General features: G+C 64.1%; 39 protein-coding genes and 1 tRNA gene (1 of these 40 only partly in view). 18 read left to right on the top strand and 22 right to left on the bottom strand.

Annotation, left to right across the window (positions count from 1 at the left end):
- The first annotated feature begins 460 nt into the window (after positions 1-460).
- The gene (locus NKI96_RS26645) at positions 461-2,431 is read left to right on the top strand and encodes a M23 family metallopeptidase (RefSeq protein WP_352806969.1); all 1,971 of its coding nucleotides are present in this window, start codon (positions 461-463) and stop codon (positions 2,429-2,431) included.
- 173 nt (positions 2,432-2,604) lie between these two features.
- Here NKI96_RS26645 and NKI96_RS26640 read toward each other — a convergent pair whose 3' ends face one another.
- The 9 genes from NKI96_RS26640 to NKI96_RS26600 form a co-directional block, all read right to left on the bottom strand.
- Positions 2,605-4,164 carry an MFS transporter gene (locus NKI96_RS26640; protein ID WP_031198878.1) on the bottom strand — a complete coding sequence of 520 codons (1,560 nt, stop codon included), beginning with the start codon at positions 4,162-4,164 and terminating at the stop codon, positions 2,605-2,607.
- A gap of 102 nt (positions 4,165-4,266) precedes the next feature.
- A complete protein-coding gene (locus NKI96_RS26635; RefSeq protein WP_023822820.1) occupies positions 4,267-5,784 on the bottom strand; it encodes a L,D-transpeptidase family protein in 1,518 nt (505 codons plus the stop codon).
- A 292-nt stretch (positions 5,785-6,076) separates the two neighbouring features.
- Positions 6,077-6,433: an MmcQ/YjbR family DNA-binding protein gene (locus tag NKI96_RS26630; RefSeq protein ID WP_023685771.1), complete on the bottom strand. Its 357-nt coding sequence runs from the start codon at positions 6,431-6,433 to the stop codon at positions 6,077-6,079.
- Positions 6,434-6,504: 71 nt separating this feature from the next.
- Positions 6,505-9,111 (bottom strand): ATP-dependent chaperone ClpB, encoded by a 2,607-nt coding sequence (clpB, locus tag NKI96_RS26625; protein WP_023672968.1) that lies wholly within the window; start codon positions 9,109-9,111, stop codon positions 6,505-6,507.
- A gap of 208 nt (positions 9,112-9,319) precedes the next feature.
- Positions 9,320-10,315, bottom strand: coding sequence for a DUF4167 domain-containing protein (locus NKI96_RS26620; RefSeq protein WP_352806966.1), 996 nt, complete (start codon positions 10,313-10,315; stop codon positions 9,320-9,322).
- Between the two features lie 304 nt (positions 10,316-10,619).
- Entirely contained in the window at positions 10,620-11,498 is an 879-nt protein-coding gene (gene prmC, locus NKI96_RS26615) for a peptide chain release factor N(5)-glutamine methyltransferase (protein WP_023804566.1), read from the bottom strand.
- A complete protein-coding gene (gene prfA / locus NKI96_RS26610; protein ID WP_031198877.1) occupies positions 11,491-12,570 on the bottom strand; it encodes a peptide chain release factor 1 in 1,080 nt (359 codons plus the stop codon). The genes prmC and prfA overlap by 8 nt, the downstream gene beginning before the upstream one ends.
- A gap of 8 nt (positions 12,571-12,578) precedes the next feature.
- On the bottom strand, positions 12,579-14,849 hold the full coding sequence (ptsP, locus tag NKI96_RS26605) for a phosphoenolpyruvate--protein phosphotransferase (protein WP_023672972.1): 2,271 nt from the start codon (positions 14,847-14,849) through the stop codon (positions 12,579-12,581).
- 83 nt (positions 14,850-14,932) lie between these two features.
- Positions 14,933-16,186, bottom strand: coding sequence for an aspartate kinase (locus tag NKI96_RS26600; RefSeq protein WP_023672973.1), 1,254 nt, complete (start codon positions 16,184-16,186; stop codon positions 14,933-14,935).
- Between the two features lie 245 nt (positions 16,187-16,431).
- On the opposite strand from NKI96_RS26600, the gene NKI96_RS26595 reads away from it, so the two are divergent.
- The 4 genes from NKI96_RS26595 (at position 16,432) to NKI96_RS26580 (ending at position 19,760) form a co-directional block, all read left to right on the top strand.
- Entirely contained in the window at positions 16,432-18,273 is a 1,842-nt protein-coding gene (locus tag NKI96_RS26595) for a CHASE3 domain-containing protein (RefSeq protein ID WP_502900306.1), read from the top strand.
- Positions 18,270-18,569, top strand: a complete 300-nt coding sequence (locus NKI96_RS26590) for an antibiotic biosynthesis monooxygenase family protein (protein ID WP_023822812.1) — start codon at positions 18,270-18,272, stop codon at positions 18,567-18,569. Before NKI96_RS26595 ends, NKI96_RS26590 begins: the two co-directional genes overlap by 4 nt.
- 85 nt (positions 18,570-18,654) lie before the next feature.
- The gene (ubiG, locus tag NKI96_RS26585; RefSeq protein ID WP_023672976.1) at positions 18,655-19,404 is read left to right on the top strand and encodes a bifunctional 2-polyprenyl-6-hydroxyphenol methylase/3-demethylubiquinol 3-O-methyltransferase UbiG; all 750 of its coding nucleotides are present in this window, start codon (positions 18,655-18,657) and stop codon (positions 19,402-19,404) included.
- A gap of 23 nt (positions 19,405-19,427) precedes the next feature.
- Entirely contained in the window at positions 19,428-19,760 is a 333-nt protein-coding gene (locus NKI96_RS26580; RefSeq protein ID WP_023822811.1) for an MmcQ/YjbR family DNA-binding protein, read from the top strand.
- An 85-nt stretch (positions 19,761-19,845) separates the two neighbouring features.
- On the opposite strand, the gene NKI96_RS26575 is transcribed toward NKI96_RS26580, so the two are convergent.
- Positions 19,846-20,736: a DMT family transporter gene (locus NKI96_RS26575; protein WP_023822810.1), complete on the bottom strand. Its 891-nt coding sequence runs from the start codon at positions 20,734-20,736 to the stop codon at positions 19,846-19,848.
- 101 nt (positions 20,737-20,837) lie between these two features.
- Here NKI96_RS26575 and NKI96_RS26570 point away from each other — a divergent pair, with 101 nt between their 5' ends.
- Positions 20,838-21,323: a MarR family winged helix-turn-helix transcriptional regulator gene (locus NKI96_RS26570; RefSeq protein ID WP_023672979.1), complete on the top strand. Its 486-nt coding sequence runs from the start codon at positions 20,838-20,840 to the stop codon at positions 21,321-21,323.
- 4 nt (positions 21,324-21,327) lie between these two features.
- On the opposite strand, the gene NKI96_RS26565 is transcribed toward NKI96_RS26570, so the two are convergent.
- From NKI96_RS26565 to NKI96_RS26550, 4 genes are all read right to left on the bottom strand, one after another.
- Complete coding sequence (locus NKI96_RS26565) at positions 21,328-21,753, bottom strand: DUF1178 family protein (RefSeq protein ID WP_023672980.1); 426 nt, start codon at positions 21,751-21,753, stop codon at positions 21,328-21,330.
- Positions 21,750-22,616, bottom strand: a complete 867-nt coding sequence (locus NKI96_RS26560) for a carbon-nitrogen hydrolase family protein (protein ID WP_023804565.1) — start codon at positions 22,614-22,616, stop codon at positions 21,750-21,752. The genes NKI96_RS26565 and NKI96_RS26560 overlap by 4 nt, the downstream gene beginning before the upstream one ends.
- An 86-nt stretch (positions 22,617-22,702) precedes the next feature.
- Complete coding sequence (gene grxC, locus NKI96_RS26555) at positions 22,703-22,984, bottom strand: glutaredoxin 3 (protein ID WP_023804564.1); 282 nt, start codon at positions 22,982-22,984, stop codon at positions 22,703-22,705.
- Positions 22,985-23,006: 22 nt separating this feature from the next.
- Positions 23,007-23,792, bottom strand: a complete 786-nt coding sequence (locus NKI96_RS26550; protein WP_196814971.1) for a ComF family protein — start codon at positions 23,790-23,792, stop codon at positions 23,007-23,009.
- 72 nt (positions 23,793-23,864) lie between these two features.
- Between NKI96_RS26550 and NKI96_RS26545 the strand changes: the two genes are divergently transcribed.
- Positions 23,865-24,737, top strand: a complete 873-nt coding sequence (locus tag NKI96_RS26545; protein ID WP_286454826.1) for a methyltransferase domain-containing protein — start codon at positions 23,865-23,867, stop codon at positions 24,735-24,737.
- 12 nt (positions 24,738-24,749) lie between these two features.
- On the opposite strand, the gene NKI96_RS26540 is transcribed toward NKI96_RS26545, so the two are convergent.
- The 5 genes from NKI96_RS26540 to argJ all read right to left on the bottom strand — a co-directional run bounded on the left by NKI96_RS26540 (position 24,750) and on the right by argJ (position 27,899).
- On the bottom strand, positions 24,750-24,932 hold the full coding sequence (locus NKI96_RS26540) for a Flp family type IVb pilin (RefSeq protein ID WP_023686678.1): 183 nt from the start codon (positions 24,930-24,932) through the stop codon (positions 24,750-24,752).
- Between the two features lie 127 nt (positions 24,933-25,059).
- Entirely contained in the window at positions 25,060-25,368 is a 309-nt protein-coding gene (locus NKI96_RS26535) for a hypothetical protein (protein WP_023714957.1), read from the bottom strand.
- Between the two features lie 97 nt (positions 25,369-25,465).
- Complete coding sequence (mutT, locus tag NKI96_RS26530) at positions 25,466-25,882, bottom strand: 8-oxo-dGTP diphosphatase MutT (RefSeq protein ID WP_023685791.1); 417 nt, start codon at positions 25,880-25,882, stop codon at positions 25,466-25,468.
- The gene (locus NKI96_RS26525; RefSeq protein ID WP_031198008.1) at positions 25,879-26,628 is read right to left on the bottom strand and encodes a GNAT family N-acetyltransferase; all 750 of its coding nucleotides are present in this window, start codon (positions 26,626-26,628) and stop codon (positions 25,879-25,881) included. The genes mutT and NKI96_RS26525 overlap by 4 nt, the downstream gene beginning before the upstream one ends.
- A gap of 29 nt (positions 26,629-26,657) precedes the next feature.
- The gene (gene argJ / locus NKI96_RS26520) at positions 26,658-27,899 is read right to left on the bottom strand and encodes a bifunctional glutamate N-acetyltransferase/amino-acid acetyltransferase ArgJ (RefSeq protein WP_023704293.1); all 1,242 of its coding nucleotides are present in this window, start codon (positions 27,897-27,899) and stop codon (positions 26,658-26,660) included.
- 169 nt (positions 27,900-28,068) lie between these two features.
- Here argJ and NKI96_RS26515 point away from each other — a divergent pair, with 169 nt between their 5' ends.
- Both NKI96_RS26515 and NKI96_RS26510 read left to right on the top strand, forming a co-directional pair.
- Positions 28,069-29,298, top strand: a complete 1,230-nt coding sequence (locus NKI96_RS26515) for a caspase family protein (protein WP_023714959.1) — start codon at positions 28,069-28,071, stop codon at positions 29,296-29,298.
- A gap of 139 nt (positions 29,299-29,437) precedes the next feature.
- Positions 29,438-30,025 carry a TetR/AcrR family transcriptional regulator gene (locus NKI96_RS26510; protein ID WP_023714960.1) on the top strand — a complete coding sequence of 196 codons (588 nt, stop codon included), beginning with the start codon at positions 29,438-29,440 and terminating at the stop codon, positions 30,023-30,025.
- Positions 30,026-30,069: 44 nt separating this feature from the next.
- On the opposite strand, the gene NKI96_RS26505 is transcribed toward NKI96_RS26510, so the two are convergent.
- Entirely contained in the window at positions 30,070-30,990 is a 921-nt protein-coding gene (locus tag NKI96_RS26505) for a peptidylprolyl isomerase (RefSeq protein WP_023686683.1), read from the bottom strand.
- A gap of 244 nt (positions 30,991-31,234) precedes the next feature.
- On the opposite strand from NKI96_RS26505, the gene secA reads away from it, so the two are divergent.
- The gene (gene secA, locus NKI96_RS26500; protein WP_023714961.1) at positions 31,235-33,967 is read left to right on the top strand and encodes a preprotein translocase subunit SecA; all 2,733 of its coding nucleotides are present in this window, start codon (positions 31,235-31,237) and stop codon (positions 33,965-33,967) included.
- Between the two features lie 221 nt (positions 33,968-34,188).
- On the opposite strand, the gene NKI96_RS26495 is transcribed toward secA, so the two are convergent.
- Positions 34,189-36,777: a helix-turn-helix transcriptional regulator gene (locus NKI96_RS26495; RefSeq protein WP_031198011.1), complete on the bottom strand. Its 2,589-nt coding sequence runs from the start codon at positions 36,775-36,777 to the stop codon at positions 34,189-34,191.
- A gap of 244 nt (positions 36,778-37,021) precedes the next feature.
- On the opposite strand from NKI96_RS26495, the gene NKI96_RS26490 reads away from it, so the two are divergent.
- The 7 genes from NKI96_RS26490 to NKI96_RS26460 all read left to right on the top strand — a co-directional run bounded on the left by NKI96_RS26490 (position 37,022) and on the right by NKI96_RS26460 (position 43,123).
- Positions 37,022-37,294 carry a DUF4242 domain-containing protein gene (locus NKI96_RS26490; RefSeq protein WP_023673765.1) on the top strand — a complete coding sequence of 91 codons (273 nt, stop codon included), beginning with the start codon at positions 37,022-37,024 and terminating at the stop codon, positions 37,292-37,294.
- A complete protein-coding gene (locus NKI96_RS26485) occupies positions 37,272-37,577 on the top strand; it encodes a hypothetical protein (RefSeq protein WP_081731383.1) in 306 nt (101 codons plus the stop codon). Before NKI96_RS26490 ends, NKI96_RS26485 begins: the two co-directional genes overlap by 23 nt.
- A 152-nt stretch (positions 37,578-37,729) precedes the next feature.
- The gene (locus tag NKI96_RS26480) at positions 37,730-38,233 is read left to right on the top strand and encodes a hypothetical protein (protein ID WP_023686685.1); all 504 of its coding nucleotides are present in this window, start codon (positions 37,730-37,732) and stop codon (positions 38,231-38,233) included.
- 264 nt (positions 38,234-38,497) lie between these two features.
- Positions 38,498-39,901 (top strand): lipopolysaccharide biosynthesis protein, encoded by a 1,404-nt coding sequence (locus tag NKI96_RS26475; protein ID WP_023711750.1) that lies wholly within the window; start codon positions 38,498-38,500, stop codon positions 39,899-39,901.
- Positions 39,901-41,181, top strand: a complete 1,281-nt coding sequence (locus NKI96_RS26470; protein WP_352806957.1) for a GNAT family N-acetyltransferase — start codon at positions 39,901-39,903, stop codon at positions 41,179-41,181. Before NKI96_RS26475 ends, NKI96_RS26470 begins: the two co-directional genes overlap by 1 nt.
- A 75-nt stretch (positions 41,182-41,256) precedes the next feature.
- Complete coding sequence (locus tag NKI96_RS26465) at positions 41,257-42,408, top strand: YncE family protein (protein WP_352806954.1); 1,152 nt, start codon at positions 41,257-41,259, stop codon at positions 42,406-42,408.
- Positions 42,409-42,547: 139 nt separating this feature from the next.
- Positions 42,548-43,123: a cation efflux transmembrane domain-containing protein gene (locus NKI96_RS26460; protein ID WP_352806951.1), complete on the top strand. Its 576-nt coding sequence runs from the start codon at positions 42,548-42,550 to the stop codon at positions 43,121-43,123.
- Positions 43,124-43,311: 188 nt separating this feature from the next.
- On the opposite strand, the gene NKI96_RS26455 is transcribed toward NKI96_RS26460, so the two are convergent.
- Positions 43,312-43,396: transfer RNA gene (locus NKI96_RS26455), tRNA-Leu, on the bottom strand.
- Positions 43,397-43,602: 206 nt separating this feature from the next.
- Between NKI96_RS26455 and NKI96_RS26450 the strand changes: the two genes are divergently transcribed.
- Positions 43,603-43,809, top strand: the start of a protein-coding gene (locus NKI96_RS26450; protein ID WP_023685316.1) for a YqaA family protein. Its footprint extends 378 nt past the window's final position; only the first 207 of its 585 coding nucleotides appear in the window; the start codon lies at positions 43,603-43,605; its stop codon lies beyond the right edge, outside the window.

The following is a 43,809-nucleotide window of genomic DNA, read 5'->3' as shown; positions in this document are numbered from 1 at the left end:
GCCGCCAGCGGCGCACCGCCCTCGTTCGTGAGGCGTATATAGTCGCCACCAACCAGAACTGTCAACAGTCATCGACGATGTTTTTGAACTTTTTGCGACAGAAGTTTTGGCGCCGGCGGACTGCCCCAAGGGAACATTGGCGTTGCCAAAAAGGAGCCCTATTGCCGCCGCATTGCCGTTCGACACCAAGGCCAACAAAGAAGGGCTCGGCGCGGCCCGCAAGGTGCCTTCCTATAAGAGCCAAAGCGGGGTCTGCGCATCACCGGTTCGGACCCTCCTACAAGAGGATTTAGGAGGCTCCTATAAGAGGATAAAGTCGCCTCTCTGTAAGGGGCTGTAAAACAGAGCGTGTGCGTGGGGATTTCGCCGCTTCGTTGACTTCACTCGCCGTGACAGGCAAATGTCATGGCCCAACAGAAGCGAAAAGCCGTTCCGCCCGGGGAAGAAGCAGCCTTTCTGGATGCCAGACACGGAAGATGTCATAGCCGAACTCGGCAATGAGCCGCCGCTGATCGCGGATGGCCGCAGCGGCCCGCCCGACCGGCGCGAGGTTTCGGCGCGCTGGCTGTCGGGCACCTTTCTTACCGGCGTGACCTCGAGTGTGCTGATGGGCGTGGCGTTGTTTGCCGCCCTTGACGGCCGCCAGCAGCTGGCAACCCCGCCCGAAATCGCCGAACTGGCCCAGCTCGAAAGCGGCGGCGATTCCGGCGAGGTCGCCAAGACCACCAGGCTGGTGGCGCCGCGCCAGATCGCCAAGGCCAAGGACCGCCGGCGCATGGAAGTGTCGATGGTGACCAAGGTCGGCGACCGCGACGTTATCCACACCATGCCGTTCGTGCAGATCAAGATGGCGCTGGCAGCCGGCCACACCACCAACCGCGCCTATCCGCCTTTCGACCCGATGCAGGTGTTCGGCGACGATGGCGACTCGACGCCGGCGCAGCCGGCGACGGCCTCCGCAGTTGGCGGCCAGATCTACGGCGCCAAGGTCGAAAGCGAGATGAGCCTCAAGACGGTCGATTTCCCGGTTGAGACGGCCTCCTTCGACGAAAAAAGCGACCTGTCCGCCGACGAGGTTGAAAAAGTGGTGCGCGAAGCCGGCACCGACCTCAGCGACGGCGCCGTGCAGGTCGCCTCCCTGCATTATGTCGACCCGCAGCGATTCGGCGATGCCTTCGCCGAATCGATGGCCGGCTCCTACGACGTCAAGATCGTGCCGGAAAACGTCTCGGTGGCGCCGCGCGTCGCGCTCGACGACCAGACCCCGGCTTTCGCCGAGGAAATCATTCCCTTCACCAGGGACCGCGACATTGCCGAGGCTTTCGCTGATTCGGGCTATACGGGCGATGACGCCACCGGCATGGCGGAGGCGATCGGCAAGCTGCTCAACGCACCGGCGCTGAAGACCGGAACCGTGCTGCGCGTCGGGCTCGAGGTACATGGCGACGCCGCCAAGGTCGTTCGCACCAGCGTCTATGACAAGACAACGCACATCGTCACCATCGCGCTCGACGACCGCGGCCAGTATGTGCCGGCGCAGGAACCGGAGCCGAACCCCGAATTGCTGACCGCGTTCGATGATTCGTCGGCGCCGGTGGTGGTGCGCGGCAATCTGCCGAACGTCTATGACGGCATCTACCGCGCCGCCTATTCCTATGGCATGTCGAAGAAGCTGACCCAGCAATTGGTCAAGCTCCTGGCCTCCGGCGTCGACTTCCAGTCCAGGCTCAATCCATCGGACCGCATCGACGTGCTGTTCTCGCAGCCGGACGGCGACGACCAGGCCTCCGACGAATCGGAACTGCTCTATGTCTCGTCGACCTTCGGCGGCCAGACACGCAATTTCTACCGCTTCCAGATGCAGGACGGCTCGATCGACTATTTCGACGAGGACGGATCGAGCGCCGAGCAGTTCCTGCTGCGCAATCCCCTGCCGGCCGGGAAATTCCGCTCCGGCTTCGGCGCCCGCCGGCATCCGATCCTCGGTTATGTCCGCATGCATACCGGCGTCGACTGGGCGGCGCCGATCGGAACGCCGATCATCGCCGCCGGCAACGGCACCATCGAAAAGGCCGGCTGGGCCGGCGGCTACGGCAAGCAGATCATCATCCGCCATGCCAATGGCTACGAGACCTCCTACAATCACCAGAGCGCCTTTGCCAAAGGCATCGAACCGGGCGTTCATGTCCGCCAGGGCCAGACCATCGGCTTCCTCGGTCAGACCGGCCTCTCCACCGGTCCGCATCTTCACTACGAGCTGATCGTCAACGGCACCAAGGTCGACCCGATGCGCGTGCGCCTGCCGGTCGGCAAGGTGCTGAAGGGCGACGACCTGGTCGCTTTCAAGCGCGAGCGCGAGCGCATCGATGAACTGCTCAAGCAGGAAGACAGCAATCCGCTGAAGGTCGCGAGCGCCAAGATCGAAGGCTAATGCATGTCGCCCAGAAGTGTGCCGCGGTTCTGGGACAACGACATGCCTCAAAACAAACACTTAAAGCGCGTCGTATGAATCCGTTTCAGCGCGACGCGCTTTAAGCCGTCACACTCGACGCCGGCGAATCATAATCGCCCCATCAGAGCATTCCGAATCGGGTCGGCTCCGAATCAGGTCGACTGCTCCTCTTCGGCTCGTGACCAAGGCAGCTTTTGCCCCGAAACGGTGACCCAGGCGATAATAGCGGCAAGCAGGCAAAGCACGGCCGTCACTGTCGACACGGCCGCGAACGCCGCATCGCTGGCGGCGAGCCGTGTTGCATCAAGGTCTGGCGCCAGGCCGGCCAATGCCGGTTCTCCGAACCCCGGAATGCCCGGCCTGACGCTGGTATCGAGCATCGTCGAATAGACCCAGGCCGCGAGCGAGCCCATCGCCGCCACAGCAATCAGCCCGCCAATGCGCGAAACCGCATTGTTGATGCCGGAAGCGGCGCCGGTATCCTTGTCCTCGACCGCGGTCATGACCGCCGTCGACAGCGGCGACACCACCAGCGCCATGCCGAGCCCCATCACCGCCATTAGCGGAAAGATACCGGTCCAGAAATTGTGCATGCCGGCATGAGTGAGCAAAGCCAGCCCGGCAAAGGCGATGGCGACCACCAGGCAGCCGCTGGCGATCGGAAAACGCGGACCGATGCGATCCGACCACTGGCCGACGAGACCCGACAGCAGCGCGATCGACGCCGACAGCGGCAGGAAGATGAAACCGACCTCTTTGGTGCTCAGCCCCCATCCGGCGATCAACAGCATCGGCAGGTAGAACAGATTGGCCGACAGCGCGAAATACAGGAAGAAGGTGGCGAGGTTGGCGCCGGCGAAGGCGCCGATCCGAAACAGCTTGAGATCGATCATCGGCTCGCGCTGCCGAAGCTCGAAGACGATGAAGATGATAAGCAGCACGGCGCCTGCGGCGATGCTCGGCCCCGACATCAGCCCGCTGCCTTCGGCGCTCATCGAGGTCAGTCCGTAGGCAAGCGCCCCGAAGGCAAGCGTGGCGAGAGCGGCGCCGCCGAGATCGAGGCTTCGCTTCTCCGTCGGCGCGTCGGCGGGAATCTTGGCCAGCAGGAGATAGATCGAGATCAGCCCGAGCGGCAGGTTGACGGCGAAGATCGCCCGCCAGATACCGCCGCCAAAGGCCGACAGGACGAAGCCGCCGAGCACTGGACCGAGCGCCGTCGTCAGCGCCGAGGCGGCGGCCCAGATGCCGATCGCCCGGCCGCGCTCCTTCTTCGGATAGGCCTTGGCGATGATGGCGAGGCTGCCCGGCACCATGATCGCCGCACCAAGGCCCTGAATGGCGCGAAAGGCGATGAGCACCAGCGCATTGGGCGCCACCGCGCAGGCCAGCGAAGCGACGATGAACAGCGCAATGCCGGCAACGAAGGCGCGCCTGAGGCCAAACCGGTCGCCGGCGGCGCCGCCGGCCAGAATCAGCGCCGACAGCGTCAGCGCATAGGCGTTGGAAATCCACTGGACCTCGGCCAGGCTGGCGCCGAGGTCGACGCGCATTGCCGGCATGGCAATGGCCAGGATCGACCCGTCGATGAAGCCGAGCGCTGACGCAAGGATCGCCGCGACCAGCACGAACTTGCGCTGCGACTGCGGGCAAAATGTACCGTTGGAAAGCGACCTGCTCAGGGGAACGGCTGCGGCTTCGCTAGGAGACTTCATGAGCGTCTGCTTAGACTTGTTGCGGGCCGGCAACAACCGGCCAGCGCCCTGCGCTCATGAATCCAGCTTTGGATATCGGTCTGCCTTGTGAGCAGGCCGACATCACTGCGCTGGAGCGCTCGCTTGCTCCGCAACATCATCGGCCGAGGGACCGCCGACGAACTCGACGGTGACGCCCGGCGACACCAGCTTGGCCAGCTCGCGCGCATCCCAATTTGTCAGGCGCACGCAGCCATGGCTTTCGGTCTTGCCTATCTTGGAGGGATCGGGCGTGCCGTGAATGCCATAGGTCGGCTTGTCCAGCGCGATCCACACCGAGCCGACCGGGCCGTTCGGACCCGGGGGGATGGTCAGGATCTTGTCGTTCTGGCCCTGCTTGAAATTGATGCTGGGGTTGTAGGTGTAGTTCGGATCGAGCGCGACGCGCGACACCGTATGGGTGCCGGTCGGCGAGGGCGTGTCGGCTGAACCGATGGTGGCCGGATAGGCCGCGACCAGCTTGCCACCGGCATCGTAGGCGAACACCTGCTTCTTGTCCTTGTCGGCGACGATGCGGGCAACCGGCGTCGCCACCAGCCTGCCGAAATTGGCGACCTTGATGATGGTGCCGGGACGGCTGAAGTCGGCCTCGGGATTGAGCCCCTTCAGGTAGTTCTCGTCCATGTGGAACCGTTCGGCCAAGGCTTCGGTGACGGAGGTGTAAGCCATGCGGTCGAGCTGCGCCTTCTGGCTGTAATCCTCCGGTATCGAGGCGACATAAGGCCCGGCCGCGTCCTCGGGCGTGATCGTATAATTGGCGAAAGCATCGCCACCGGTTTGCGCCAGCGCAGCCTGGATGCCGACCGCGTCGGTCGAGCGCAGATTGCTGCCGGTGATCTGGTTGTAGGCGGCAAGCGCCTTGTCGACATTGGAGCCGAAGCGCCCGTCGACGACGCCGGGTGAAGCGCCGGCGCGGTCGAGCAGCACCTGCAAGGCGGCTACATCCTGGCGTGCGCCGAGTGAAAGCGAGGGATCGACCACGGTCTTGCCACCGGCTTTCGGCGGCAGCGCGCCCTGGTCGGCGGGCGCCGCCGGTTCGGCGGGATCGATAGAGGCTTCGTTCAGCGGCTTGCGCTTGACGGGCCGCGGTTCAGCGGATTTCGGCGCTTCCGGATAGGTGTCGCTGTCATTGGCATCATCCTGCGGAGCGGCCCCCAGGAATCTGTCGCTTTCAGGATCGTATTCATCAACCGGCGGGCCGGGGATTCGTCCCTGATCGTCCAGTTGCCTGCGGCGGAAACGCGCCATGTCTTCGGGATCGTCGAGATAGTAGCGGTCGTCGTCTTCGACCGGTGCGCGTCCAAGCTCACGTGCCCGCATTTCCCGGCGCAGCGCGCGGCGGTCGAGCCTGGTCTGCGGCGGCTGGATGGCGATGACCTTGCCGGTCTCGGCATCGACGATGACGCGGTTGCCCCTGGCGTCGTAATAGATGTCGAGATTGCCGTCCTGGGCAAGCACAATGCCGCCGCTATCGGCGGCGCGGACGGCCGGCAGTGCGTTGTCCACAGTCGGCGATGCCATGGCGCTGGACGTGAGCAGCCCGGCGGCGAGCACCGAAAAGGCAAGGATCGTGCGGAACATGGTGGTCAAACTCTCCGGTACTTACAGCGCCGCGCGTCCGTTTGGACGCGCAAAGGACGCTGTAACACTTCATGTCTGCGCATGATCCTTTCCGAAAATCGAATTTCGATTTTCGGGGTCATGCGTAATTGCCGCCGCCCGGCAGTGTTCCCACCAGAACGTTCTCGCCACCGTTTGGATGCGCAAGGAACGCCCTGATCGTCAAAAGCCTGCAGGCAAACCCCTTCGCCAGCAAACCACAACATAAGCTTTCCAACATGAACCGGGCATGAAGATGGCGGATTACTGGTTGCTACAGGCCCAATTCCTTGCGCGTCTGCTTCGTCAGCTTGAGGACGACGAGGCGGTGGCTTTCGCCGAGATAGTCCTTCAGCGCATCATCATCCATGCTCTGGCTTGTCTGACGCTGGATCCATTTCATGCCGCGCGAGGCGAGATAGGGCGCCGGCCGGCAGCCGGGCTGATCCTTCAGCACGTCATAAGCCATTTCAGAGCATTTGAAGGTGACGAAGACGCCACCCTCCCGGTCATGGCCGGCGATGGTGAAGACCTTGCCACCGACTTTCCAGACATCGGCCCCGCCCCACTGCACGACATGCGTCGTCTGCGGCAGCGAGGCGCAGAAGCTGTTGTAGTCGTCCAGCGTCATCTGCACCCCCGTCAAAGGATTGTTGTTTCATAAGAAAATGCCGCGCGTCCGGTCGGACGCGCGGCGTTGGATCAGGCTGCCGCGTCGGTCGGCACCACAGTGGGCCTGGACCGGAAATTCAACCGGTCGGAGCCGGCGGTGACCTTGACGGTCGAGCCGTCGAGTATCTCGCCAAGCAGGATTTTTTCCGCCAGCGGATCTTGCAGGTCCTTCTGCATCACCCGCTTCAGCGGCCGCGCGCCATAGGCCGGGTCGTAGCCCTTCGCCGCCAGCCAGTCGATCGAATCCTGGTCGAGCGACAGTGTGATCTTGCGGTCGGCGAGCAGGCTTTCCAGCCGCTTGAGCTGGATCTCGACGATGCGGCCCATATCCTGCCGGCGCAGCCGGTGGAACAGGATCACCTCGTCGACGCGGTTGAGGAACTCCGGCCTGAACGAGGCTCTCACCACGCTCATAACCTCGTCGCGCACGGCATCGACGTCCTGCTCTTCGCCGAGATTGACCAGATATTCGGCGCCGAGGTTCGACGTCATGACGATCAGCGTGTTGCGGAAGTCGACCGTGCGGCCCTGCCCGTCGGTCAGCCGCCCGTCGTCGAGCACCTGCAACAGCACGTTGAAGACATCCGGATGCGCCTTCTCGATCTCGTCGAACAGCACGACCTGATAGGGCCGGCGCCGCACCGCTTCGGTCAGCGCACCGCCTTCCTCATAGCCGACATAACCGGGAGGCGCTCCGATCAGCCGGGCGACCGAGTGCTTCTCCATGTATTCCGACATGTCGATGCGCACCATAGCGCTCTCGTCGTCGAACAGGAAATTGGCCAGCGCCTTGGTCAGTTCGGTCTTGCCGACGCCGGTCGGTCCGAGGAACATGAACGAGCCGATCGGCCGGTTCGGATCCTGCAGCCCGGCCCGGGCACGACGCACGGCCTTGGACACCGCCTGTACCGCTTCGCCCTGGCCGACGACTCGCTTGCCGATCTCGTCTTCCATGCGCAGCAGCTTGTCGCGCTCGCCCTGCAGCATCTTGTCGACCGGAATGCCGGTCCAACGCGACACGATATGGGCGACGTGGTCGGGCGTGACCACCTCTTCGACCATGCCGGCCTTGCCGTCCTGGGCTTCGGCTTCCTTCAGCTTCTTTTCCAGTTCCGGGATCTTGCCATAGGCAAGCTCGCCGGCGCGCTGGAATTCACCCTTGCGCTGGGCAATGGCGAGGTCGTTGCGGGCCGCGTCGAGCTGCTTCTTGAGGTCAGCGGCGAGGCCAAGCTTCTGCTTCTCCGACTGCCATTTGGCGGTGATCTCGGTCGATTCCTCCTCGAGGCCGACGAGTTCCTTTTCGAGACGCGCGAGCCGGTCCTTTGACGCCTCGTCCTTCTCGACCTTCAGTGCCTCGCGCTCGATCTTGAGCTGCATGATGCGGCGATCGATTTCGTCCAGCGCCTCGGGCTTGGAATCGACCTGCATCCTCAGCCGCGACGCGGCTTCGTCGACAAGGTCGATCGCCTTGTCCGGCAGGAAACGGTCGGCGATGTAGCGGTTGGACAAGGTCGCCGCCGCGACCAGCGCCGAATCCGAGATGCGCACCTTGTGGTGCTGCTCGTACTTCTCCTTCAGGCCACGCAGGATCGACACGGTATCTTCCACCGACGGCTCGTTGACGAAGACCGGCTGGAACCGGCGGGCAAGGGCCGCGTCCTTCTCGACATGCTTCCTGTATTCATCGAGCGTGGTCGCGCCGACGCAGTGCAGTTCGCCGCGCGCCAGCGCCGGCTTCAACAGGTTCGAAGCGTCCATGGCGCCATCGGCCTTGCCGGCGCCGACCAGCGTGTGCATCTCGTCGATGAACAGGATGATGCCGCCGGCCGCCGAGGTGACTTCGTTGAGCACGGCCTTCAGCCGCTCCTCGAACTCGCCGCGATATTTGGCGCCGGCAATCAGCGCGCCCATGTCGAGCGCCATCAACTGCTTGTCCTTCAGCGATTCGGGCACGTCGCCATTGACGATGCGCAGCGCCAGACCTTCGGCGATCGCCGTTTTGCCGACGCCCGGCTCGCCGATCAGCACCGGGTTGTTCTTGGTACGCCGCGACAGCACCTGGATGGTGCGGCGGATCTCGTCGTCACGGCCAATCACAGGGTCGAGCTTGCCGGCGCGGGCATCGGCGGTGAGGTCGCGCGCGTATTTCTTCAGCGCGTCATAGCCCTGCTCGGCGCTCGCCGAATCGGCGGTACGGCCCTTGCGGACGTCGTTGATCACCTGGTTCAGCGCCTGCGCTGTGACGCCGGCCTTGGACAGGATATCGGCCGTCTTGGCCGACTTCTCCATCGCCAGCGCCTGCAGCAGCCGCTCGACCGTGACAAAACTGTCGCCGGCTTTCTTGGCCAATTCCTCGGCGGTCGAAAACACCTTGGCCAGCGGCTGCGCCAGATAAAGCTGGCCGTTGCCGCCTTCCACCTTGGGCATGGCCTCAAGGGCGGTCTCGACGCCAAGCTTGACGTCGCGCACGTTGCCGCCGGCGCGCTCGATCAGCGAGGCGGCCAGCCCCTCGTCGTCATCGACGAGGACCTTCAGCATATGTTCGGGAGTGAATTGCTGGTGATTGCGCGAGAGCGCCATGGTCTGGGCGGACTGAATGAATCCGCGGACGCGCTCGGAGTATTTCTCGAGGTTCATATCTGTCTCCTTCCATCACCGGCCCGCTTTGCGGCACCGGATCAGATTGCGGTGACGGACCCGCTCATCCGAGCCGGGTCCAGTTCACGCCAGATATGGGGCGCAAGCCATTGCCGCTCAAGACGTCCGGCTGATGATATTGCATGGCCGAGCAAACGAAAACGGCGGAGATTTCTCTCCGCCGTTTCATCGACTTATGTCTTATGGGTCAGTTGTTGGCGTCGACGGCGAACGGGTCGCCGGCAGGGCTTTCGGCCGGCGCCGCATCCACCACGTCAATAGCGGCAGCGGTCTCGCCGGCGCCATCCACCACCTGGCCACCACCAGACTGTTCGTCACCGACCTGATCGGCATTGTTGCGCGGGCGGCGCGGACGCCGCGGGCGACGGGCAGCGCCGCTCTCGGCGGCTGCCTCATTGAGTTCGGCCCGGGCGGCAAGAGCCGCCGGCGACAGGTTTTCGTACAGCGGCGCCGGCTCGGAGAAACCGCTCTCGGCTTCGGGCTCAACCGCGGAAACGGTTTCCGCCTGTGCCGGGGTTTCGGTGAAGCGCTGCTGGTCGCCGCGCTGGCCGTTCTGCTCGCCACGCTGGGCAAAGTCGCCACGCTGGTCGTTCTGGCCATAGCCGCCATTGGGGCGGCGGTCACGGTTGCGGCCATTGTTGTCGCGGCCGTTGTTGTTGCGGCCATTATTGTCACGGCCATTATTGTCACGGCCACTGTTGTTCTCGCGGCCGTTTTCCTGGCCGTATGCGAGTTCGGCCGGCGTGCCCTCAATCGTCGGCTGCGGACCGTTGCCGTGGTTCGCCATCGGCGCTTGAGTCTCGCCGCCATTGCCGCTGCCGGCATTGTCAAAATCGTCGCGATCTTCATCGTCGTCGAATTCGTCGCGGTTCTGCGGGGCATTCTGGATCGGCATCTGCGCCTGTGCGGCGGCAATGATGCGGTTGTAGTGCTCGGCGTGCTGGAGGTAATTTTCCGCCATAACCCGGTCGCCGGAGCTTTGGGCATCACGGGCCAGAGTGGCGTATTTTTCGGCGATCTGCTTACACGATCCACGGATTTTCACGTCCGGGCCGTTGCTCTCGTAGTTGCGCGTCAGGGGATTTGGGCCCTTGCGGTTGTTGTTGTTGTTATTGTTGTTGCCACCGCCGCCGCCATTGTTGTTGCGACCGCGCATGCGCCTGTTCTGCTGTTGTGGCCTCATAAGACTCTCTTCATTTTGAAATTTTCGAAAAACGTTTCGCGAACGGAGGCGCTCATGCAGCCAGCCGTTTCGTTTCTTCACCGGCGTTCGCCCGCATCAATTGCGTTGGCGCCACGTGTCATCCTGTTCCGGTTACATCACTTGCCGGACGATTCCCGCACGAAGCTTGGGCGTCGTTTGCGCAAGAAGGCAGCTATTTCCAAGGAAAACCGAATCGCTAAGAGCACTGCCTGCTTCGTCTCATCCGGTTAGGGCGGACCCTAGCCGCATTCCCCGGCATTGCCAAGCGCTTTTTTGCACTGCGTCAAGGCTTTCCCTGTTCAAACATAAGAACCCTGTCGTTTCCGCCAAGATCGACAAATGCCCCGGCCAGCCTGTAGCCGGCTGCCGCGAATATGTCTTTGACCTCATTGCGCTGCGTGTGGCCGATCTCGACCGCTATCTTGCCTTCTGCTTCCAGAAACTTTGCCGCCTCGGCGGCGATGATCCTGTAGGGGCCAAGACCGTCCACACCGCCATCAAGGGCTCTGTGCGGATCGAAATCGCGGACCTCGTCCTGCAGATTTCCAATGTCTCTAGACGATATATAGGGAGGGTTTGCGGCAATTACATGGTATCGGCCCGAAACTTTTTCGAACCAGTCAGACTGCAGCCCCACGAACCGGCCGGCGAGTCCGAGTTGCTCGGCATTGCGTATCGCGGTTGCCAGCGCGTCTTGTGAAATATCGACCCCGGTGGCGGTCGCGGCCGGAACCGCGCTGAGCAGCGCCAGCGCAATCGCGCCGGTACCGGTGCCGAGATCGAGGATACGGCATTCCCCCAGCCTTTCGGCCGTCGCGCCGGCAAAAGGCAGGATCGCCTCGACCAGCGTTTCGGTGTCCGGCCGCGGCTCCAGCGTTTCCGGCGACAGCGACAGCCGCAGGCCGTAAAACTCGCGAAACCCGAGGATGCGGTGAACCGGTTCGCCGGCCATGCGGCGCTGCAGAGCAGCGCCGATTGCGGCAACCGCACCCGCATCGACCGTCCGTTGCGGGTCGGCGATCGCCTGCGTACGGTCCGTGCGGGAAAAATGCTCGACGATAAGCCTGGCATCCAGCGCCGGGTCGGAAAGGCCGGCTGCGGCAAGCCGCTCCCGCGCCACCCGCAACAACGGCCCGAGCGCGCCGGGCAACATGTCAGCCATCGAGGCCAATATCGGCGAGCAGCTTCGACTGATGGTCGGCGATCAGCGCATTGATGACCTCATCGAGCTCGCCCATCATCACCCGGTCGAGCTTGTAGAGCGTCAGGTTGATACGATGGTCGGTAAGGCGGCCCTGCGGGAAGTTGTAGGTGCGGATGCGCTCCGAACGGTCGCCCGAACCAACCTGCGATTTGCGTGACTCCGAGCGCTCCTCGTCCGCCTTGCTGCGCTCGAGGTCATAAAGCCGCGCACGCAGAATCTGCATGGCTTTCGCCCGGTTCTGATGCTGCGACTTCTCCGCCTGCACCACCATGATGCCGGTCGGCAAATGGGTGATGCGCACCGCAGAATCGGTGGTGTTGACGTGCTGGCCGCCCGAACCCGAGGCGCGCATCGTGTCGATACGGATGTCTTCGGCGCGAATGTCGATGTCGACCTCTTCGGCCTCCGGTAGTACGGCAACCGTCGCCGCCGAAGTGTGGATGCGCCCGCTGGCCTCGGTCGCCGGCACGCGCTGCACGCGGTGCACGCCGGATTCAAATTTCAGATGGGCAAAGACTCCCCTACCGGAAATGGTGGCGATGATTTCCTTGAAGCCGCCGGCATCGCCGTCGCTGGCCGACACCGTCTCGAAGCGCCAGCCGCGTTCGGCGGCATAGCGCTCATACATGCGAAAAAGGTCGCCGGCAAACAATGCCGCCTCGTCGCCGCCGGTGCCGGCGCGGATTTCAAGGATGGCGTTCTTGTCGTCGGCCGCATCCTTGGGCAACAGCAGGATCTGGATGTCCTTCTGCAGCTCTTCGATACGCCCTTCGACGCCGGGCAGATCTGCCTCCGCCAGGGCCCGCATCTCGGCATCGGTGCCCTTGTCGGCAAGCATCGCCTCGAGGTCGGCTTGCTCGCGCTCGACTGAGCGCAGTTCCCTGACCTTGGCCACCATGTCCTGCAGCTCGGCATATTCCGAGGCCATCTTCACATAGGCATCGGCCGCCGGGCCGGCCGACATCTGCGCTTCGAGCATCTCGAAACGCTTGACGACCTGATCCATACGCTCGCGGGGAAGATTGACCATGGCTAATGCTATAGCGGGATGGAGCGGTCGTCGGCGAAGGCCTGCAGCAGCGCCCGCATCGGCAGCCCTTGAGCTGGCGCCATCAGATTGTCGGCAAAGAAAGCCTCCAATTCCTCCAGTGGCAGTTCGGTCAACATCGCCTTGACCGGGCCGATCGAGGCTGGAGACATCGAGATCGAGCGGTAGCCGAGGCCGATCAGCGCCATGGCGGAAATGGGTTTTCCGGCAAGCTCGCCGCACAGCGTCACCGGCGTGTGGTTGCGAACCCCGGCGTCGGCGATCTGCTTCAGAACCCGCAGGAACGGCGTCGACAGCGTGTCGAAGCGGTCGGAGAGCTGCGTGTTCCCCCGATCGACCGCCATGACGAACTGGAACAGGTCGTTGGAGCCGACCGAGACGAAATCGACCGCCTTCATCAACTCGTCGAGCTGGAACAGCAGCGACGGCACTTCCAGCATGGCGCCCACCTTGAGGCTGGTCGGCAGATGGTGGGCAAAGCGGGAGAGATGCCGCACTTCGCGGTCGATGATCTCGCGCGCCTGGGCGATTTCGCCGAGTTCGGTAACCATCGGCAGCATCAGCTTCAGTTCGCGCCCGCCGCAGGCCTTCAGCAGAGCGCGGATCTGGGTCCTGAGCAGACCCGGCCGGTCGAGCGTCAGCCTGATCGCGCGCCAGCCGAGCGCAGGGTTTTCTTCCTGGACAGCGCCCTTGAAGTAGGGCAGCACCTTGTCGCCGCCGATGTCGATGGTGCGGAAGGTGACCGGCTTGCCGCGCGCCGCGTCCAGCACGTCGCGGTAGAGCCGCTCCTGCGCCTCGGCACGCGGGAAGGTCGAGGCGACCATGAACTGCAATTCGGTGCGGAACAGGCCGATGCCGGCGGCGCCCGCCTCGGCCAGTTGCGGCAGATCGACGGCCAGGCCCGCATTCATCAGCAGGTCGACCTGGACGCCGTCCTTGGTCACCGACGGCTTCTTGCGCAATTCCCGGTAGACTTCCTGCCGGCGCGCCCGGAAGCGCACTTTTTCGGCATAGGCGGCTTCGAGGTCCGGCTGCGGCCGCAGATGGATGGTCCCTTCCTCGCCGTCGACGATGATGGCATCGCCGTTTTCCGCCATGGAAACGGCGCCCTTCATCTGGCCGGCGACCGGAATGCCCATGGCGCGCGCGACGATGACGACATGGCTGGTGGCAGCGCCGTCTTCCAGCACCACGCCGCGCAGCTTGTCCCTGGGATAATCAAGCAGTTCGGCCGCGCCCATCGAGCGCGCGACCAGGATGGCATCCTTCGGCAGTGACGCCGCGACGTCGTCAGGCCCGCGCCCCATCAGCTGACGCAGCAGCCGGTTGGCGAGATCGTCGAAGTCGCTCATCCTCTCGCGCAAATAAGGATCGGTCATGTGCAGCATGCGGGCGCGCATGTCGCTTTGGACCTTTTCCACCGCCGCTTCCGCCGTCAGGCCGTTGCGGATCGCCTCTTCCAGCCGGCGCACCCAGCCGCGGTCGTTGGCAAACATGCGATACGCTTCGAGCACCTCGCGATGTTCGCCCTCGAAGGCGACATCGCGCCGCTCCAGCATGTCGTCGATAGAAAGCCTGAGCGAACCGAGCGACGTCTCCAGCCGGCGCACCTCTTCCTCACTGTCCTCGTTGAACAGATTGGTGACGACGATGCGTGGCTCATGCAGCACGACATGGCCGAGGCCGACGCCCTCGTTGAAGGACAGGCCGGTAAAGCTGACGGGACGGCGCAGATCGAGTTCGAGGCCGGGCCGGGTCAGGCGAGCGAGATCACCGGTGGCGATCATCTCGGCGATCACCATGGCGGTCGTTTCCAGCGCCTCGACCTCGTCGTCGCGGTAGTGGCGCATGGTCTTGTTCTGCACCACCAGCACGCCCAGCGTGCGCCCTGCCCTTAGTACCGGCACGCCGAGGAAGGAATTGTAGATCTCTTCGCCCGTCTCCGGCAGGTAGGCGAAGGCCGGATGTTCCTGTGCATTGGAGAGGTTGAGCGGCCGCGCGCTCGCGGCAATGGTGCCGACGAGGCCCTGCCCCAGCCGCAGTTGCGCCAAATGGACGGCGTTCGGGTTCAGACCTTCGGTGGCATAGAGTTCGAGCACCGAATCGGCGCGCAGCACATAGAGCGAGCAGACCTCGGCGACCATGTTGGAGGCGATGTCGCGCACGATCCGGTCGAGCCGCTCCTGCGGCTCCAGCGGCTCCTGCATGAGCTCGCGGAGCCGTTTCAGCAGAACGCGCGGGCCGCTGGCCGTATCACGCATCGCGGCTTCTTCTCCAATGGGCATTTTGCCCGCCGCAGTTTCCACTGCGACCGGCGCACACGCAACAACTCAAATCGCTCTCGCTACTGCTTATCCAGACCGTACACGGAATGCAAAGTACGAACCGCGAGTTCCGTGTAGGGACCGTCAATCAGTATCGAAATCTTGATCTCGGAGGTAGTGATGGCGCGGATGTTGATCGCCTTGTCGGCCAGCGCCTTGAAAGCGGTGGCGGCCACACCGGCATGGCTGCGCATGCCGATGCCGATGACCGAAACCTTCGACATGCCGGCTTCCGACTGCACCACGTCATAGCCGATCGAAGCCTTCAGACGCTCCAGCACGGCCAACGCCTTGTCCACGTCGCCGGACGGCACGGTGAAGGTCATGTCGGTGAACTTGCCGTCCTCGGAGATGTTCTGGACGATCATGTCGACATTGATGTTGGCCTCGGCCAGCGGGCCGAAAATGCCGGCGGCAACGCCCGGGCGGTCGCCGACGCGGCGCAGAGAAATCTGCGCTTCGTCCTTGGCGTAGGCAATTCCGGTGACGACCTGCTGTTCCACGATCTCTTCCTCGTCGCAAATGAGCGTTCCCGGAGGATTGAGCAAATCCCCCATTCCGGGCGCATCGGGATCGTCGAAGGACGACCGCACGAACGTACGCACCCTGTGCACCATGGCAAGCTCGACCGAGCGCACCTGCAAGACCTTGGCGCCGAGCGAGGCCATTTCGAGCATTTCCTCGAACGAAATCTTGTTGAGCCGCCGCGCCTTCGGCTCGATGCGCGGATCGGTGGTGTAGACGCCGTCGACATCGGTGTAGATGTCGCAGCGGTCGGCCTTGACCGCCGCGGCAATGGCCACCGCGCTTGTGTCGGAGCCGCCGCGGCCGAGCGTGGCGATGCGGTTGTCCGGGCCGATGCCCTGGAAGCCGGCGACGACAGCCACCTGGCCCTCGCCGAAGCGCTTGATCAGGAACGCGCCGTCAATTTCGAGGATGCGCGCCGCGCCATGCGCGTTGTCGGTCTTGATCGGGATCTGCCAGCCCTGCCAGGAGCGGGCATGGACGCCCATATTCTGCAGTGTGATCGCCAGCAGGCCGGCAGTCACCTGCTCGCCCGAGGCGACCACGGCGTCATACTCGCGCGCGTCGTGCATGGGCGAGGCTTCGCGCGTCCAGCCAACCAGTTCATTGGTCTTGCCCGCCATCGCCGAAACCACGACAGCGACCTCATGGCCGGCATCGACCTCGCGTTTGACGTGACGCGCCACATTGCGGATGCGGGCGATGTCGGCGACGGAGGTTCCGCCGAATTTCATCACGATGCGCGCCATGGAAGCGAAATGCCTTTGACTGAAGCCGGCCCAGGACCGAAAGGGGAAGTAAGCGCTCGACAGAAGCCGGCCGCTGAATGCGCGCCTCCTTAGCCAAATGATCACGGTTTCGCAAGGCTGGCGGCGGATGCCGGCTTCAGGATCGCGGCATATTGCGTTCGGCCCCGCCGCCGCTTACCAAATGCTGCCCGCGGGAAACTCCTTTTGGTCCGGCATATCGAATGATTGTTCGCCTTCGACGCGCCATGCGGTGGCAATCGCTGCCGCTGTTCATCGGCTTCGCCGTGCTGGCGTTGATCGTCGGCACACGCGCCGTGCTGGTCGAGACCCAGAGAGCCAATCGTGAGGCCGCGCGCCAGGCGGTCGAGTATCAGGAATTGCTTTCCGGTTTGCTTACGATGGCTCAGGAGGCCGAGACCAGCCAGCGCGGCTATCTCCTGACCGGCGAGAAATCCTACCTCCAGCCTTATCGGCAGGCGGTCGACGCCATTCCGGGCCAGCTTGCCCACATCGACGGCATGACCGCGCCCGACGACGAACTCGTGCAGCAGATCAACCACGTCAAGGACGCGCTTTCACAAAACCAGGCCGAATTGGCTGAGACGATTGCACTCTACGATCGCGGCGATGCGGCAAAAGCTCTGGAACTGGTCCGCAGCGGCCAGGGCAAGGCCGCCATGGACCAGATCCGGGCCAGCATGGACACGATCCGGCGCATTGGCGGCGCAGCCATCGCCGCGCGCGACGCTCATACCGACCTGGTCGAAAACTGGCTGCGAATCGGCTCGATAGCGGCGCTGCTGGCGATCTTCCTGCTTGGCGCCTACACGGTTCGCCTTTCGCGCCGCCGGTTCCGCGCAGTGGCGATCGCCCAGGAAGAGCTGATGCGCAAGAACATCGAGCTCGGCAACGAAATCCAGACGCGTGAAAAGGCCGAATCGCAGATCCGCCAGATGCAGAAGATGGAGGCTGTGGGCCAGCTGACCGGCGGTATCGCCCACGATTTCAACAACATGCTGGCGGTGATCATCAGCGCCATGAACCTCGCCCAGCGCAAGCTGACGCGGGGCGAGCACGACATCATGAAATTCATCGAAGCGGCGACCGATGCGGCGACCCGGGCCGCAAACTTGACGTCACGGCTGCTTGCCTTCTCGCGCCAGCAGCCGCTCGCGCCTCAGGTTGTAGACGCCAATCGTCTGGTCGCCGGCATGTCGGACCTGCTTCGGCGGGCGCTCGGCGAAACCATCCGCATCGAAACCGTGCTGGCTGGCGGCCTGTGGAAGACCCATGCCGATCCGAGCCAGCTCGAAAATGCCATTCTCAATCTGGCGGTCAATGCGCGCGACGCCATGGGCGAGGACGGCAAGATGACCATCGAGACCGCCAACAGCCACCTCGACGAGAGCTACGCCGCCACCCATGCCGAGGTCAAAGACGGCCAGTATGTGATGATCGCGGTCAGCGACACCGGCGCCGGCATGCCGGCGGACGTCATGGAGCGGGCTTTCGAGCCATTTTTCACCACCAAGCCGGTCGACAAGGGCACCGGCCTCGGGCTGAGCCAAGTGTTCGGCTTCGTCAAACAGTCCGGCGGACACGTCAAGATTTACTCGGAACCCGGCCAAGGCACCACGATCAGGATCTACCTGCCGCGCTTCTTCGGCCCGGAAGAGGCCGCCATATCTTCGGAACGAGCCGGAAATCCTGCCGTGCCGGTCACCGAAACCATCCTTGTCGTGGAGGACGATCCACGCGTGCGGGCTTCCACCGCCGATGCCATGCGCGAACTCGGCTACACCGTCATTCATGCCGCAAGCGGCCAGGAAGCGCTGGAAAAGCTGGGCGACAACCCTGGTGTGGCGCTCATGTTCACCGATATCGTCATGCCGGTGATGAATGGCCGCAAGCTCGCGGAGGAGGCGCTGGCGCGCATGCCGAAGCTGAAGGTGATCTTCACCACCGGCTTCACCAGGAACGCCGTCGTCCACAATGGCGTGCTCGACCATGACGTGCATTTCCTGGCCAAGCCCTTCACCATCGAGCAGCTGGCGGCGAAATTGCGCGACGTGCTGGACGCAAAATGACCGAGACCCTGGAAATCGTCACCTTTCGCCTCAAGCCTGGAGCGGAAGCGGGCTTTGCCGCCGCCAACAACCTGGTCGCCGACTGGCTGGCGCGGCAACCTGGTTTCGTAAACCGCTGCCTGGCGCGGCGGGACGATGGCAGCTGGGTCGATGTCGTGCGCTGGCGAAGTCGCGAGCAGGCTCTCGCCGCCGCGGGCCGCATCATGGCCGAGATCGGCGATTGCGAAGCGATGCGGGCCATCGATCCCGCGAGTGTTGAGATGGGACATGCGGCGATTGTGATCTCGAGGCCCTAGGTCGACTTGCCAGCAGTCGCATAAAACCGGCCTTGACTTTCTTGCCCCGGCACCCGACTTCCTAGCGTCCGAGGAGACCCGCCCCATGCCAGAGGCCCGACGATCGACAATCGATGCCGGAGAAGTGGAACGCTTTTCCGCGCTTGCCGCCGAATGGTGGAACCCGAACGGCAAATTCCGTCCGCTGCACAAATTCAACCCGGTCCGGCTGGCCTATATCCGGGACCAGGTGGCGGCGCGCTTCGGCCGCGATCCGCGGGCGGCGCGGCCGTTCGAAGGCCTGCGTTTCCTCGATATCGGCTGCGGTGGTGGATTGTTGTGCGAGCCGATGGCAAGGCTTGGAGCCGAAGTGGTCGGCGCCGACGCCTCGGCAACCAACATCGAGGTGGCGAAGCTGCACGCGGCCGAAGGCGGCGTGACGGTGGATTATCGCGCTACGACCGCTGAGGATTTGGCCGATTCCGGCGAGAAATTCGACGTCGTCCTCAACATGGAAGTCGTCGAGCATGTTGCCGATGTCGACCTGTTCATCGGCAAGTGCGGCGAGATGGTCAAGCCCGGCGGCATCATGTTCGTGGCCACCATCAACCGCACGCTGAAGGCACTGGGCCTGGCCATCATCGGCGCCGAATATGTGCTGCGCTGGCTGCCGCGCGGCACCCACCAGTTCGGCAAGCTGGTGCGGCCTGAAGAGCTTGAAAAGGCGCTCGGCAGCGCCGCCATGACCATCATCGACCGTACCGGCGTGACCTACAATCCTCTCGCCGACCGCTGGGCACGCTCCAAGGACATGGACGTCAACTATATGGTGCTGGCGGAAAAACGATCGGTCTGAACGAAGGGGCGGCCGTGGACACTATGAGGGCCCGAGAGCTGGCGCTCGATCTTCCCGAAACGGTCGAGCAATCGCATTTCGGCAAGGCTGACTTCCGCGTCCGCAACCGTATCTTCGTCTCTCTGCCCGAAGCCGACCGTGCTGTCGTCAAGCTCGACCGCGACCAGCAAGAGATGATGGCCGCGGCTGAGCCATCGGTTTTCAGGCCCGTGACAGGCGGCTGGGGCCAAAAGGGATGGACGTCGATCATGCTCGAAGCCTGCGACGAACAGACATTCCACAGCGCAGTTCGGACGGCCTGGCGAAACGTCGCCCCGCCGGCGCTACGGAAGCGCCTCGACGCGAGCCAAATTTAAGCTTGAGCAGTTCGAGGAAAAGTGTGAAGCGGTTTCGCGGGAAAGCGCATAGCGCTTTGCCTAGGGAATTGCGTAAACAAAGAACTTATGCCTTCTGGCTCTGCGCCTTGGTGGTGATGATCACGCCGATGGTGATGATCACCGCGCCGGCCCAGGTCAGCAACTGGTAGTGCTCGCCGAGGAAGATGGTTCCGGCAAACAGGCCGACGGCCGCCGCCACATAGCCGATCTGGCTGAGATAGACCGGACCGCCCACGGCCTGCAGCCGGAAGAAGAAGGCAAACATCGCCGAGGCCGAAGCGACTTGCGCCGCGACAACCAGCGGCACGGCCCTGAGCGGGGCGAAAGCGCCGACGCCGAACAGCGCGAGAATGCCGATCAGCAGCAGCGTCGCCGAGGCCAGGTGGCTGCCGACGGCCAGTTCGATCGGACCGGTGCCTTCGGGCCAGTCGACGGTGCGATAGATATTGCCGGCGGCAAGGCTGACCGGGATCAAAAGTCCGACCAGCACCCAGAAGAAATCGGCCGGCTGGCCGGCCTCGCCGCGCGTCACCGCCACCATGACGGCGCCGATGAAGCCGACGGCGATACCGATACTGCCGAGCATATTTGGCCGTCGAACGCCGAGCAGGATCGAAAACACCAGTGTGATGACCGGCGACAGCGTGAACATGATGCCTGTATAGCCGGCGCCGAGATGCGGGATAGCCGAAAACATCAGCAGATTGGGCACGGCGTAGGACACGGCGGCGGTGATGAAGAAATAGCGCAGTCTGTGCGACGTGAGCCGCATGCGCTCGCCGTTCGCGAGCAACGCGCACAGCAGCACGCCCCCGGCGCCGAACGAGATGACGAAGGCCCAGACCATGGCCGGAACGCCGGCAGCCGTCGCCAGCTTGCCGAACGGCAGGGTCAGGCCGAGCAGGCCGCCGGTGACGACCAGCAGGCCAAGCGCCGATTCCCAGAGAAATTTCATCGGATGGTCCCGTCACTCACTTGCGGCACTGGGTCGAAACTGTATCTTGAGGTAGCATACCACAAAGATTCTTTACGTCAAGATACTTAGCGGTGAGACAGATGGATCGCGCGGCAAAGGCGGTGGAGCAATGGAAGCGGGAACGGCCGGACCTGGAGGTGTCGCCGATGCTGGTGCTTGGGCGGCTGAACGAAGCCTCGTCGCTAATCGCCCGCGAGCGCCTCGCCCCGCTGTTTGCCCGTTTCGGACTGCAGGCCGGCGAATTCGATGTGCTGGCGACGCTGCGCCGCTCCGGCCAGCCTTACGCGCTGACACCGACCGCTCTCTACGAGGCGACGATGGTGACCTCTGGGGCCATGACCAACCGGCTCGACCGGCTTGAGAAGGCCGGACTGATCCTGCGCGGCCCGCACCCCAACGACCGGCGTGGCATTGTCGTGCAACTGACCGAAAAAGGTCTGGCCTTGATCGACGAAGCCCTGACCGCCCACGTCGCCAACGAGCATGAAATCCTCGCCGGGCTCACCGGCACGGAGCGGGGGGCACTGGCTCAGTTGCTTGGCAAATTGATCGATAGCGCCAGCTGATCGCTCAATTGCGCTCCTCGGGAAAACTCGGGATCGGCATGAAATCGATGCCATCCTCGGCCAAGCTCTTGGCTTCGTCCAACGTCGCCTCGCCATAGATGCCGCGCGCATCGCTCTCGCCGAAATGGATCTTGCGCGCTTCCTCGGCAAACTTGTCGCCGACATAGTCGGCATTCTCGCGCACCTTCTCGGCCATCGCCTTCAGTTGCGCCAAAGCCTGCTTCTGGGTTTCGCCCATGGCCAGCGCAATTGTTTCCTGCTTCCGCGCGGTGGAGACGGCTGGCGCCATCAGCGCCTTTTGCACCTTGTGCGAGCCGCAGCTCGGGCAATCGACGAAGCCGCGCTTCTTCTGCGTGTCGAAATCGTCATTGCTGCGAAACCAGCCCTCGAATTCGTGCTCGTGCTCGCAGATCAGGGCAAAGCGGATCACGAAGCCGCGCCCCTGAGCCGCGGCACTTCAGCCGTGCCGGCATTGACGGCAAAATCGCGCGCATTCCTAAGGTTGGGGATTTTTTTGCGCGCGGCCGACGACTGTGCGGTATCGATCTCGCCGATAATCACGCCCGGCTCGGCATGGACGGCCTCGGCGATGATGCGACCCCACGGGTCGACGATCAGCGAATGGCCATAGGTCTCGCGGCCGTCCTCATGCAGGCCACCTTGTGCTGCAGCAACCACATAGGCGCCGTTCTCGATGGCGCGGGCTCGCAGCAGCACATGCCAGTGCGCTTCGCCGGTCTGGCGGGTGAAGGCGGCAGGCACCGACAAGAGGTCGGCGCCGGCCATCGCCTCGGCGCGGAACAGCTGCGGAAAGCGTAGATCGTAGCAGACGGCAAAGCCCAGCCTGGCGCCGTCGATCTCGGTGACGACCGCTTCGGTGCCCGGCTCATAGGCGGCGGATTCGCGCCAGCTTTCGCCATTGTCGAGATCGACGTCGAACATGTGGATCTTGTCATAGGTGGCGAGCGTCGCGCCATCCGGCCCAAACAGCAGCGCCCGGTTGGCGAGCTTGCCGTCGGCGCGCAGGATGGCGGTAGAGCCAATATGCAAGAAGACGCCGAGTTCGCTGGCGAGCTTGCGCGCGGTCGCCACGACGATGTCCTTGTCTTCCGAGGTGAAGGAAGCAGCCCTGGCTTCCTTGTCGCGAATCAGCGCTCCGGTCATTTCCGGGGTCTGGATGTAGGTTGCACCGAGGCCTGCCGCCTCGCGAACCAGCCGTTCGAGATCGACCGCGTTGCGCTCGGGGCTCTCGCCCGAACGCATCTGGATCGCCGCCGCCTTGAAAACACCCATCGTCACGTCCTCTTTGAGCAATTCCAGGAAAAGTGTGTACCGGTTTTCCGTCCGAAATTGCGTAAAAACAAAGACATAGAGCGGCCCTACGAACCGCTCTTTGTCGTCGAGCCGTTGGCAAGCAGCCTGTCCAGCTGGCCCCGCGCCTCCAATTCGTGGAGGTCGTCGGAGCCGCCGACATGCGTGTCGCCGATGAAAATCTGCGGAAAGGTCGAGCGGCCATGCGCCCGCGAAATCATTTCCTGGCGCAATTCCGGCGAAAACGAAGCGTCATGCTCGGTGTAAGCGACGCCCTTGCGTTCGAGCAGCCGCTTGGCCGCCGCGCAATAGCCGCACATCATACGGGTGTAAATCGTCACATCGAGCATCGGTCCGTGCCTTTCCTCGACCTTATATAGTCGCGGACTCGTCGGCCCGAAAGTCCCCCGGCAGGACACGCGCGAAGGTCAGCACATCGACCGCTCCGGCGCCGCCCTTCTTCAGCGCCCTGGCGACCGAGCGTACGGTGGCGCCGGTGGTGTAGACATCGTCGACCAGAAGCACGCGGCGCCCAGTGATCTCGATTTCGGCTTCCGCAGGCACACGGAAGGCGGCGCGGACATTGGCCTCGCGCTCCTGCCGCTCCAGCCCGACCTGCTGGCGCGTGAGCTTGACGCGCCGGACCGCCGAGGGCGAGAAAGGCAGCCCGCTAAGCTGCGCAACCGCCCTTGCCAACTCCGCCGACTGGTTGAACTGCCGGCGAAAGAAGCGCCGCCAGTGCAGCGGCACCGGTACGACGACATCGGCGTCTGCAATTAGCTCAGCGCCGGCGCGCAGCATCCAGCGCGCCATCCACGGCGCCAGATCGGTGCGATCCTGGTATTTCAGACCTTGCACCATCTGGCGGGCGACACCTGAATAGGCCACGGCCGCCCGCGCCCGCTCGAACGGCGGCGGATCGGCGATCGCCTCGGCCGACAGGAATCCCTCGCCCATATCGTGCGTGAATGGCGTGCCCATCACCGCGCACCATGGCCGCTCCAGCAGCCTGAGTTTCGGCCAGCAGGCACCGCACAAAACGCCGGGTTGCGAGACGTGCCTGCGACAGCCGGCACAGACCGGCGGGAACAGCATCCGCGCCGGCCAGTCCAACATGGCCAGTTTCAACATGGTTTGAGCGAGGCTCTTGATCTCCATCACCGGATCGGCCACGTGGTTTTGACGTCCGCGCCAGGATATCACTAGACGGACAAACAGGGATGTCTACCGTTGCAGCCGATCATCGATACTGAACTTTGGCTGGTGCGCAAGCGCAGGGCGCTGGCCCACCCCGTAGCCGGCGCGGATTTTCTGATGCGGCGGGCGGCGGAAGACCTTGCCGACCGGCTCGGCGCGGTCGAGCGGAAATTCGGCAAGGCCGCGGTGCTGTTTTGCCAGACGCCGGACGCAACGGACGTGGTCGCTGCAAGCGGCAAGGCAGCGGAGATCGTGCGCGTCGAGGCAGATCCAGCGTTTCTGGACGGCCGGCCAGGGCTGATAGCACCGCTGGAAACAGTGCCGTTCCAGCCGGAAAGCCTCGACCTCGTCGTTTCACTTCTGTCGTTGCAGGCGATGAACGACATTCCCGGCATGCTGGTGCAGATCCGCCGCGCTCTGCGGCCCGACGGGCTTTTCCTCGGCGCCTTTGCCGGCGCCGGCACGCTTTCCGAATTGCGCGAAAGCCTGCTCGCCGCCGAGACCGAACTCTGTGGCGGCGCCAGCCCGCGTGTCATCCCCTTCACCGATGTTCGCGACGCCGGCGCACTGCTGCAGCGCGCCGGACTGGCGCTGCCGGTGGCCGACGTCGAAACGGTGACCGTCCGCTACGATACCCTCTTCGACCTCATTGCCGATCTCAGGGCGATGGGCGAAACCAGCGCGCTGACTGATCGCAGCCGGCGACCGGGAGCGCGAAAGCTTTTTACCCGTGCCGCCGAAATCTATGCCGAACGCTTTTCGGACGCTGATGGCCGCATCAGGGCAAGCTTTTCCATCGTCTGGATGTCGGGCTGGGCGCCCGATGCCTCGCAGCAAAAGCCCTTGAAACCGGGTTCGGCGAAGGTCTCGCTGAAGACGATACTGGAAAACCCCGGCGGGCGGTGACGGCGCTCCGGATCAATGCTTGGCGAAGGCGTTTGCGAGCCTGCTGTTGTTGTCGCTGAACAGAAACTGGATCGCATTGCTGGCCTTGCCGACACCCCCGACGATGGCAAGCGACAGCACCGCAACGATCAGGCCATATTCAATGGCCGTGGCGCCTGTTTCGTCCTGCAAAAATCGGCGCAGCAATGGCTTCATGATCGTCGATCCCTCTCATCCCCGACCATATCGCCGACCTGTTAAGAAAGGTTAACGGCACAAGCTTAACAGGCTGTGAAATGGGCCTGCGTTGAGGAAGTTCTCAAGGTGGTGTCGACCTTGTTGGTCAGCAGTCGCCGCTGCGTTGGCCGTCGGCGCGGATGATGCAGACTGAGCGCGGTGAGGGCTGCAGCACGCTTCTGCGCAGCGTATAGGTGGCCCGCGAGCCGATCGAACCCGTGCTCATCGGGTCGAGACCGCCTGCAAGAGCATCGCGGCTGGATGATCGCGTCTGGTTGTCCAGCACGGGGACCGCGATCAGCGCCAGCGCCACTGCGGCCGAGCCGAACAACAGCGTGACGCGCAATAAGCCGACGCCGGCGGCGCGAAAGCTGCGATCTGGCCGGATCGAGTCCCATTCCCTGTCGAGGCTCATGCAATCGCTCCCCGCGAACCCGCTTTGCCGCAATTTTTCACGACGAGATAAATCTTCCATTAACGCTGGCTAGATCAGACCGCGAAATGGCTTTGTATCACAACAGGTCGATGAGGAACTGGATTAGCGGCGCGTCGGCCGGCGGCATGGGATAGTCGCGCATCTGCTTTGGCCGCACCCATTTCAACGCCTGCCCTTCCCTGGGCTGCGCGATGCCGCGGAAGCGGCGGCAGACGAACAGGGGCATCAGGAGATGGAAATCATCATAGGAATGGCTGGCGAAGGTGAGCGGCGCCAGGCAAGGAATGTCGGTCTCGATGCCGATTTCTTCCTGCAGTTCGCGGATCAGGCATTGTTCCGGCGTCTCGCCTGGCTCTACCTTGCCGCCGGGAAATTCCCACAGGCCGGCAAGCTGTTTGCCCTCGGGCCGCTGCGCCAGAAGCACCCGCCCATCGGTATCGACCAGCGCGCACGCGGCGACCAGCAGCAGGCGTTTGCCGGTGATCTCGCTCATGCGCCCGGCGGCCGGCGATAGTGGTAGCGATAGACTTCGTCGAAGCCCAGCGAGCGATAGAGCGCCAGCGCCGGCGCATTGCCGGCCTCGACCTGCAGCCAGGCTTCGCGAGCGCCACGCAGCCTCGCCCACTTCAGCGCCGACAGGATCAGGTTGCGGCCATGGCCCTGATTGCGCGCCGACTTGGCGGTGGCGATCTCGAACAGACCGGCAAGATCGCCGTCATGGACGCAGATCAGCACCGCCAGAGGGTCGGCCCCTTCCTCCAGCGCAAACAGCCCGACTTCGGGTTGGATAGCGCCGATGAGTTCCGAAAGACCGGGCCGCAGCGATGCATCCGAGCCGCTGACCTTGAGCGACGCGCCGAGAAAGCGGCTGATATCCTTCAGCGGAATCTGGTCCATGGCCGGCGCCAGTTGCGCGTCCGCCAGCGGCAGCCGCATCACCAGGGATTCGTCGAATGTGCTCCAGCCCTCATTGTCGAGATGCTTGGCTAGGTCCGGCCCCGACAGCGGCGAGATGCGGAAGGTCAGCGGCCTGCCATAGGCGTCGAAGCGCCGGCTGGCGCGGCCGATGCGCTCGGCAATGTGCTGGGTGTCGCCGGGATCGAGCGGGTTGACCGAGTTCAGCCGCTTGGCCGGATGGCCGGCTGTCAGCCGCACCACCCAGGTGCCGTCATAATGCACGGCCGCCGCCGGCCAGGCGCGAAACCCCGCAGCCTCGTAGCGGCGCACGATGGCGAGCATGCTTGCCGGATGCCTGGAAGCCAACTCCATCAGCTCCGGTAATCGCCATTGATGGCGACATATTCCTTGGTGAGGTCGCAGGTCCACACCGTCGCCTTGCCGCGGCCGATACCGATATCGGCGCGGATGCGAATGTCGTCGCGCTTCATATAGGCCGAGGTCGCTTCCTCGGAGTAGCCCGGGTCGCGTTCGCCCTCATGCGCCAGACGGTTGTCGCCGAACCAGATCGACAGCCGGTCGCGATCGGCCGGCTCGCCGGCCTTGCCGACGGCCATGACGACGCGGCCCCAATTGGCGTCCTCGCCGGCAACCGCCGTCTTGACCAGCGGCGAATTGGCGATGGACAGCGCGATGCGCTTGGCCGAGCGCGCCGATTTGGCGCCGGTAACGGTGACTTCGACCTGCTTGCGGGCGCCCTCGCCGTCGCGCACCACTTGCAGCGCCAGCGATTTGAGCACCTTGCCCAGCGCCCGGCGGAAGGCGCCGAGACGGGCATCCTTGGGATCGCTGATGGCGGGCGCGCCGCGCTTGGCAGCGGCTCCGGTGGCGAACAACAGCAGCGTGTCGCTGGTCGAGGTGTCGCTGTCGACGGTGACGGCGTTGAAGGTCTTGGCCGTGCCGCGCGACAACAAGTCCTGCAGCACGGGGGCGGCGATCGGCGCATCGGTGGCGATGAAGGACAGCATAGTCGCCATATCGGGCGCGATCATGCCGGCGCCCTTGGAGATGCCATTGATGATGACGTCGGTGTCGCCGAGCTTGACCGTCGCTGTCGCCACTTTCGGATAGGTGTCGGTGGTCATGATGGCCTTTGCCGCCTCGGTCCACAGATCCGGCTTGCCGTCCTTGACCAGTCCGGCCAGCAAATGGCTGAATTTGGTGGTGTCGAGCGGCTCGCCGATTACCCCGGTAGAAGCGAGGAACACTTCGCCTGGCGTGCAGCCTGCGGCCTTGGCCGCGGCCTCGCCGGTCAGTTGGGTGGAGGCGCGGCCCTTCTTGCCGGTGAAGGCGTTGGCGTTGCCGGAATTGACCACAAGCACCCGCGCCTTGCCGGCGCCAAGGTTCTCGCGGCAGAAGTCGACCGGCGCCGAGGGGCATTTCGACTTCGTGAACACGCCGGCAACCGCTGTGCCGGCATCGAAGACTATGGCCAAGAGGTCGGTACGGTTCTTGTACTTGATCCCGGCCTCTGCGGTGGCGATGCGCACGCCCTCAATGGCAGGCATTTTGGGATATTTCTTCGGCGCGAGCGGCGAAATCGTTGCGTACATTGGGGACCTCGGGCGACGGAAAAACGCTGGGCGAAGGCCGGTTTGCCCGATAGCACGGCCCGGCGCAAGGGCGTTTTCTTGGCCGCCGCTGTGGGCAAGCCACCAGGGATTAAGCTTGCATTTCAAATCCGTTGGCGTCGGCGGGGCCTCTGGCGTTATGATATCGGCCATGGGCAGGCTGGTGATCTTGGCGGTGGCGTTTATGGGGCTTTTGCTCCTGAGCGCCGATGCGCAGCCGGAACGGCGCGTGGCGCTGGTCATCGGCAATGGCACCTATGCCGAAGCCGGCACGCTCACCAATCCGGTCAACGATGCGCTCGATATTGCCGGCAAGCTGCGCTCGATCGGCTTCGACGTCATCGAGGGCAACGATCTCGGCAAGCGCGAACTCGAGCGCAAGATCGGCGAATTTTCCGATGCGCTGGAAGGTGCGGGCGTCGGGCTTTTCTATTACGCCGGCCACGGCTTGCAGGTGGAAGGGCGCAACTACATCGTGCCGGTCGACGCCCGGCTCGACATGCCGGTCAAGCTGCAGCTCGAAGCCGTGCCGATCGACGAAGTCCTCGACATCATGGAGCAGCAGACCAAGGTCAGCCTGGTTTTCCTTGACGCCTGCCGCAACAATCCCTTTGCCCGCAGCCTGAGCCGCACCGCCACCACGCGCTCGGCAACGGCGCTTGCCGGTCTGGCGCAGTTCGATTCGACGCGCGGCTCCTTCATCGCCTTCTCGACGGCGCCAGGCGCTGTCGCCATGGACGGCACCGGGCGCAATTCGCCGTTCGCCGCCGCCCTGCTGCGACACATGGCCGAGCCCGGCCAGAGCATCAACGACATGATGATCGCGGTGCGCCGCGACGTGGTCTCCGAAACCCGCGAGGGACAGCGCCCATGGGAACAGGGTTCGCTGCTCGAACGGTTTGAGTTTGTGCCCGGCGGCGAAACGGTTGCACAGCCGAAGCCCGCCGTCCCCCCGGCGCCCGAAACAAAGGTTGCGGCACTCGAACGGTCTGTAGGCGACGACAAGACCGCAATCGAGAAATTCCTGCGCGACGACTATCTTGCGCCCGATGCCGCGGCGATCGGCGAGACCGTCAAGCGGCTCTATGCGCCTTCCGCCACCATCTTCGGCACGCGCTATGACAGCGACGCCGTCGTCAAGCTCAAGACGGACTGGTTCGCGCAATTTGCATCCTGGTCGTTCAGTCTCGAGCCCGGCAGCCTCAATGTGACGCGGCAGGGCGAGAACCGCGCCGAAGCCGTGTTCGCGATGAGCTACGACTATATGTCGAAAGACAAATCGGCGGCGCGCATGACCGGCAAGGCACGCGTCACGCTTGGGCTGGTGAAGAGCGACGGCCAGTGGCGGATCGCCTCGGAAACCTCGCAAGCGATGAACTGAAAATCCCCGCGCAGGGCGAACGTGAGGCCTGCTTCTACAAGCGCTGGAAACGGGCCGTTTCGTTTGCCTGCCAGCTCACCTATACTGCCGGCGAGATTGTTGGCCAGGATTGCCGGCGAGATTGTTGGCGAGGACAGACATGGGCGAGGATCCGGCGCGCAGATCGATCGGGGCGCGGCGCAACCCAGACAGCGCCGAGGCCATTCTCGAGGCCGCGGAGGCGGTGCTGGTCGAGGCCGGCTATGCCGGCTTCTCCATAGAGGCCGTGGCGCGGCGGGCGCGCGCCGGCAAACCCACGATCTATCGCTGGTGGCCGAGCAAGGCGGCCCTGCTGTTAGAGGTCTACAAGCGGCAAAAGCGTGTCGACGTCCCCGATACCGGCAGTCTCGAAGACGACCTCGTCGGTTTCCTGAGGAACCTCTTCGCGCATTGGCGCGACACATCCTCGGGCAGCGTATTCCGCTCGCTGATCGCCGAGGCCCAGTCGGACGAAGCGGCGGCCGCGGCCCTGACTGGCTATGCCGATGGGCGCGTGTCCCACACCGCTCGGATCATCGAGCGCGCCAAAGCGCGCGGCGAGGTTGCGGCCGATATCGACGCAGCGCTGGTCGCCGACCTCATCGCTTCCTATGCCTGGAAACACCTTTTGACCAACCGGCTGGACGAAGATGAGGCGACAATCCTTGCCACTGTCCGCTATGTGATGTCAGGCATCTCCCGCAATTGAAAAGGGCGCCGAACGGCGCCCTTTGCATGTTTTCGGTGCCGGCCTTACTTGCCGGCTTCCATCGTGTCGACGGCCTTCTTCAGATTGGCGTCGGGGATTTCAACCTTTGCGGCGCCGCGCAGCTGCTTGACCAGTGCGAAATACTTGTCGCGGATCACCGCCTGCTTGGCCTGGTCCTTGACGTCGTCGAAGGCCGGCGGCTGTTTGGTGCGCTTGTCCTCGAGCTTGATGACATGCCAGCCGAATTGCGTTTGCACCGGCTCCTTGGTGTATTTGCCGATTTCGAGCGCAACTGCCGCCTTGTCGAATTCCGGCACCATCTGCCCCGGGCCGAACCAGCCGAGATCGCCGCCATTGGTTTTGCCCGAGGGATCGCTGGTATGCTCGTTGGCGAGCTTCTGGAAGTCGGCACCGCCATCGAGCTGCTTGATAATCGCCTCGGCCTCTTCCTTCGTCTTCACGAGGATGTGACGGGCATGAATCTCATTGACCGGCGGCGTGCTGGCGATTTCCTGATCGTAGCGGGCGCGCACCTCGGCATCGGTAACCTTGTCGACGACGCCCTTCTCGACCATCTCGCCATGCAGCGCGCGCTGCTGCAGGAACGCCATGCGGCGCTGGAATTCGGGATCCTTGTCGAGCCCAGTAGCGACCGCCTGGGCGGCCATGACGCGGATTTCGATGGCCGCCGAAAGGGCGGCGGCGCGGCGCTGCTCGGGTGGCAACTGCGAGAACTGCTGCGACAGCTCGCCCTCGGCAAGCCCAAGGTCCGCCTCGGTCAGCTTCTGGCCATTGACGGTAGCGATAACGGCGTTCGGATCGACGGGGGCTGCCGCCGGCGCTGCTGCGGCATCGGCCGGGGCGGGAGCGGCTTCCTGGGCCATCAGCGGAGACAGCGACAGGGCCGACAGGCCGAAAGCCAAGCCAAGGCTGGCGAGCGACGCACGGCGAAACAGTAAGGACATCAAGATTAACTCCAAGGGGGGATTGGTAGGGCTTGCAGATCAGCCGGATTGTGGCGGAATTTGGCGCTGCCCATAGGGCTAACGCGGCGTTGACATCAGTTGAGCCCCCTCTTATCTGTCCAACGACTTTGCGTCCAGAACCGTTTTCCGGGCGCTTTTTGTGTTTGTCCGCGTTTCACGCGGAATTGATGGGGCCGGCCGGCGCTCATCTCAAAATTGAGAATTCTATCGAAAGGACCATCGGATGGTCAGTCTCGGCGGTCTCGCCCGTAAGGTTTTCGGTTCCTCCAACGATCGTCGCGTAAAATCGACCCGGCCGCGTGTCGAGGCGATCAACGCCATGGAAAACGAGATGCGGGCGCTGTCCGACGCCGAGCTTCAGGCCCGCACGGAAAAATTCCGCCAGGATATCGCCAACGGCGCCACGCTCGATGACCTGCTGGTGCCGGCCTTCGCCACCGTCCGCGAGGCATCCCGCCGCGTGCTCGGCATGCGCCCGTTCGACGTGCAGCTGATCGGCGGCATGGTGCTGCACAATGGCGGCATCGCCGAAATGCGTACCGGCGAGGGCAAGACCCTGGTCGCCACCCTGCCCGTTTATCTCAACGCGCTTGCCGGCAAGGGCGTCCATGTCGTCACCGTAAACGACTACCTTGCCACCCGCGACTCCGAATGGATGGGCCGCGTCTACAAATTCCTCGGCCTCTCGGTCGGCGTCATCGTCCATGGCCTGTCCGACGAGGAACGCCGCGTCGCCTACGCGTCCGATGTTACCTATGCCACCAACAACGAGCTCGGCTTCGACTATTTGCGCGACAACATGAAGTATGAGCGCGCGCAGATGGTGCAGCGCGGCCACAATTACGCGATCGTCGACGAAGTCGATTCCATCCTGGTCGACGAGGCGCGCACGCCGCTGATCATTTCCGGTCCGCTCGAGGACCGTTCGGAAATGTACAACACCATCGATGCCTTCATGCTGCAGCTCGGCCCAGCCGACTACGAGATCGACGAGAAGCAGAAGACCTCGATCTTCACCGAGGAAGGCACCGAGAAGCTGGAAAACCTGCTGCGCGCGGCCGGCCTGCTCAAGGGCGAGTCGCTCTATGACGTCGAGAACGTCGCCATCGTCCACCACGTCAACAACGCGCTGAAGGCGCACCGGCTGTTCCAGAAGGACAAGGACTACATCGTCCGCAACGACGAGATCGTCATCATCGACGAATTCACCGGCCGCATGATGCCGGGGCGCCGCTATTCGGAAGGCCTGCACCAGGCGCTCGAAGCCAAGGAGCATGTGGCGATCCAGCCGGAAAACCAGACGCTGGCATCCGTCACCTTCCAGAACTATTTCCGCCTCTACAAGAAGCTGTCCGGCATGACCGGCACGGCGCTGACCGAGGCCGAGGAGTTCGGCAACATTTACGGCCTCGAAGTCACCGAGATCCCGACCAATCTGCCGGTCATCCGCAAGGACGAGGACGACGAGGTCTACCGGACGGTCGAGGAGAAGTACAAGGCGATCGTCAAGGAGATCAAGGAAGCGCGCGCCAAGGGCCAGCCGACGCTGGTCGGCACCACCTCGATCGAGAAATCCGAGCAGCTGGCCGAGCGCCTGCGCAAGGAAGGGTTCAAGGATTTCGAAGTGCTGAACGCCCGCCATCACGAGCGCGAAGCGGCCATCGTCGCCCAGGCCGGCAAGCCCGGCGCCATCACCATCGCCACCAACATGGCGGGACGCGGCACCGACATCAAGCTCGGCGGCAACGCCGAGATGCGCATCGAGGACGAACTGGGCGACATGCCTGCTGGTCCCGAGCGAGAGGCGCGCGAAAAGGAAATCATTGCCGATGTCGAGCGCCTGAAGGAAAAGGCGCTGGCCGCCGGCGGCCTCTACGTGCTCGCCACCGAGCGCCATGAATCGCGCCGCATCGACAACCAGCTCCGCGGCCGCTCCGGCCGCCAGGGCGACCCCGGCCGTTCGAAATTCTTCCTGTCGCTGCAGGACGATCTGATGCGCATCTTCGGCTCCGAGCGCATGGACGGCATGCTGCAGAAGCTTGGCCTCAAGGAAGACGAGGCCATCATCCATCCGTGGATCAACAAGGCGCTGGAAAAGGCGCAGAAGAAGGTCGAAGCGCGCAACTTCGACATCCGCAAGAACCTGTTGAAATACGACGACGTCTCGAACGACCAGCGCAAGGTGGTGTTCGAGCAGCGCATCGAATTGATGGACGGCGAAGGCCTGTCCGAGACGATCGCCGAGATGCGCGAAGGCGTCATCGAGGAGATCGTCACCAAGAACATCCCCGAAAACGCCTATGCCGAGCAGTGGAACGTCGCCGGCCTCAAGGCCGAGGTCGCCGAATTCCTCAATCTCGACCTGCCGGTCGAGGACTGGGTCAAGGAAGAAGGCATTGCCGAGGACGACATCCGCGAGCGCCTGACCAAGGCCGCCGACGACGCCGCCAAGGAGCGCGCCGAGCGCTTCGGCCCAGACGTGATGAGCTATGTCGAACGCTCGGTGGTGTTGCAGACGCTCGATCATCTGTGGCGCGAGCACATCGTCAACCTCGACCATCTGCGTTCGGTCGTCGGCTTCCGCGGCTACGCCCAGCGCGACCCGCTGCAGGAATACAAGAGCGAGGCGTTCGAGCTGTTTCAGGCGCTGCTCGGCAATCTGCGCCAGGCCGTCACCGCGCAATTGATGCGCGTCGAACTGGTCCGCCAGGCCGCCGAAGCGCCGCCGCCCGAAGCGCCTGAAATGTTCGGCAGCCACATTGACGGCACCACGGGCGAGGACGATTTCGAGGGTGGCGAGACCGCACTTCTGGTCCGCCAGGAGAGCAACGCCATCGTCGCTCCCGAAGACCGCGATCCGAACAACCAGGCGACCTGGGGCAAGATCGGCCGCAACGAAGCCTGCCCCTGCGGCTCCGGCAAGAAATACAAGCACTGCCACGGCGCGTTTGCCTGATTTCGAAGGCTAGGTCGGCGGGACAGCACCCCCCTCTGGCCTGCCGGCCATCTCCCCCTCAAGGGGGGAGATCAGCAGCTTCGGCGCCGTAACTTCTTTCAATTTCGACAATTGGCGAAAGCCACAGTGACAGCCAATCTCCCCCCTTCAGGGGGAGATGTCCGGCAGGACAGAGGGGGTGCGAAGGATCGCGACCTCTCGGTCCAACCCTCGTCAAAACCTCACAACAACCCCGAATCGCGCGCGGTCGCTGTCGCCTCGCCGCGCGACACCGCATCCAGCTTGCCCAGCACCGCCGAGACATGGTGATCGACCGTCTTTGGCGAAATCGTCAATTGCTCGGCGATCCGCTTGTTGGAGAGGCCGCGTTCGATCAGCTGCAGCACCTGCATCTGGCGCAAGGTGAGGCCGGCGAGGTTGGCGCGCGTCGAGCGGCGCGGGCCGCGGGCGATGCCGCCAACGCCGTTCTTGCGCATGATATCGCGCAGGCGCTGGGCTGCCGGCCTTGCCCCCAGGCCGTCGAAAATATCCAATGCCAGCCGCTGCCCCTCGTCGTCGCCGAGGATGAGCGCCAGTCCGCGCTCGTATGGCGCATTCAATTCGGACCAGAGTGCCGAAGCCGAACGCCAGTCGCCGGTCAGGAGCAGCCGGTATGGTGTCGCCATCTCGGCGGTGTCGCCGGCCGGCATATCGGGAGAGAGCAATGTTCGCCACAGAGCCAGCTCACCGACATGGGCACGCGAGCGCACCGGCGTTTCGGCGCGGGTGATCAGCGCCAGCGCCTCTTGCCTGTCGGCCAGGCCCAGCCATGCCTGCTCCGCCATCAGCGCCGCGTAAGAGCTCAGCATCTGCAGGTCGCCGCCGCTTCCGACCAGACGCGCCATTTCGGCGAACAGCGGCTCGGCCGAGGGATCGCCGCGCCTCAGGCGCAGTTTCGCCAGTGCCAGCAGCGCCGGAAACCGGCCCACGGTGGTTGTCCGCTCATTGTCGATGACATCGCATGCCGTCGCGGCGGCCTCATCCCATTGGCCCTGACGCAGCTGCACATCGGCCAGCATGCCCCTGAGATAGTCGCGCCAGGTGCCGAGGTCGTTCTCGGTGCAATAGTGGATGCCGCTCTCCAGCACCGGACGCGCCGCGTCGTAGCTCATCTGGGTGATCTCGAAACAGGCGCGGTTGGTGAAGGCGCGCGCGGCATGTTCCTGGAAATTGCCTTGGAGCGCAATTTCAAGGCTTTGGTCGAGGCGCAGGCGTCCGGCATCCGGATTGAGCCACTGCTCGACGCAGCCGACATTGTTGAGGGCATGCGACGCGATGTCGGGACGGTTCATGCGCGCAGCCAGCGCCGCTGCCTTCTCGCCATAGAACAGCGTGTCCTCCACCCTCTCCGACAGCATCGCCAGGTGTGAAAGGTTCGAATAGGCCATGGCGAGTTCCGGCCCGGCGGGAGCCGCCTCCAGCATCGCCACCGCCTCGGCGCCGAAGGCGGCGGCCGCCTCGCGGTCATCGGCCATTTCGCTCAGCCGGGAGAGCCATCTCAGGCTGTCGCCCTCCTTCAGCCTGTTGCCGCCTGCCTGATGCAACCGGCGCGCCTCGCCCTGCGCTGCAAGCGCGTCGTCGATCTTGCCGATGAGATGGCACTCGAACGCATGGCTTTCGTAGAGCGCGGCGCGGTCAATCACCGGCAGGCTGTCGGCCTGCTGCAAGGCGATCTCGTAATAGCCGGCGGCATCGCGATGGGCGCCGACGCGCGACGCCTCGCGCGCGGCGATCGGCGCAAGTTCGCGCACCGCCGCCAGATTGTGCGCCTCGACCGCATGATGGACCAGGCGGCCTGTGGAGACGTCGCCATTTTCGAGCAGTGCCGCCAGCGCACGCTGGTTGAACTGCCGCCTGTGCGACGTCGTCAGCATCATTTCGATGGCGCGTCGCGCGATGTCGTGGCGGAAGGCGTAGCCGTCGCCCAGATCGTCGAGCAGCCCGTTGGCGACACACTCGGCCAGTTGGCCGGCGCTGGCGACGCCGCACAGGCCCTGCAGGGCCCAGGCGTCGGCGCGGCGCGGAAACACCGACACCGCGTCGAGCATTGCGCGGGCGCCTGGCGACAGCCGTTCAGCCCGCGCCAACACGGCGTCGCGCACGCTTGCCGGCAGCGCCGTTTCGTTTTCGGCCGACAGCAATTCGGTGACGAAGAAGGCATTGCCGGCGGTCGCCCGGTAGATGGCGTCGCCATCGCGTCCGGCCGCATCGGCGAGCGACAGCACGGCCGCCTGGCTGAGCAGCGGCACGTCGATGCGCGCCACGCTGCCGGCCGGGATTTCGCCCAGGGCGCGGCGCACCCGCATCTGTCCCTCGCTGCGGTCGGTGCGCGCCGTCAGCAACAGCAGGATGTGGGTGTTGACGATACGCCGGCCGAGGAAGCGCACGAAATCGAGCGTCGCATCGTCGGCCCAGTGCAGGTCTTCGATGATCAGCAGGCACGGCCCCTTGGCCGCAAAAGCGTCGAGCGCATCGGAAAACAGCGGCAGTCTCTGCCCATGCCGGGCGTCGATTGCGCGCGGCAGCGCCCATTGCGCCTCACGGGCCAGATCGTAAAGCGGCCCCAGCGGATCGGGGATCGACAGATCCTCGCAAGCGCTGCGCAACGTCGCCGCGCTCTCTCCGACACGGGCCGCGAATGCCTCGACAAGCGCCGTCTTGCCGGCGCCGGCCTCCCCGGCCAGCACGGCGACGCGGCCATGGCCGCCTATTGCATCGCCAAGCAGGCTCTCCAACTGCTGCAGCTGCGTCTGCCGTTCCAGAAGCATCATTGTCATCGTCTCACAGGATCGGAGTTTTCCCACCATGGCGGGCCGCTCACGATTAGCCCGTGAAGAAAGCGACGCAATGTGACTTTGCACACATTGCCGTGCCTCTTTCCACAAAGAACGACGCCAATATAGGGAATCGTCCCGTCCAATATGGGGAATCGTTCCGATGCGCGGGCCGGGCGGGCGTGGTCAACGTCCAGCCGCGCTCCGATCGAGCGTGAACCAATGGAAAAGGAAACCTTCCATGCCTCGCTACCTGATTGAACGCACATTTCCGGACGGCCTCAACATACCGATGACCGACATCGGCGCCAGCGCGGTGGGCGGCGTCGTCATGCGCAATGCCGAAAAGGGCGTCACCTGGATCCAGTCCTTCGTCACGCCCGACAAGAAGCACAGCTTCTGCATCTACGACGCGCCGACGCCCGAAGCGATCCGCAGCACCGCTCAGAAAAACTCGCTGCCGGTCGACAAGATCACGGAGGTGCGGGTTCTTGACCCTTACTTTTACCTCTGATCCTGCGTTCGGTCGCCACGGTGATGAGCATCAAACTGTCCTTCGCGGCCATGGCGAACTGCCTGATGGCCTGCCGCTCGGTGGAATCGGGCCTGTCCTGGGAAAGACCGGCCGGCCAACCTCCGTGCTCGGCCGTCTATGGCGGTTCGCGTCGAAGCTGCCTGCGTATCTGTCTGAAAGGCGGCGCTTGCCCCCGGAAGGCGACTATCTGAGGCGCGACATCGGGCTATCGGAGCGGGACGTCCCGCAGGAATATTGGCAATATTACTTTTGGGATCGTTGATTTTTCACGGTTTTTAAGGGCTGCGGCCAAAGCCCGGCAACGGAAGCCGCATCGCATGAACCGGGACGGACAAACCAAATCCTAAACCAACGCCGCAGGCGTTTCGGCATCGGCCGCCGTCGCCTCAAGCGTCAACAAACGAACGGAAGACCATGACCAAAATGCTTTGGACGACACGCTTCGCGGCTTTCGCCGCCATCTCGATCGCGGCGGGTGCGGCCGCCCAGGCGCACGACGCCAACCCGTTGGCCGAAAAGGTGCGCGCAGCCAACAGCCGCTTCGAAAATGTGGCAGCCGCCACCGCCGAAGGCTATGCCCCCATCCCTTGCGCCAGCGGCATCACCGGCGGCGCCATGGGCATCCACTATGTCAACGGCGCCTATCTCAAGGACGATGCCGTCGATGTCGCCAAGCCCGAAGCGGTGATGTACGAGCCGACGGCCGACGGCAGCCTGAAGCTGATAGCGGTCGAATACATCACCTCGAAAGGCCCGGCCTCGCTCGAAGGCCAGCTGTTCAACTTCAACAGCGCCCCCAATCGCTACGGCCTCGGCCCGTTCTACGAACTGCACGTCTGGGCATGGAAACAGAACCCGACGGGCGCCTTCGCCGACATGAACCCGAACGTGTCGTGCGACGCCATGAAGGGGATGTAACGCCTCACATGTGACACCTCGGGCACCGGACATCCGGTGCCTGGCCATCCCCCTTGGCGGGGGAGGGGCGAGCGCAACGCCGACCGGCTCCCCAGTCTTCCCCGGCGTTCGCTCGCCTTTTATTATGCCCCGGCATACGATGACGCACTTGCACACGCGGCCGTCCTTGGCCCCTCGGCGCACCCGCACCTGCCCACCCTTTCTTAAGGTGTTTCGGATACACCCAAAACCTTGAAAAGAGGCGGAAAACGGAGAGACATCGGGGTGCGCTTTTCCGCGGCGACGACGGCCGGGCGGTTCTTGCCGCAGCGCTTGGCGCTGCGCATGAGGCCGTTGCTTGGCCGGATCGATGCGGTGCTGTTCACCGCCGACGAACGCGGCGAAGCCGGCCGCATGTCGCTGATCGCCTTTGCCATCCGCATCGTCAGCGCCGTCATCGCCTTCATCAGCCAGGTGCTGATGGCGCGCTGGATGGGCTCGTTCGAATACGGCATCTTCGTCCTCGTCTGGGTGACGATGGTCATCGTCGGCAACCTCGCCTGCCTCGGCTTCCACACCTCGGTCATCCGCTTCATCCCCGAATATCGCGAACGCAACATGCTGGCCGAGCTGCGCGGCATCGTGGTCGCCAGCCGCCTGTTCGTGCTGATTGCCTCGACCGCGATCGCCGGACTTGGCGCACTGGGCGTCTGGCTGTGCGCGAACTGGATCGAGAGCTACTATGTGATGCCCTTCATCCTCGGCCTGTTCTGCCTGCCGATGATCGCCATGGGCGATCTGCTGCAAGGCCAGTCACGCGCCAATTCCTGGGCGTTGTTTGCGTTGTCGCCGACATATCTGGTGCGGCCGGTGCTGATCCTGGCGCTGATGGCGCTGATGCTGGCAATGGGCTATGCGCCCGACGCCAGGACAGCGATCTTCGCTTCGATCGCCGCCACCTACGCCACCACGCTCGGCCAGCTCATCGGCGTGACCACACGCATGGGCAGGAATATCCCGGCCGGGCCGATGAAGGTGCATTTCGCCGAGTGGTTCATCGTCTCGCTGCCGATCTTCCTGGTCGAGAGCTTCTTCTTCCTGCTCACCAACGCCGACGTGCTGATGGTCGGCGCCTATCTCCAGCCCAATGACGTCGCCGTCTACTTCGCCACCGTCAAAACGCTGGCGCTGGTGCATTTCGTCTATTTCTCCGTCAAGGCCGGCGTTGCCCAGCGTTATGCGCAGTTCACCCATGGCGAACCGGAAAAGCTCGCCGCCTTCGCCCGCGAGACCGTGTCGTGGACGTTCTGGCCCTCGCTGCTTATGGCGCTGCTGGTGCTGGCGCTCGGCGAACCGATGCTGGTTCTGTTCGGCCCGGAATTCACCGCCGGCTATCCGCTGTTGTTCCTGCTGGTGTTCGGCGTCGTGGCGCGCGCCGCCGTCGGCCCTTGCGAAAGCCTGTTGACGATGAGCGGCAACCAGAACATCTGCGCCGCCGTCTATGCCATGACGCTGGCCTTCAACATCGGTCTCAACGTGGTGCTCATCCCGCTCTTCGGCCTGTGGGGGGCGGCGATCGCCACCAGCCTCGCCATGGTCTTCGAGGCCAGCGCCCTGTCCTTCACCGTCTGGCGCAAGCTCGGCATCGTCATGCTGATCTTCGTGCCCGCTGCCGAGGGAGCCGCCTGATGGCCGCCATCCCGCTGATCGAGGAAACCAGCGGCGGTCCAGCCGGCGCAATGGTGTCGGGCCTTGCCGGCCTGGCGCGCGACGCCGATCCGGCGCATCTCGAGATCCTCGCCAACAACCGGCCGCTGCGCAAGCTGGCGATCTATCCGGCTTCGGCCGGCTTCGAACTGGTCGAGGAACTCGACTATCTGTGCACCCGCACGATCGAGCCCAACGTCTTCTTCAACCCGCGCTTTCTGGCGCCGGCCATGCCCCGGCTGGAAGATCGCGAGGTCAAGCTGGCGGTGATCCGTGACGGCGACGAATACCGCAACCGGCTGCGCCTGCTGGTGCCGTTCTCGGTCGAAAGGCCGGCCGTGCCGCTCGGCGTTCCGGTGATGCGCACCTGGTCGAGCCCGTTCGGCCCGATCGGCACACCGCTGGTCGACCATGACGACCCGATCGGCGTCGTCGAGGATTTCTTCGGCATGCTGTCGCGGCCGCATCTGAAGCTGCCGAAGGTCTTCGTTTTGCCCGACATGCGGCTCGACGGCCCGTTGGCCAGCGTGCTTGAAGCCGTTGCCGAGACGCGCGGCCTGACAATGGTCACCACCGGCAAGGCGGACCGGCCGGTGCTCGAAAGCACGCTCGAAGGCGAAGCCTATCTGAAGGCGTCGCTGCGTTCGCACCATTATCGCGAGTTCCGCCGCCTGAAGCGGCGCCTGGGCGATCTCGGCAAACTGGAACACCTCGTGGCGCGTGGCCCCGACGAAATCCGCCACGCCATCGAAAGCTTCCTGACGCTGGAAGCCGCCGGCTGGAAGGGCCGCGAGCGCACCGCCATGGCCATCGACCGCTACCGCGCCGCCTTCGCTCGCGAGGCCGTGCACCGGTTGGCCGAGCAGGATCTGTGCCGGATCCATTCGCTGACGCTGGACGGCCGCACCATCGCCTGCCTGGTCGTCTTCGTCGAAGCCGGCGTCGCCTACACCTGGAAGACCGCCTATGACGAGACGCTGGCGACCTATTCGCCGGGCACGCTGCTGATGATCGAGGTGACCAAGCAGCATCTCGATGACCCCAACATCATGATGACCGATTCCTGCGCCGTGCCCGACCATCCGGTGATGAGCCGGCTATGGAGCGAGCGCAAGCCGATGGGCTCGCTGGTGATCGGGCTGACCCCGGATGCCGACCGCCTCGCCCGCCAGGCGGCTTCGCAACTCCACCTCTACCGCGAGACCCGCAACATGGCCCGCCTGCTGCGCAACCGCATGAAGAGTTTGCTGGGGCGGCGATAGCCACTGGATCAACGGCAAGACACCAGCTATGGCTCCGGCGGCAATTTCGGCCGGCCTTCACGACAAGCCATCCTGATGATTAGAACCTTTTTGCGTCACGCCGGTCCCCGTGCGGCCTTTTCGCTGCTTGCACTGCTGCCTGTCCGCGCCTGGGCCGATAGCTGTCCCGAGGATTGCAGCGAGCCCGCGCCGTCCATCAACATCTACAGCCACACCGCCGCCGGCCATCTCAGCCCGGCCACGCTGGGTGCACTGCCGCGCGTATATGTGCCGAACCGCTCCTCCAACAGCATCTCGGTGATCGACACCGTGACCTTGAAGGAGGTCGACAGGTTCCCGGTCGGCAGCAAACCGCAGCACGTCGTGCCATCCTGGGACCTGAAGACGCTCTGGGTCGCCAACAATGGCACCGGCAAGAACGGCAGCCTGACGCCGATCGACCCGATGACCGGCAAGCCCGGCCCGCAGATCGCCGTGGACGATCCCTACAATTTGTATTTCATGCCGGGCGCGGCCATCGTCGTCGACGAAGCCCTGGAGCGGCTCGATTTCCGCGATCCCGACACCATGGCGCTGAAGTCGGCCCTGCCGACGCCCACTTGTCCCGGCATCAACCACGCCGATTTCTCCATCGACGGCGCCTACGCGATCTTCACCTGCGAATACGGCAATGGCGGGTTGGCCAAGATCGACCTGAAGAACCAGAAGGTGCTTGGCCATCTCGACTTCTCGAAAATGGGCATGCCGCAGGACATCCGCCTCTCGCCCGACGGCAAGGTTTTTTACGTCGCCGACATGATGAATGACGGCGTGTTCCTCGTCGATGGCGACAGTTTCAAGGAGATCGGCTTCATCCCGACCGGCATCGGCGCCCATGGCTTCGTCGTCAGCCGCGACGGCAAGCGGCTCTATGTCTCGAACCGGGGCTCGCACAAGATGGAGCAGGGCAAGGCAAAGGGACCGGGCAGCGTGAGCGTGATCGACTTCGCCACCCGCGCGGTCGTAGCACTTTGGCCGATCCCCGGCGGCGGCAGCCCCGACATGGGCAACGTCAGCGCCGACGGCAAACAACTATGGCTGTCCGGCCGCTTCGACAGTGCCGCCTACATGATCGACACGACATCAGGCGCGGTGACCAAGTTTCGGGTTGGCTCAGAGCCGCACGGCCTGACGGTGTGGCCACAGCCGGGGCGGTATTCGCAAGGGCATACGGGGAATATGCGCTAAGTCCGTGTTCGAGGCGCGGCTCGAACGCAAAAGGTCGCAAGGGCAACCGCCCATCGGCCGGGACCCGGAACGAGCAGGGGCTTTCCTTGGAAACCGCGAAGCTGTAGCTCCACACACTGGTTTCGGATACTGCCAGAAGATGAACCTTCGCCGCATCGTCCTCATCGTCGCGCTTCTCAATCTTGCCTATTTCGGGATCGAGTTCGCTGTGGCGCTCGCCATTGGATCAGTGTCCCTGTTCGCCGACAGCATCGACTTTCTTGAAGATGCTTCCGTGAACCTCCTTATCCTGCTCGCACTTGGCTGGTCTGTGCGCTCCCGTGCGCGGGTGGGGATGGCATTGGCGCTCATCCTTCTCATGCCGGGTCTGGCAACGCTCTGGACGGCTTGGGAAAAGTTCAACGTGCCGGTGCCGCCGCAGCCCATCGCCTTGACCTTGGCGGGACTTGGCGCTCTCGCCGTCAACCTGTCCTGTGCCTACATGCTGGCCGCGCACCGGCATCGTGGCGGCAGCCTCACAAAGGCGGCCTTCCTGTCGGCCCGCAACGACGCCTTGGCCAACATCGCCATTATTGCCGCAGGGTTGGTCACGACCTTGCTCTGGCATTCCGCGTGGCCCGATTTGGCGGTGGGATTGGGGATCGCGGTCATGAACGCCGACGCGGCCCGCGAAGTGTGGGAAGCTGCCCGTGAAGAACACCGTGCGGCGGCCTGAGAGCACGTAGAGCTGGGCTACCGGCCGCCGCTGATTGGCGCTATCGCTGTCATTCGCAGCAGCCGCGGTTGGCTCTGTGTTCAAGGCACTGTTCGAACCCGGAGGGTTCGCAAGGGCGACCGCCCGTCGGCCGGTCAGGCCGCCCCATCGGAGCCCATGAGCGAAGCGAACTGGCGTGAGATCAAAAATGGTGCCCCTAGCCGGAATCGAACCAGCACTCCTTGCGGAACTCGATTTTGAGTCGAGCGCGTCTACCAATTCCGCCATAGGGGCTCAGGCCCAAAGGCCTGGATGGGCGCGGACTATACGGTTGGAGGCCTGTTCGTCAACTGGCCAAATGCGCCGCCGTGCCCTGCTTGCGGCAAAAGCCCGCCTTTCTGTTTCGTGAAGCTCCTGCCATTGTGCGGCGCGGAAAACCTTTCTAGACAGACGCGTATCAAAGCGCGTTGCGTCTGGGCAACTTGCATCCAGGAGAGCCGATGCTTCGCGGACTTTACGACTGGACCTTGTCGCTGGCGGCCCGCAAATCCGCCGAATGGTGGCTGGCCTTCATCGCCTTCGTCGAAAGCTCGGTGTTTTTCATACCTGCCGACGTCTTGTACCTGCCCATGGCGTTGGCGCGGCCCGAACGCGCCTATCGCTATGCGCTGACCGCCACTGTCGCGTCGGTGCTGGGCGGCATTGCC

Source organism: Mesorhizobium sp. M0292, from assembly GCF_040321695.1.
GTDB lineage: Bacteria > Pseudomonadota > Alphaproteobacteria > Rhizobiales > Rhizobiaceae > Mesorhizobium.
This window is presented reverse-complemented; position numbering and strand designations above follow the sequence as displayed.

Bases quoted from the DNA above. Each gene is read 5' to 3' on its own strand.
- NKI96_RS26630 (WP_023685771.1), bottom strand. From the start codon at position 6,433: ATGACGCTGGACGACTACAACAGCTTCTGCGCCTCGCTGCCGCAGACG.
- mutT (WP_023685791.1), bottom strand. From the start codon at position 25,882: ATGAGCGAGATCACCGGCAAACGCCTGCTGCTGGTCGCCGCGTGCGCG.
- NKI96_RS26515 (WP_023714959.1), top strand. From the start codon at position 28,069: ATGGGCAGGCTGGTGATCTTGGCGGTGGCGTTTATGGGGCTTTTGCTC.
- NKI96_RS26635 (WP_023822820.1), bottom strand. From the start codon at position 5,784: ATGTTCCGCACGATCCTTGCCTTTTCGGTGCTCGCCGCCGGGCTGCTC.
- NKI96_RS26510 (WP_023714960.1), top strand. From the start codon at position 29,438: ATGGGCGAGGATCCGGCGCGCAGATCGATCGGGGCGCGGCGCAACCCA.
- NKI96_RS26525 (WP_031198008.1), bottom strand. From the start codon at position 26,628: ATGCTCGCCATCGTGCGCCGCTACGAGGCTGCGGGGTTTCGCGCCTGG.
- NKI96_RS26580 (WP_023822811.1), top strand. From the start codon at position 19,428: ATGAGGGCCCGAGAGCTGGCGCTCGATCTTCCCGAAACGGTCGAGCAA.
- NKI96_RS26505 (WP_023686683.1), bottom strand. From the start codon at position 30,990: ATGTCCTTACTGTTTCGCCGTGCGTCGCTCGCCAGCCTTGGCTTGGCT.
- secA (WP_023714961.1), top strand. From the start codon at position 31,235: ATGGTCAGTCTCGGCGGTCTCGCCCGTAAGGTTTTCGGTTCCTCCAAC.
- NKI96_RS26560 (WP_023804565.1), bottom strand. From the start codon at position 22,616: ATGGGTGTTTTCAAGGCGGCGGCGATCCAGATGCGTTCGGGCGAGAGC.
- NKI96_RS26595 (WP_502900306.1), top strand. From the start codon at position 16,432: ATGCGGTGGCAATCGCTGCCGCTGTTCATCGGCTTCGCCGTGCTGGCG.
- NKI96_RS26490 (WP_023673765.1), top strand. From the start codon at position 37,022: ATGCCTCGCTACCTGATTGAACGCACATTTCCGGACGGCCTCAACATA.
- NKI96_RS26470 (WP_352806957.1), top strand. From the start codon at position 39,901: ATGGCCGCCATCCCGCTGATCGAGGAAACCAGCGGCGGTCCAGCCGGC.
- NKI96_RS26460 (WP_352806951.1), top strand. From the start codon at position 42,548: ATGAACCTTCGCCGCATCGTCCTCATCGTCGCGCTTCTCAATCTTGCC.
- NKI96_RS26590 (WP_023822812.1), top strand. From the start codon at position 18,270: ATGACCGAGACCCTGGAAATCGTCACCTTTCGCCTCAAGCCTGGAGCG.
- NKI96_RS26465 (WP_352806954.1), top strand. From the start codon at position 41,257: ATGATTAGAACCTTTTTGCGTCACGCCGGTCCCCGTGCGGCCTTTTCG.
- NKI96_RS26535 (WP_023714957.1), bottom strand. From the start codon at position 25,368: ATGAGCCTCGACAGGGAATGGGACTCGATCCGGCCAGATCGCAGCTTT.
- NKI96_RS26480 (WP_023686685.1), top strand. From the start codon at position 37,730: ATGACCAAAATGCTTTGGACGACACGCTTCGCGGCTTTCGCCGCCATC.
- argJ (WP_023704293.1), bottom strand. From the start codon at position 27,899: ATGTACGCAACGATTTCGCCGCTCGCGCCGAAGAAATATCCCAAAATG.
- NKI96_RS26600 (WP_023672973.1), bottom strand. From the start codon at position 16,186: ATGGCGCGCATCGTGATGAAATTCGGCGGAACCTCCGTCGCCGACATC.
- NKI96_RS26570 (WP_023672979.1), top strand. From the start codon at position 20,838: ATGGATCGCGCGGCAAAGGCGGTGGAGCAATGGAAGCGGGAACGGCCG.
- prfA (WP_031198877.1), bottom strand. From the start codon at position 12,570: ATGGTCAATCTTCCCCGCGAGCGTATGGATCAGGTCGTCAAGCGTTTC.
- grxC (WP_023804564.1), bottom strand. From the start codon at position 22,984: ATGCTCGATGTGACGATTTACACCCGTATGATGTGCGGCTATTGCGCG.
- ptsP (WP_023672972.1), bottom strand. From the start codon at position 14,849: ATGCGTGATACGGCCAGCGGCCCGCGCGTTCTGCTGAAACGGCTCCGC.
- prmC (WP_023804566.1), bottom strand. From the start codon at position 11,498: ATGGCTGACATGTTGCCCGGCGCGCTCGGGCCGTTGTTGCGGGTGGCG.
- ubiG (WP_023672976.1), top strand. From the start codon at position 18,655: ATGCCAGAGGCCCGACGATCGACAATCGATGCCGGAGAAGTGGAACGC.
- NKI96_RS26575 (WP_023822810.1), bottom strand. From the start codon at position 20,736: ATGAAATTTCTCTGGGAATCGGCGCTTGGCCTGCTGGTCGTCACCGGC.
- NKI96_RS26645 (WP_352806969.1), top strand. From the start codon at position 461: ATGCCAGACACGGAAGATGTCATAGCCGAACTCGGCAATGAGCCGCCG.
- clpB (WP_023672968.1), bottom strand. From the start codon at position 9,111: ATGAACCTCGAGAAATACTCCGAGCGCGTCCGCGGATTCATTCAGTCC.
- NKI96_RS26620 (WP_352806966.1), bottom strand. From the start codon at position 10,315: ATGAGGCCACAACAGCAGAACAGGCGCATGCGCGGTCGCAACAACAAT.
- NKI96_RS26550 (WP_196814971.1), bottom strand. From the start codon at position 23,792: ATGGAGATCAAGAGCCTCGCTCAAACCATGTTGAAACTGGCCATGTTG.
- NKI96_RS26640 (WP_031198878.1), bottom strand. From the start codon at position 4,164: ATGAAGTCTCCTAGCGAAGCCGCAGCCGTTCCCCTGAGCAGGTCGCTT.
- NKI96_RS26540 (WP_023686678.1), bottom strand. From the start codon at position 24,932: ATGAAGCCATTGCTGCGCCGATTTTTGCAGGACGAAACAGGCGCCACG.
- NKI96_RS26495 (WP_031198011.1), bottom strand. From the start codon at position 36,777: ATGATGCTTCTGGAACGGCAGACGCAGCTGCAGCAGTTGGAGAGCCTG.